Raw genomic sequence first — 52,326 nt, 5'->3', positions numbered from 1 at the left:
CCGTGCTCACGCAGCTGGTTCAGCCCGACCGCGATGATGGGGATCTTCCGGTCGTAGAGGTGGTGGCCGCCGGGCAGTCGCTGCCCCTGCCACAGGTGACGGGTCAGCTCCATCAGGCGCGGGATGGTGCGGTTGGGGTTGCGCTCGCCGATGCGGTTGAACACCAGCAGCACGGGCGGATGCGGCGTATCGCCGGGCCGGCCCTCGGGGACCGTCCAGCGCGTACGCCACATCGGGCGCTCCTTGCCGTCGGTGTCCTTCACCTTCCGCTTGAAGAACCTCGCGTACTTCTCCAGCTTGTCGGCGAGCTCCTCGGCGGTCTCGTGGCAGTTGTCGACCTCGATGAACAGCAGCGGCACCCCGTCCTGCGGGGCGGTGAGCACGATGTCGGCCTGGGCGCCGCCCTTGCCCGGCGCGTTCCACGTGCCGGTCGCCGGGAGCGGGACCTCGGTCCAGAACGAGGCGATCGTGCCGATCCCGTCCGGTGAGTCGACGGCGGCCTGGGCGGCGGCCCGGACTTCGGCCGAGTCCTTGGCGAGCCTGGCCATGTTCGGCTTCGGGCGCAGCATCGCGATCACCGTCTCGTTGACGGCCATCGGGTGGGAGGCGCCACTGGAGCCCGCGCCGCGCGCGGTGGAGCCCATCTCCGTCACCGGCCGGTTCAGCTCGTAGGAGGCGGCCAGAAGGCCCTTCGGGGTCAGGTTCCGCAGGGCGTCGCCCGTCTCGGTGGAGCCGCCGTTCTCGGACAGGCCGTGCCCCCGCATGTCGGAGAGTGCAGCGGTGTGCGAGGCAGTGCGGGCCTGCTTCTGCTTCGACGGGGTCTCCTTGTCGGCGTGCCGGAACGTCAGGTGCGGAGCGCCGATCCGCTGGATCTGATCCGTCGTCGCAACCTTCAGCGCTCCGAGCACGCGCAGCACGTCGCCGCGGTAGTTGTTCGTCGACCCCGCCGGGTTGTTCTTCCGCTTCCCCGTCATCAGCTCTGCTCCCTCGTTGCTCGCGACCGGCCGCCCGCCGACCGCCGCCGCTGCTGGCGCTGGCCGCGCCCGGCCTGGGAGGGCGTCCGGGCCCCCCGGAACCCGATGCTCTCCTCCACTACGGACATGTAGAGGAGAGAAGAGGGTTGTGACGGCGCGATTTTCGCGCCGATTACGGCCCTGACAAGGGGGTTTCCCCCGGCCTCGGGTGCCGGGCACCAAAGGGGGATCCCAAGGGCCCTCCAAAGGGGGCACCCAGGGACGCCCCTTGGGCTTGCCCAGTCCGGGCCGGCCTTCACGTCCCATCGGCCCGCGCGGCGCCGCTGCCCGGCCCTCGGGTGGGTGGTCGTCATCGTCTGCTCTCCTTCGCTGCCCCGGCCGGGGCGGTCGGGGCGAAGAAGCAGCGTGCACGGACCCCCCTTGTCCGCGGTCTGACCGAGGCCGGTAGCGGACGCTGTCTAGGGGAAACGTGGCCGTGGGCGGGCCGGTAGCAGAGGTGGACAAGGGGTCATGGTCGGGCTCGAGGTCGGACCAACCAAGCTGGACAAGGGGGTCCGGTTTGGCCCTTGCAGACCCGATTCGCCGCTTTCGGATCGGGGGGAGAGTTCTCTGGCCTCTGTCCACAGGTCGATCGTCCGAGGCTGCTGGGAGTCGTCGTGATCCGCACGGCGGCACCCAGTTAAAGGAGGCTTCCATGCCGTACCTGATCCCGACCCGTACGCCGCTGACGCCCGAGCAGGTAGAGCAGGGCTTCGACTACCTCCTGGCGCTGCAGACGGGCGGCGGCACCTACGCCGCTGGGCGGGTGGAGGCGACCCCGGAGCTGGCGTTCGTCCTGCTGCAGCTCGCCGAGGACATCATCTGGTTCGTCACGACCGTGGACGGGAAGGCCACCCACCTGTGCGCGGACTCCTTCGTGCTGGACGAGGTCGGGTGCGTCCTGCTGTCCGCGCTGCGGGACTGGGCGCGGGACTCCCCCACCACGGCGGTACTCGGCATCGCCCGCAGCATCATCCGCTTCGTCGAGAACGTGATCCCCGACCCCGACGACCACGGAGACACCCGCGCCACCCTGGAGACGGTGCGCGACGAGCACCTGGCGCTGGCGCACGCGGTGCACTCCGCACCCGGTGCGCACCGCTGACCGCACCAACCGCACCACCGCACCGGGTGGGAGCGCACCGGTGCGGTGGAGCGCACCATCGGGTGCGCACTGGTGCGGTGGTGCGCCCATCCGGTGCGCACCGAGTCCAGCCGGTGCGCACCACGATGCGCACCACCGTCCATCCGGTGCGCTCCACTCGGTGGGCGGTGCGCGCGCCGGTGCGGCCGGCGCGCGGGAGTGGGGCGCATCGGGTGGACTCGGTTCGGTGAGTGGGCCCGGGTGGAGACGGTGACGTCGGTGCGTTTCTCCTTGACCTGAGCCGAGGTCAAGGAGAAACGCACCGGGGGGATGCGCGGCCCCACTCCCGTCGATGGCGTCCACTTCCACTCGGTGGGCTCCACTCGGTTGAGTGGATGGCGAGCACGGTGGCGTCCACTCCCGGACGGTGGACTCCACTCGGTGGAGTGGAGCCGGGCGTCGTCGGTGCGCACCACCGCACCGGGTGCGCACCATCGGGTCCACTCAGTGGCCGGCCTCCCGGCCGCGGTGCGGTGCGGGCTGCTGTGGGCGGTGCGTCTGCTGGTCGTCCGGGCGCACCGGGCGCACCGCGTCGGCGTCGGCTGGTGCGGTGTGGCGGTCCGCGCGGGCGCGGGAGTCGTTGACCATCTTGGTGCCCGCCTCCCGGATGCGGCGCAGCCGGTCGGCGGTGAGATCGAGGGCTTCCACGTCCGTGCGGGACTTCCGCAGGGCCCGCAGCGCCGTCATGTCGATCGCGTCCCCGCGACCGGCCTCCGGCTCCTGGTCGTCGTGGTCGGGGTCGGCCGGCTCGGGTGCGAGGAGCTGCTCGGGCATCGCCGCCTGCTGGTGGGCGACGACGTCGTACGCCCGTCCCCGCACGGCGGTGGTGGTGCGCAGCTTCTGCCGGACTACCGCGCCGGCAAGGACGGCACGGTCGTACTGGAGCGGGATGCGCGGTATCTCCCACTCCCCCGCGTCCTGGCCCGGCGGCCGGAGCGCGGCCGGCTCGCCGGGATCGGCCGGGGGCTGCCGGTCCAGGTCGGGCGCGGGGGCCGGTGGGCGGCGGCGGGCGGGGAGGTCGGCCAGGTCCCACCGTGCGGTGTAGAGGCGGTAGTCCGCCAGCAGGCCGATGGTGGTCTTCGGCTCGCTGATGTCCAGGCAGTGGGTGGAGATGGCGGCGGCCACAATCTCCTCGTCCAGGCCGGGGTCGCGGCGGCGGCCGCGCAGGACGAGGGCGAGGTGGCGGCGGGCTTCGGCGAGCAGGTGCCGGCGGTGGAAGCGGCCGCCCTCGTTCATCACGAACACCGTCGCGGTGACGTCGACGGCCGCCAGGGCGACGTCGACCACGGCCGCGACCCGGGCCCGGATCGCGGCGGCCGCGGCGCGGGCGTGCTCGAGGAGGGAGGTGATGACGTCGGCGGCGACACCGGAGGTGAGGATCGCGCTCGCCTTCCACCAGACGCGCAGCTGCGCGAGCGGCTGGGTCTTCCGCTTGGGCGGGCGGGTCTTGCGGGCGGCTATGGCGTTCAGCTTGGCGCGGGCCCGCTCGGAGACCACGGGCAGGAACCGCGCTTCGCCGTCGTCGTCGACGGCGGTGACGTACTCGTGCTCCAGCTCGGTCAGGCAGGCGGCGATCTGGTCACTGCGCCGGGAGGTCCAACGGATCAGCTCGTGCGGCACCCCGGCAATCTCCATCACGGGCCGGCGCCCCGGGGTGACGGTGCGCGGCTCGGTCGCCAACCCGAGCTCCTCGCAGACCTCAGCGGCCACGATCTCGTTGTAGAGCGCGGAGGCCGCGACCGTGTTCTCGTGCAGGGCCGTGGTGTGGATCGACCCCCACTTCCCGTCCAAGCGCTGCCCCTTCACGCTCAGCAGCAGATGGTCATGCAGCAAGGGTCGGCCCGATCTCGCCTCGTAATGGCGGAAGCGCGCGGCGACCAGACCGCCCGGCGGCCGGACCCGGTAGATGCCGTCCTTGCCGTACCGGATCACCGCGACCTCGTCCTCGATCCACTCCAGCACCCGCTCGATCGCCCGCTCGTGCGCGGCCTCGATCACCAGACGGGTCTCCTCATCCCCGAACGCCCACAGGAGGTAGATCGTCGGCTGCGGCCGGAACACGAAGTCCACGCCCGTGACCGTCACCCGGCGTCCGAGGGCGCCGGCCCGATACGCCTTCTTCGGGGAGTCGCCCGCGGCGAGCCGCTCGGCCTCGATCCGGTCCGCGTCCGGGTGGCGGCCCCGCTCACCGAACAGGTTCCGCAGCTGCGCCTCGGTGACCTCCTCACCCGGCGCAAGCCCGAGCGTGGCGAGTCCCCGGCCCATCCAGCGCCCGACCGGGACGCCGGCCTGCTCTTGGGCAGCGCGCAGCGGCGTGCGCGCCGGGCGGCGGCCGTCGCCGACGACGGTCTCGCGCAGGTAGTAGCGGTACATCTGACCGGCCCGGATCACCCTGATATCCACTGTCATGCAGACCACGCCACACGGCTCTGACCTGCAAGAAAAGACCGATCAGCGGCGCGTCCCGCCAGGCGGGAGCAGCGGCCGGACTTTCTTCTCAGGTGCCCGCCGGGCGGGACGCGGCCCCGGACCGGGCGGGAATGTCATCGCTCTCTGGCCTCAGCGGCCCAGCAGCCGCACGCTGTGCCTTTAGGCGAGGATGCTGGCTTCTCCAAGGTCAGCTGCTGCCGTGCTCAGGAAGGCGTTATACGCCTCGCGTGCCCTTGATCGCAGGCGCTCAAGGTCTGGCTTTTCCGGGTCGAACCCCTCATCCATCAAGAGCTGGGCGTAGTTCGGTGATGGCGACGAGAGAGGACCGGTGTCCAGGTCCTGTCCCTTCAGATCAGCGATTGCGCGGCCAGTCGCCCGGCTGAGGAGGACGCACCATTTGGCTACCTGCTGAGCGCCCTCTGCCACCGGCCGGGTGGCGTCCAGTTGCAGAAGGACTCGCTGAGTGTCGACTTCGGTCTGCCGGTACCTGAGCGCCTCCTTCCACTGCTTGTGCGCGTTCTCGGTCCAGACCTCACGCTGATCCGGGAAGCGCTCCACCCGCTCCAGGGGAATCAGGGTGGTGGCAAGCCTGTCCAGGTAGTGGTCGATCGTTTTCGCATAGCTGGCGTATGTGGCTCGTCTCGACTCTCGCAGAGCCCTGAGTGTCTCGGTCCGAACTTGGTGGCGGGCGGTACTGCGGCTGAGGAGGGCGGCGGTAGCACCCGCCGCCGCTGTGCCGAGAGCCCCGACGGTGGCACCGAGAACGGCAGCAAGTCCTGCATCCATCGGGCAACCTTGCCGCGCGGCACGTGACCCGCACGAGATGACGATCAGCCATCCGACGCCTTACGGATCCGGTCAACTAGTGACGCCCGGCCGGGCCCGAGCGTCTTCCGGTACTCCGACCCCCGGTCAGGCGTCCGTTCCATTGGGCGAGCGGGGATGGTGCGGATCACGGACGCCATCATGTGATCAGCGCGCACCACCTCGCGCGGTCACATCTCGTTGGGCTGGACATGAAGCTGACTTCCGGGCCGGGCAGGGTCGAGGCGCTGGCGGAGGAGGCCGTCGTGGCGGCGTGCGCGCTGGCCGACGCCGCGGGCCCGTCGCGCTGGAGCGCGGACGCGGTGGAGGATGCGGCCGCCGCCCTCGAGGTCCTGGCCGGTGCGCTCGCCCAGCTCGGTCCCGAGTGCGCGGAGATCCTCTCCGTCGTGCCGGTCGCCGCGGCCGCCGTCGTCGAGCGTGCTGAACAGGCTGCGGCCGGGACGAGCGAAGCCGCCGGCGGCAGGGCGACGGCAGGGACGAGTGCGGCGCTGCGCCAAGCCCTCGCCGCTCATGGCCTGACTCGGAACCGTGTGCACCAGCTCGGTGCCGCGCTGGTCACCGTGACGCTGGACGCACCCGAGGCGCAGGCCCTGGCCGTGCTCCTCGGCCGACGCGACGCCCTCCCGCGGCAGGCACCGCCGGAGGACAAGGACGGCTGGGGGTCCGGGCCGGCGGAGACTGCGGCCGCCGCGCTCGCAGACGCTCTCCGCGCGCACGGCACGGGCGCGTACGCGCGGGTCCTGACCTCCGGGCAGGTGAGCGCCGGCCTCACGCCGCAGGCAGCCCAGGCGGTGGTCGCGGCCCTCACGGCCCGGCCCGGCGGTACGCCACGTGGCAAGCGGCGCGGGCTCGGGTCCGGATACAAGGGCATCGTCCGCTAGCTGGCCCGCCCCAAGGGCTGACAAGAGAACCCGGCCCGCTGTGTGGTGCGGACCGGTTCTTTGCGGCGGGGCCGGTTTCCCAAGTTTGGGAAACCGGCCCGCGTCTGGTGCGCTACTTGGGGGCTGCCTTCGTGATGGTGGTCGCCCAGGAGGCGATCTCCTCGGTGAGGCGCCGGGCGTCCTCTGGGCTCTCCTCGAACGCCTTCTTCACCAGCGCCCGGGTGAGGTGCTTCTTTGCGAGGGCCACCGCGTTCTCCAGCTGGCCCACCGCGCTCGAGGTGGTGGTGTGGTTGGTGCTGCTCAGCACCTCTCCCTGGATGGCCTTCGTGGCCTTGCCGTACCCGAGTTCGTCGACGGCTGCCTTGAGGGTCGCCGCGGTGGGCTGCCCGTTCTTCTTCTCGGACTTCGCCCACGCTTCGCTGACAGCTTCCAGGCCGTTGTGTCGGAGTACCGGGGCAAGGACCTGGACGTGGCCTGTGTTGGCGCTCGCTCCTTCCGGGAGCGCCTTCTGCACCTTGGCCGTGGCGACCAGGAGGTAGCCGTGGGTGGAAGAGTAGTCCCACCGCCGCTTCACGTAGTCGACGAAGCTCTCGTACTCCGGGCGCCACAGCTCGTCGTCGTGGATGAGCGCCAGGGCGGGGCCGGCCTCTCGAGTGAACCTGTCCTTCGCCTGCCGGACGGTGAGCTCCGCATTGTCCTGCGCCTTGCCGATGATGCCCTCGAGGACGGCCAGGCGCTCCGCCGCCGTTCCCTCGTGCGCGGCGCGCGGGAGCGGCACGAGACCGACAGGCGTATCGGCCGGGTCGGCTCGGTCCGCGGCCTTTTGGAGGCCACCGCGGCCGGCTTTCGCGGGGGGCGCGGCGGCTGCGGCCTTCTGAAGGAGTCTGGAAGCCATCAGGCGCCCTTCTGTGTGACGACGTGGTCCAGGAGCTGCCCGTACCAGCGGCGGAGTTTCTTGGCTTCGCGGCCGGGGGCGGAGGTGATCGGCGCGCAGGCCACCCGGCACTCCTCCCGGACGGAGTAGCTGACGATTCCCGGGTACTGCCCTTCGTCAGCGGTGAGGGAGTCGAGGACCTTATCGCCGAAGGTTTCCACGAGCTGCTGGTTGACGAAGTGATTGACGGCACGCATGTCGTCCTTCTTCGGCAGGATGCTCCTCACCACCCCGGCGATCTCCAGGTTCTCGTTCATCCCGCTGCCGGGGGCGCTGACGAAGCGGATGGTGCGGAGCGCCTGCTCGGCACCGAGTCGACCGTCGGCGGTGAGGGTGGCGGGGATGAGTACCTTCTTGGCGGCGATGAGCGCGCAGGTGGCGAGCTTCCCGCCTGCGCGTGGCGGCACGTCCATCACGACAAGGTCAATCTCTCCGTCCAAGCCCTCCAGGGCTCGGCGCAGCCGTGCCTCGAACATGGTGGAGTCGGTCTCCCGGCGACCGAGAGGCCGCTCGGAGGGAAGCACCCAGACGTTGGACGGCCACCCGTCGCCTGCCTGGACGATCGCGTCGTGGATCAGTTCGGCGGGATCACCAGGAGGCGTGTCAGCCTCGGGGTCGATGTAGAGGAGGTCGTTGAGGGTGAAGCGTGGGTCCTTGACTCCGAGTTCCTCGGTGAGCGTGGCCCGGGGATCGAGGTCGACGGCGAGGACGTTCAGTCCGCGTTCGGCGGCTTCGGCCACCATGCCCGCGGAGTTGCTCGTCTTCCCGACGCCTCCCTTCTCCGAGTAGTTCGCGACTGTGTCCACGCCCGACCTCCACCTGTGCGATCACTTCCGCGCCGGATCGTCGCTGCTCAGGCACCCTCCAGGCAAATCAGCGTGGCGGGAGGCGTGGCGTTGACCTGCGCGTACGGGAGGCAGCGTAGCGGTCCGCCGTTTCCCAAATTTGGGAAACGCCCGCCCCATCGCCCTCCCGGAGGAGACCGGCCCATGGCTTTGATCTTGCGGGAGGGCCCTGAAACGCAAGAAGGCCCGGCACCCCGCGATCGTCTGCGGGGTACCGGGCCTTCGGTTGTCAGGCTGTCCAGGTCGCGGGCGCGACTGCCTCGGGGTCAGGGATGCCGGCGACGGTCACCGGCGCGGCCGAGTGTCGTGTCGGTCGCCTTGAGCACGCGCGGCAGATGGACGTGGAGGTGTTCGACGTCGACCTGGAGGCCGCGGGCGCGGACTTCTCGGGCAAGGAGTTCGGTGAGGCCAGATGCCCTGTGCCTCCCGCCTGCACAGCCGATGGCGATACGGCGGGGGCCGGCGGGCAGGGTCGCGTAGTCGGCGAGATTGGCGAGCAGCTCGCGAGCACCGGGGGTATTGAGGACGACGTCCTGGACGCGGGGGTTGAGGCCGTCGAGGTCGAGGATGTCGCGGGCGGCGGCCGGGTCGCGGAGCCGGTCGCGGACGTCTTCGATGCGGTCGGCGGGCGGGACGGGGGAGCCGTCCGGGCCGGTGGGAAGGTGCAGGTAGCCGAACGAGATCAGCCGGATCGTACGCAAGGGAGCCTCCTGCTCGGTGATGAGGTGCGGGAACACGGGGAGCGCCGCGCCCGGCCGGGAAGGGCGGGCGCGGCGCTCCGGGTGGTGCTACTGGGTGGTGGTGTCGGTGACCACGAGGAACTGGTCGGTGCTCAGGTCCATCACGACCTGAGCGTTGGTGCCCTGGGCGCGCTGGGCGGCTGCGTACTCTTCGGCCGGCCACGAGCCGCGCGGAGCTCCGGCGGGGAACCGCTCCAGGACGGTCCGGGGCTGCTCGGTGGTGGCCATCAGGAGTCGCCGCCGTTCACGCGCTCGTGGATGTCGATGAGGTGGGCGATGGCGTCGGGGTTGTCCGCCAGGCCGACCCACGCCCCGTACGCGGTGAAGACGGGGACCTGGTCGCGGTCGGGGTCGAAGATGACGACGTAGTCGCCGTACCGGTCGAGCACCATGTCGCGCAGGACCGGGACCAGCGCGGTGTCGAGGACCTCCAGGGCGTCGACGACGAGCCGGGCGGGCTCGCCGGGCGCCGACGGCTGGACCAGGGTGCCGGTCGCGCGCAGCAGGTCGCCGGGCTGGATGGCGGTCAGCAGCTCGTGGACGATCCTCGGGTCGCCGCTGGTGCAGGTGACGACCGTGTCGTGGATGTCTTCCTCGACGGCGTCGAGGTCGGTGGGGACGATCAGGTCGAAGGTGGCGGTGTCGCGCGGGCCGGGGGCGGGTATCGCGTCGACCCATCCGTCGAGGGCGCAGTGCTTGGTGTCCATCAGCTGGCCTCCGCCAGGGTCTCGGTGGTGCGAGGGGCGCGGGGTCGGGTGGTGCGCTGGGCGAGGACCAGGAGCTCGCGGTTGCGCTGGCGCTGTGCGTCGGTGAGCGGGCGGGCCTTCGCGCCGTGGCAGTGCCAGAGCGGGGATGCCGGCGGCTCGGGGTAGGCGAGGGCGTGGTCGACGTCGTGGTCGGTGCTGCTCATGGGTCCTCCGGCTGGAGGTGAGGGGTTCAGGCGTGGTCGGTCGTCGCGCCGCCCTTGGGCGGGTCGGAGACGAACCGGGTCTCGCTGGGGTGCGCCGCGTTCCAGAGCTCCGCGCAGACTTTGTGGACGGGCTCTTTGGCGTGGGACCTCAGCGGGGTGGTGGTGCCGCACAGCACGCACGGGGCGGGCGGCCCGAAGTGCGCGGAGTGGCGCCAGTTCAGGAGCTGGACCGGCGCCGTGGGCTGCTCCGGCTGTGCGGGCACCGCGCGCAGGTGGCGGCGCCGGGCAGTCACGGCCGCAGGTCGGGTAACTGTTGGAGGACCAGGGCGACGAGGTCCGGCGTCGGTCTCCAGGCGGAGAGCGCGCCGGTGGCGGGCACCGGGAGGGGCAGCTCGCGGATGTCGTCGAGGACCAGGTGGTGCACGTCGCGCTGCGCCCAGGGGCTGGTGCAACGCTCGGGGCCCTGGTCGGGGTGGCAGTCGGTGAGCCGGGCGACGCCGATGACCGCGCCGCGGTGGAGCTCGCGGCCGCGGATCGCGGTGGCCACCAGCGGGTCCCGCAGCAGGGCGGGGTCCGGCTTCGCCTTCCCGGCGTGGATGAGGACCCAGCCTCGCCACGGCCAGTTCGCGGGCCGGTTCTCCGTGCTCTTCCCGGCGAGGATGCAAGTGGCCCAGGGCTGGCGGATCGTGATGCCGCGAATCCAGTCGCCGGTCGGCGGAAGGGGCGGAGTGGTCATGCTGCTCGCCCCCAGACGGCCGTGCCCGGCCGGCCTGCGCGGCGCCCGTTGACGGACGGCACGGAGGCGTGCGCGGCGGTGGCGAGGACCGGGCGGCCGGTGTGCTTGCCGTCGTACAGGGCAGCGTCGGCCGCCCGCTGAAGGAGCGACAGGTCCCGGCTGCCGACGGCGGCCGGGGTGGCGGCGCCGACCGAAGCGGCGACGTCGACGGTGCGGCCGTCGTCCAGCGTGACCGGGGTGTGCAGCATCCGGACCAGCTGCTCCAGACGGAGCGCGCGGCGGTCGGCGGGCAGTTCCAGGACCACGGCGAACTCGTCGCCTCCGAGGCGGCCGACCGCTGCGCGCGGGCCCGCCCAGGCGGTGAGCCGGGCCCCGAACGCCGCGAGGACGGCGTCCCCGGCCGGGTGCCCCATCGTGTCGTTCACCGCCTTGAACCTGTCGGCGTCGACCATGACCACGGCCGTGTCGCCGTGTCGGGCCAGGAGCCGGCGGGCGCGGGTCGTGTAGGCGTCGCGGCGCAGCAGGCCGGTCAGCGGGTCGCGGCGAGTGGCGGCGAGCTGCCGGTGCAGGGCGACGGCGTGGACGGCCCAGCCGGTCAGCGGCACGGCGGCAGTCGTCAGTAACAGGGTGCGCTGGCCGAACCGGCTTCGAGCGCGCGGGAGGGACGACATACTGGGTTCTCCGTCTCGTCTCGTACGGGATGGGTAGACCCGGGGCAGGCGGTCGGTTTGGACGCCGTGAGCGCCTGTCCCGGGGCGGAGCTACAGCGCGAAGTCGCTGTGGGGGGTGCAGCTGAGCGGGTTGTGCCAGCGGCCGGCCTTGGCGGCTGTCCACTCCAGCTCCCAGCCGGGCCGGATCCCGGACGCTCCCCAGCCGTCCGGCTGCCTGCCGGGGACCTCGAGGCCCGCCGTGCGCGCGGCGAGCGCGGCGTCGTAGACCTCGTGGGCGCGGCGCAGGGCCGTGGCGGGGGAGTCCGCGACGCCGGTGAAGACGTGCAGACCCTTGAGGGCCGGGTTGGCGGTGTCGTGTATCGGGACGTCTACCTCGAAGAACTCTCGGCGGTTCGGCATGACGGCCCCTTCTCCTTCCTTGTCTGGTACGTGGGGCCACCGCGCCGTCCCGGCCCTCACGGTGGAGAGAGAGGGGAGCGGCGCGGCGGCTGGCGGGGTCAGTAGCCGCGGCGGTCGTCGACGGCGTCGGCCGTCTCGGCGATCTGGGCGGCCAGGCGGTAGAGCTCGCGCGCGGCGGCCCGGACGGGCTGTCGGCGGATCATCTGGGCGGCGAACTCGGTTGCCTTCTCGGCGAGCGCGCTCGCCTGGGTCGCGAGGACCTCCTCGGCCGCGGTGTCGCCGGGTTCGACGGGCAGCTGGGCGAGGAGCTGGTGGACCACGGCGGCCATCACGGCGCTCGCGTCGGTGAGGTCGCCGGCCGACAGCCAGTGCGCCAGGTCCTCGTGCCCGGTCAGGTCCGGGGTGTAGGCGGCGGTCGGCGTGACGGCGGTGGTGCCCTTCGTCCACGCCTGCAGGATGATCCGGCCCTGGTACGGGTCGGCGCCGATCCTGCGGTCGGTGACGGCGTGGACGAGGGTGACCGCCCTCTCGCCGGGTCGGGTGTCGGGCACCCAGGCCCCGCCCAGGCGCTGGATCAGGGCGGCGCCGAGGCGCTCCAGCGGGTCGGGCTTCATGGCCGGGGTGTTGTCGGTGGTGGTCATCGGACGGTGTCCCGGAGTTCGTGCTGGCGGCGGGAGCCGCGGACGTAGGTGATGCCTTCGGCCATGTAGTGGAGGTCGATCAGGGTGCCGGAGTTGTCGATCCGGTCGCGGAGCTCGTCGAGGCGGGCCCAGGCGGTGCGGAGCTGTCCGGCGAGCCAGGCGGCGTCGCTGGTGGTGTCCTCGCCAAGGCCGGCCTCGATCGCGGCGAGGCGGTCGGTGTCCTGCTCGCTGGCCGCGAGGTAGGCCAGCGCGCGGTGGTACTCGGCCTCGGTGAACAGCTCGTGGACGCGGCGCAGGAGGTCGGCCTCGGGGTCGGCGGCGTACTTGGCGAAGCCGCGCTCCCAGACCAGACGGCGGGCCAGGTCGTAGTCGTCCCGGCCGGGCTCGGCGCTGTCGATGCGGAACGTCATCGGGAGCTCCTGGCGGTGGTGGGGCCGGGGTGGCCGATGAGGGTGGCGATCTGCTTGGTGGAGAGCAGGTGACCGGACCGGTCGAGCTGCTGGTGGAGCGCGGTGACCATGGCGTCGCGGCAGCGCAGCCGGGTGACCTCGGCGACGAGCCAGGCGACGTCGGCCGGGGCGTTGGCGATGAACTCGCCGGCGGGGAGCTTGGTGTCGCCGCTGGTGCCGAGGACGGCGACCGGCTGGCCGGTGATGTCCTCGATGAGACCGGCGTCGCCGGAGCGCTGACGCCAGGTGGCGTCGGGCAGGGCAGCGAGCCGGGCCCGGATCTCGGGCAGCCGGTCGGTGAAGGCGCTGTGCAAGGGGTTCTCCTCATGCAACGGGCCGGGCCGGGCCCGGGGCGGGCCCGGCCCGGCAGGGGACGGGACGGTGGTCAGAAGTCGAGGCGGACCGTGATGGGGATGCGGCGGTCGCCGTAGTCGCGGCGGGGGTCGTGGACAGTGCGGTTGTGCGCGGCGAGCCCGGCCGCGCCGCCCTGGACCGGGATGCGGCACTCGCCGCAGCCGTGCCACCACTCGTCCCCGGCCGGAAGGTCGGCCGGGGTGAGCGGGTGCGGGTGCGGACCGTCGGCGGCGCGGCTCACTCGCGGACCGCCGCGGCGAACTGCTCTTCCAGGTCGGCGCGGCCGTAGGGGTCGTCGTCCATGCCGGCCGCGTGGTCGTCGGCCTCCTGGTCGACGTCGCCGTAGCCGCCGTGGACGTCGCAGACGATGTCGCCGCGGTGGTCCAGGTCGCCGGTGAGCGCGCGGTACAGGCAGGTGACGCTGTAGGCCGGCGTCCAGGCAGTGGCGCTGCACTGGGGGTCGAACGGGCACCGCACGGCGATGTCGAACCCGATGTCGCCCTCGCCGTCGACGTCCAGGCGCAGCGCGAGGGTCAGGTGCTGCTGGCCGAGGCGGATCTCGCCGACGCGGTCACCGCCGGCGATGTCGGAGCCGTCCTTCCACCGCCACATCGGCAGGATCTCCTCGCCGAAGAACCGGCGTACGAGGAGCAGGTGGCCCAGGCCGTCGCCGCCGTCCAGGCCGAGGTCGGCCTGCCGGGCCGCGCTGAGCCGCCGCAGGTACGGCTCCAGCCGGTTCAGGTCGTGGGCGAAGAGGACCTGGGTGAAGCCCTCCCGGGCGAGGCTCTGGTGGGAGAAGGTCATCGCCTCGTGCTGGCGCCGGACGACGTCGTCGGGCACGCGCCGGTTCGCCGGGCGCGGCTGCTGCCGCTGGAGGCACAGCGACAGCGGCGTGGAGACGACGACCGCGACCGTCGGCACGCCGTACCGCTTCGCCGTCATCACCAGCTCCACCCTCACGGGCTGGTCCACGTTGGTGGCGTCGATGACCGTGTTCAGGCGGCGGGCCATCCGGCGCTCCAGGATGAGCTTGAGGACGTCGGCGGCGTCGGCGGTGGCGGCCTGGTCACCCGGGTCGTCGCTGACCGTGCCGCGCAGGCCGTCGAGGGAGAGGACCTGGGAGGCCGGCCAGGTGCGGGCCAGGGTGGACTTCCCGGCGCCGCTGGCGCCGATCAGCACGACGAGCGCGTTCTCCGGAAGCTGCGGGTGGATCTGGCTCACGTGTCGTCTCCTTGCGGTTCAAGGGCGCGGGCGGCCCAGGTCATGCGCTGCCCGGCGTTGTCGGTGATCAGGGCGGCGGCCTCGTGCAGGGAGCGGGAGGCGACGCCGTCGCGGTAGGGCTCGAACTCCGCCGCCCGGCGGGCGGCGGTGCTCACGAGCTGCGCGAGGGCGGGGAAGAGGCCGCCGGGGTGGGCGATGTCCTCCTGGAGCTCGCGCAGGATCGCGGCCAGCTCGGAGGCGTCGAGGTCGTGGGCGGTCAGGTCGTCCTCGATCTGCTGGAGGGCGAGCTGGGCGATGCCGAGCGAGGCGCGCACCCGGTCCAGGCGAGTGCGGGGGCGTCCGGTCACCGGGTCTTCGCCCCGATGGTGGCGACCAGCGCGGCGGCCGTCTCCCAGCCGTGGTGCCAGGCGCTGTCCAGGCAGTACGCGCCGTTGATTCCGTGCGAGGCGAGGCGCCAGAAGTTGCCCTTGCCGGTCTTCTCCGCGAGCGTCTCCAGGAGCCCGCCCTCCACCCGGCGGTCCGCGGCGTAGTGCGTGACGAACGACAGGGCGAGCGCGGCCGCGGCGGCGCCGGGGTGCAGCCGGATGCCCAGGACGCGGGCGCCGGCCCCGACCGCGAGGGCCTGGGTGGCGGTGTAGGTCAGGCAGTGCCAGGCGCACGCCTTGATGCCGTCCGAGGTGCCGTGGACGGTCGGCTCGTCGTCCGGGTCGTCGGTGGTGAGGTACACGGGCTTGGCGTCGGTGGCGCCCTTGACCCGGGCGCAGTAGTCGCTCTGGACCCAGTGGTCACCGACGTTGGACCCGGCGCGGCCCAGGGCGAGGACGGCGGCGAAGAGAGCGGGGCGGTGCGTCATGCTGGGGTTCTCCTGATCTCGAAGGGTGAGGGAGCGGGTGGCCGGCCCTTTGCCGATGCGCGGCCGCCCGAGGTCCGACCCCGGCCACAGCGGCCGGGGTCGGGTCGCTCAGAACGGGGGCTCGTCCGCCCAGGCCGGGACGGGCAGGAGCGAGAGGCACCAGGTGTGCCGGTTCGCCCAGCAGCCGCACGCCTCCATCTCGGGGTTCGCGCCGTCGACCCACCAGCCGCCGTCGCCCCGGCAGTCGGGGCAGGAGCGGCGGGGCTGGGGCTGCAGCTCGATGCGGTGCCGGTCGACGTACAGCCTCCGGTGCCCGGCCTTGAGCGCGACGGCGACCGCCCCGGCTGCGGCGGCCGGGAGGGCGGCGAGCAGCAGGACGGTCCGCAGGCGGCGGCCGGTCACGTCAGCGGGATCGCGCGGCAGGCGGTGGCGTGCTCGTTGGCGTCCGGCCGGATGCGGAACAGGTAGCTGACTTCCGGTCCGTGGGAGGAGTCGCCGCAGCCGTGGCAGCTCCAGCGGTTGTCGTGGGCGTTCTCGCCGGAGCCGGTGACGTCGACGTACGAGCCGCCGGTGGTGACGAACCGGATGAGCAGGCCCTTGGGGCGGTCGGGCTCGGTGAAGGCGGAGGTACGCACGGCGGTGCTCATGGGCTGGTGTCCTCTCGGGTCATGCGGCGAGCCGGTGGTCCGGCGCCGGGGGAGCGATGTAGGAGGTGGGGTCGGCGGGCGTGCCGTCGTAGCACTCCAGACACGAGCCCAAGGTGCGCAAGGGAAGGCAGTGGAAATAGCGCCGGCCACATGGGCCGGGGCACGTCTGGCGAGCAGCCATCGCGGCGTCGAGCGCGGCCTCCTTCGCGAGCGTCATCGGGAGCTTGGGCTTGGCCAGGTCGATCCGGTACAGCCACGCCCACCGCTTCCCGCCGCGGCATTCGATCCGGGCGACCGGCTCCGCTCCTCCGGGGCGGAGTCCCATCTCCCGCAGCTGGCGACGGGTGGCGAGGTTCGTACGTCCGGCCTGCTTCCACCGGAAGACCGGTAAGGAGCCGTCGCCGGGGTCGTTCGGGTCGATGTCGACCAGGTCCTCGTCCTGGTCGTCCATCACCTGCTCCAGGCGCCGGGCAGCCGGGCGGGACGCTGCGGGTAGCGGGGGCCGGGGCGCTGCGGGCGGGGCCGGCCGATCCGGCGGCGCGGGCGGGGTACGAGCACGAGCGGTCTCCTCCAGTCGTCGGGCGGGCAGCGCCGCGCCCCGCCGACGGGGTGCGGGTGTCGGCGGGGCGCGGCAGGTGGTGCGGCTGGGTTATGCGGCGAGGCCGTGGGCCGTGCGGGTGGAGTGCTGCTCGCCGGGCGCGGGCGTGCTGTGGCCCGGCCGGGGCGGGGCCGGCTGCTGCTCGGGGGCGCCCGCCAGGTGGGTGCCGATCAGGTAGCCGATCAGCAGCCCGCCGATGCCGAAGACCTTGTGCCGGTTGGCTTTCCACCAGGTCGGGGCCGGGGGCTCGGTGAGCACTCCTATGACGGTCGGCGCTTTCGCCAAGACGACGTCTCCTTCTCTCGCGGGCGGGGTGGTGCGTGCGGCCGGGCGGCCTGTCCGGTCCTCGCCCGTCCCGCGCGGGCGGGTGGGCGAGGGCCAGGCAGGGCGTCAGGTCAGCGGGCGCGGCGGGTGCGCAGGAGGCGGGTGGCCCACTGCCGCAGCCGGTTGAGGCGGGTGGGGTGGGCGTGCCGCCAGGCGCTGGGGAACACGCCGTCCTCGGTCGGGAACGAGCGCGTGGCGCCGCAGCTGCACAGCCAGAAGTACGGGTCGGGGCGGGTGTCGTCGCGCACCGAGGTGACCTTCACCGGGGCGCCGTCGTGGCGGCCGTGGAAGGTGCCGATGCGGAACTCGGTGTCCTTCATCTGCATGGGATGTCCCTTCGGGATTCAGGCCCGCGCGCTCCGGCCCGGGACGCGCGGCGGGGCGGGGATCAACGCTGGAGCGGGTGGACGTTGTCCGGCTCGTCGCCGTAGTCGTCGCCGGGCGGGGTGGGGGCAGGCAGGGTGGCGTGCAGGTGCAGGGCGGGGCTGAACTGGGGCTGGAACTGCGGCGGGTGGTTGTGGACGATCGGCCGCAGGCTCAGGCCGCGCAGGGCGAAGATGCTGGCGAGCGACCACATGAGGGCGGCCAGCCCGGTGGCGGCGGCGCGGCCACCGGTCGGGGTGGCGGACCAGATCATGGCGAGGGAGCCGATCCCGAACAGCAGCCAGGCGATGCGGGCTCCGGCGTTGCCGAAGAACCCGCCGACCAGGCCGACCAGCCCGGTCATCTGCCAGAACGCGTACAGGGCGGCCGGGGCGACGGGAAGGTGCGCCGCCTGGTCGGCGAGGAACACCCTGATCGGGTGGTCGACCGTGCCCCACAGGCCGCTGCCGTCCCCGGCGCCAGAGGCCGGGACGTCGGACAGGCCCTTGAGCGTGGCGGAGGCGATGTCGCCGGCGGCGTCGAGCATCAGCACGATGAGGCTGAGCCCGCCGAACAGGACGGCGGCCTTGATCCAGTTGGCGGCCTCGTGCCAGCTGGCGTGCCGGGCCTGGCCGACCTCGTCCCACCGCTGGTGGAGGAAGCCGCCCTGGTCCCAGGACCGCTTCCACGCCGCGCGCAGCCACGCGAGGCGCCCGGCGCTGTGCTGGCCGTCCAGTTCGGGGGCCGGCGGCTCGGGCGGCAGCTGGTTGAACAGGTCGAAGAAGTTCGGGTTGTGCTGACCGTTGATGGGCTTGTCGTCGGACTGCATGGCGGGGCGACTCCCTCGCTCGGGTTCGGTGTGATGGGTGGTGGTGCGCAGGCCGGACGGCCTGGCCCGCACCCGACCGCGAGGGTTCGGGTGCGAGGCAGGTGGTCCGGAGCAGGGGGTCAGAGGCCGCGGGCGTCGGCGAGGCCGGCGGCCTGGTCGAGCATGCGGATCGGGACGCGGCTGCTGCCGTGGGCGTCGTTGAAGGACGGCACGGAGTCGACGTGCTCGCCGAACGTGCGGCGGATCGCGTCCAGGAGCACGGAGGCGGCGTCGGCCTCCAGGCCGCTGTCGCCTCCGGCCTCGGCGCGGATGGCGCCGATCATGCAGTGGGCGCCGTCCTCGTCGACCAGGGCGCCGGAGCACCAGCCGCCGGTGAGCAGGCGGTGGTGGGCGCGCTGGAGGAGGGCGGCGACCGGGGTCGGGTAGGAGGCCGGTGGCGGCTGGAGCGTCGGGGTCAGCGGGACGGTGACGACGTCGGCCAGGTCCACGGGCTCGATGGGGATGTGCGCGGTGTTGACCGCGTGGGCGAGGGCCGCTTCGTTCAGGCGCGCGGTCATCTCCATGTTCACGAGGGCGAGGCGTTCCTCGAGGGTCAGCACCGCCGGCGGCGCGCTGTCGGCCTGGCCGGTGGCCGGGGCGGGCGGGTGTATCGCGGGGGAGGGGGCGGTGTCGGGCATGGCGGGCTCCAGAGGGGAACGCGAAGGGCGCCGTGCAGCAGGTGATTTGGGGGTGGCGGGTGGGTAGTCACGGCACCGGCGCCCCGGGCATCCTCGATCCGGCTGGTGCGCGGTGGAGGGAATCGGGTGGAGTTCGTCTTCGAGTGCGGTTGGTGCGGCGGGGACAACTACTTCGTCGGCCGGCAGGTCGGCTGGTGGGTCGACAAGTGGGAGATCCCCTCGGAGTGGGACTGCCGCTTCTGTGACGGGCTCAACTACACGCCCGACCCGCCGTGGACCGAGGCGTAGGTCAGAAGCTGGCGAGCAGTCCGGCGAGCGCGGCCAGGCCGGTGTTGATGGCCGGGGCCAGGCCGGTCGCGGCGAGGGTAAAGCCGAACAGCGTGCAGGTCAGCGCGGGGCCGAAACGGACGTGTCCGCCCTTGACCAGGACGACGACGATGATGGCGAGCAGCGCGGCAGCGGAGATGGACAGGCCCACGACGGGGTGCTCCTTCATGAACGGTTGGGGGCCGGCCGCCGTTCGGGCGGTCCGGCCCCGGGTAATGGGTGGGTGGGTCAGGCGTCGGTGAGGCTCTTGATGGCCTCCAGCGCCTGGCGGGGTGAGGTGACCTTCGGCTCGGCGCGGCGGCCGCTCTTGGAGCCGCGCCCGCCTCCGCCCTTGCCGCCGCCTCCGCGGCGGCGGGGCTTGCCGTCGCCGTCGTCGTCCTCGTCGGGCTCGGGCCAGAACTCGCCGGGCCGCGGCTCGGGCTCGCTCCAGTCGAACCACAGGCCGCGCTTCTCCAGCTCCGCGATCTCGTGGTCGGTGAGCCGGTTGACCTCGCTGGGGAACAGGTCGGCCAGGTCGGTGTCGAAGTCCACGTAGAGCGCCTTCATCAGCACGGCGCGGCCGTTGTCGAGGACGACGACCGCGACACCGCCGGTGGAGACACCGTTCTCGGGCTCGGCCTCTCCGGCCATGGCCCGCTCGATCGCGCTGCCTTCCTTGGGGGCGTAGCGGGCGGGGATGGTCGGGACGTCGTAGGCGTTCTCCATGGTGCCCTCCGCCGCCTTGCGGGTGGCGCCGGGCGAGCCCATGTTGAAGATGACCGGGCGGCTGTTCTGCCGGAGGTTGTCCTTCATCTCCGTGGAGAAGCCGTTGTGCGCGAACGGGCTCTGTCCGGCCGGGTTGAATCCGATGCCGTACTTGAGGCCCATGACGGTCAGGGCGTCGCCGTCGGCCTGGATGAACTCGCCGTACTCGGGGTCCTGGCTCGCGGTCATGAACTCGTCCGCGTAGACGTTGAGCTGCTTGTAGGGGCAGCGCGGGTCGCCGGGCTTGTAGTCGTGCGGCTTGCCGTCGTGCGCCCACGGCATCTCCGCCCGGATCTCGCACAGGGCCTTGGCCGCGCGCAGCTGGCGGGCCATGTAGATCGGGCTGATGCCCTGGCGGTCGATGTACTCGCCGAGGGCGGTCGTCTTCTCGTCCTTGAAGCAGGACGACAGCCACACGATCTGTCCGGCGTTGGACTCGGCCACCATGGTGACGGCGAAGAACTGGGTCTTGCCGCCGCGGGTGACGCCGAGGACCAGGCCGTGCTTGGCGGCGTTCTTGTCGTGCTGGAACACGAAGTTGTGCACCGGCTGGCCGGTGATGCTGAACCCGCACACGTACATGCCGGTCTTCGCGTCCGGGGTGAGCAGCTCGCGGGTGGCGGGGAACGTGGGGGACAGCGGCGGGGTGTCGAACACGCTGATCAAGAACTCGGCTCCTTCGGTCAGGACGAAGACGCGGCTGTCGTCCTCGGGCAGGCCCAGGGCACGGCAGACCTTGGGCAGGTCGATGCGCGGGGTGTCGGTGGGGTCGGCCATCTTGGCCCGGTAGAACGTGACGCCGCGCTCGTTGTCGCGGGTGGTGTGGACCAGCTCGGAGCCGGGGGCGCCGCACTTGGGGCTGGCGACCCGGTCCGTCCACTTCTCCTGGTCGGTCGGCTTGGTGCGGCGTCGCTGGTTGGCGTCGGGGGTGATGTGGGCCTCCATCCAGCCGGGGCCGCCCTGGCGGCCGGGCTGGATGGCGACCTCGGAGAGCACGACGTCGCTGGACGGCACCGCGAACGGGGCGGCGACCGCGGCCTCGGTCAGGCCGGTAATCGGCCGTCCGGTCTCCGTGGCGCGCAGCAGGATGGTCATGTCGTGCCGCTGACCGGGGTGCCGGGTGGCCTTGACGACGTGCGTGCGGCCGGGCATCCCGGCGTTCTCCCACAGCATCCGCACCTCGCGGGTGAGCAGGTCCGCGCCGTCGTCGACCACCGTCACCGGCTCCTCGAGGACTTCGGCGGGCGCCGGCTGCGGGGCGGGGGCGGCGAGGGCGGGACGGTGGCGGCGGCGGGAGTGCCGGGAGTACGGCATCACCAGGTACCCGGCGACCGCCCATCCGGCGGCGAGCAGTCCGTCCATCCCGTACGGGCCCCAGTCGGTGGTCGTCTTGGCGGCGACGTCGACGGCGGCGGCCAAGACCAGCGGGGCCCAGCGCAGAATCTTGCGGCCGGCGCCGGGTTCGTCGCTCTTGGCGGCGAGCACCCAGCCGCCGATCCCGGCGGCGCCAGCGAGCTGCACGACCTGGTTGACGGGGCTGTCGGGGTAGATGTTCGGGGCCACGGCCAGCACGGGCGCGGCGAGGGTGTAGGCGAGGCGTTCGAGCGTGACACTGCGCGGCGTGGCCACCGGTGTACTCCTTCGGGAACGAACGCGGGCGGCCCCGCTGGTGTGCGGGGCCGCCCGTGGCGGGGTGGGGGAGGGGTCAGCGGTTGAAGAACCCGGGCTTGGGCGTCCTCTCGCGCCGGTTGGAGCGGATGTCGTCCAGCGCGCCGTAGAGCTTGGAGTGGGTGCGCCGGGTCTGGTGGGTGAGGTCGGCGGTCTCCTGCGCGGTGTCGCACAGCGTGCGGACCTCGCGGGTGGCGCCGTCCAGGGCGGTCTCCACGGCCCTGGTGAGCTGCACGAACTTCGGGTCGAGCATGGCGTTGGCGATGTCCTGGGCCATGTCGCCGGCGTCGTTGGCGTTGGCCTGCATGCTGCGGCGCAGCCCCTCCAGTTCGAGGGTGGCGTCGTCCATGGCCTTGCCGAGCTTGTCGAGCTTGGCCTGCACGGCCTTGTACCGGTTGTCGCCGTCGGCCGGGGCGGGTGCCGCGCTGGTGCCGCGGGGCGTGAGGTCGCTCATCGGCGGGATTCCTCCAGGTCGTTCTAGTCGTGGTGGACCGCGGCCGACGCGTGCGCGAGGCCGGCGTCCTCCTTGGCGGCCATGTCCTGGCCGTACACGCGGGCGACTTCCTTGGCGGCGAGCGTCGCGGCCTCCTTGGCGAAGCCGCACTGCTCGGCGCACCGCTGGGCCTGCGCCTTCATGCGGGCGGCGGAGTCGGCCAGGTCCGCGATCAGGTCGGTGACCGTGGTGGAGACGTTGTGGTCGCCGACCAGGTCGGCGGCCATCTCCCGCAGCGCATCCGCGACCTGGGCCAGGGCCTCCATCAGGGCCTCGGCGCGCTCCTGGTCGGAGGCGGCCTTGATGGCGATGTTCGCCATCCCCATCAGGTACTCGTCGAACGTGATGTCCGTCCGGTGCTGGGCGGCCAGGCCGCTCGCGCCGGACGGCCTGCTGACCTGCGAGCTGCCCATGCTGCTCCCTTCCGTGCTGGTCGGCCGGCTGGTGCCAGGCCGTGCGGTGTGCGGCTCCGGCGCGGGCGGCAGGCCCCGCACGCCGGTCGTGACGGCCGCGGGGGCGTCGGGGACGATGTCGGCGTCGACGATGTCGTCCTCGCCGCTCTTGCCCTTGGTGTCGGTGCGCGGCGGGCGGGTGGGCCGGTCGGGCCACTCCACCGTCGGGGTGGAGTCCTCCGCGCCGAACGGACTGTCCGCCGTGCGGCCGGATCGTCCGGCGCGTCCCGTACGACCGCGTCCCGTCCGGCCGGTGCGACCGGCGCGGCTGGTACGTCCGCGCCGTCCGGCCCGGCCCGTACCGGCGGTGCGCCGGCGCCGGAACCGGCGGCGCTTCTTCGCGCCGTCAGACGCCCCGTCAGCGGCCTTTGAGTCCTTGCCCGGCTCGTCGCCCGCCTTGCCGTCCTTCGCGGCGCCAGAGGCCCCGTCAGGGCCGTCCTTGGCGGTCTTGGAGTCCTTCCCGTCGGTGCCCTTGGCCTTGGAGTCCTTGGAGTCCTTCTCCTTGGTCAGGCTGACCTTCTCCGCCCCGGCCTCCTTGGCGTCCTTCGCGTCGGCGGCGGCCTTCGCGTCGGCGCGGCGCTTGTCCCAGCGGCGCTGGGCTTCCTCGCCGACGGCCTGGCCGAGCGTGGTGCGGCCCGGGCCGGCCGACGCCGCGGCTTCCCGCTTCGCCTTCCGTGCCGCGTCGCGCTCCGCCCGCTTCGCCCGGCGGTCCTCCCACGCCTGCTGCCGCTGCGCGCGGGCCTGGTCGCGGTCCTTGGACCGGTCCGCGACATCGGCGGCGTGCCCGGCGCTGCGCCGTTCCTGCCGCCCGGCCTGCCGGGCCCCGGCGCGGTCCTGGCGGCCGCGGGCCCGCTCGGCACGGGCGCTGGACGCCGGACCGCGCTCGGCCCGGCCGTTGGCTTCGCCCTTCGAGCCGCCGCTGCGGCCGGAGCCGCCAGAGCCCGTCTGAGAGCCTTTCGAGCCCCCGGACGGCCCGTTGCGCCCGGAACCGGCTGCGCGGCCGCCAGAGCCCCGTTCGGAGCCCTTCGCGCCGCCCTTGCCGCCTCCGCCGCCCCCGGTCGCTCCGGACCCCGAACGGCCGCCAGGGCCGCCGGAGTTGGAGCCGCGCGACGGCCCGGACCGGTTCGGCCCGGTGCCGGAGGAGTTGGTCCGGGAGGGCCCCGTGCCGCCACCGCCGCGCGAGGACCCGCCGCCACCGCCGCCGGCCTTCGAGCGGCCCTTGTCCGCGCCCATGCCGGAGCCGGTCGACTTCGTGCGGTCGGCGTCGGCCTTTCCGCGTGCCGCCGCTTTGTCGCCCTTCGCTTTCATCATCGCGGCGTGGAGCTTTCCGTTCTGCTCCATCATCGCGACTTCCTGCGCGGTGCGGCCCTCGATCAGCGCCGCCTTCCGCGCTATTTCAGCCTCGCGGAAAGGCGCCTCGCTTTCGTGATTGGCCCGCGCCATTTCCAGCCGGAATTCCAACCAGTCACCGAGGCGGTCGGCGAGAGAGCGGCGCTGTCCGTATTCGCCTTCCGCGTATTCGCCTTCGGATTCCTCGGCCACTGGCGGGGCGATTCCTTCGGAACGCATTGCCAGTGCGGGGTCCGGGGCCGCCGGAACTGCGGGAAGTTCCATGGTGGTCTCCTCCGGGCTTTCCGGGGGAGCGGCCGGGATGTCTTCCGGCGGCGGGATGGTGTCGATGAAATCCGGGATCGGCGGCAGCTCGTAGGTGGAATCACCGCTCCACGGGCCGTGGACCAGGGTCCCGCCGCCGGTCTCGTCGGACTCGTCGGACACGGGGCACCTCCCCTCCTGGGGACTTGACAGACAGTGGGGTCTCGTGTGCACGCGCGTGCACGTGCACGTGTGCACGCTTTACGCGCGCGAGGCCCCGCCGGAGCCCGGCGGGGCCTTCGTGGGTGACGCTCAGTGATGCGGGCCGTGCTGCTTCAGGACGGTGTCCGCGTACTTCATGAGGTGGTCGAACAGCCGCGGGTCGCCCGCCTGCCGCTTCTCCAGGACCAGCTTGAAGAGGCGGCAGACCAGCGTGAATGCGGTGAGGACATCGCTGCGACCGGCTTTGACTTCGCGGGTGATTTCAGTCCGGGTGACTCGGAGCCAGAATTCCATCCGGCCGGTTTCGCCGCGACTTTCAATCGCCTTGCGCTCTTCTGCCTGCAGCCAGCCGTTCCGCCCTTGAATGGAGCGTTCGATGCTGCTGAGGGGGCGCGTCACGCCGACTCCCTCTTACCGAGGTCGTAAATCGACGTGGGACCACTGTAGCCGGAATTCTGCGGCTGCGCACCCTGCTGCGGCGGGTTGGGCGCCGCCTGGAGGACCGGCGGGTTCTTCTTCCGCTGCTTTTCCAGCTCCTTTTCCTTCCTTTCCTTGAGCGTGTTCACCACGGCCTCGTCGTGGGCCCGGCGCTTGTAGGCGCTCTTTTCCAGGCCCTCGGTGAGGTTCTTGAGGTTCTTGAGGACGTTTCCGAGGGCCCTTTCGACGGGCATCGCGCGCAGCCTGGCGTGGTACCAGCGGTCGCCCTCCACGTGGGTGTCGCGCAGGTGCACCTGGGTCTCGATCGCGAGGGTCTCCAGGTTCTTGCCGATGTCCAGCAGGACCCGCTGGACGTCGGCCAGGTACCGGGCGGTGGCCTCCGGGCTCTGCGCGACGTCACGCAGAGGGGAGTAGTTCGGGTCGTTGTTGCTGTTCACGGCGTGGATTCCCTCCTGGTGTACTGATGGGGCTGTGACTGCTTCCGGCAGTCGCAGCGAGGGCCAGCCCACTTCCGATGGGCTGGCCCTCACTGGTGTGTGCCGGACGGGTGGGTCAGGGGCGGTAGCCGCCGGCGAGCAGCTCGGCCGCCTCCTGGCGGTACTCCGAAGCCGTGCCCGGGGAGACTTCGAGCTCGCGCTGGATGTCGGAGAGCGGCAGCTGGCCGGCGACGCCGGCCGCCTTCGCGAGGATCAGCCGGGCGACCTTGCGGACCGCCCGCTCGCGCGGGGAGAGCTTCGCGGCATCCTCAGCTTCGACCGCGCGCCGCTCGATTTCGGCGGCGGCCCGCCGCGTTTCGGCAGCGGCCCGCTCGGCTTCGGCGGCCTCCTGCTGAGAGCGCGCGGCGTCGGCGAGAGCGGCCTCCCGGAGGCGGTCCTCCTCGGCCTTCTTGCGGTCGGCTTCGGCAGCGGCCAGCCGCGTTTCGGCGGCGGCCTTCTCCGTTTCGGCAGCACGCCGGTCCGCTTCGGCAGCGGCCCGGCGGGCCTCGGCGATGGCCTGGGTCTCGATGGCCTGTGCCTCCGCCGCGGCGACCTGGTCGGCCTCCGCCGCTTCCTTCCGCTTCTGCGCCGCCTGGCGCTCCAGCTCGGCCGCCTCCAGGTCGGCGGCGGCCGCCGCCTTGCGCGCCTGGGCGATCCGCTCGGTCTCGATCGCGCCGGCCTCCGCCGCCGCGACCTTGTCCGCCTCCGCCGCCGCCCTGCGCTGCTCGGCGGCCTGGCGCTCGAGCTCGGCCTTCTCCAGGTCCGCGGCCGCCGCCGCCTTGCGCTGCTCGGCGGCCTGGCGCTCCGCCTCGGCCTCGCGGGCGCGGGCCTCGGCGACCACGGCGTTGTCGAGGGCCTGAAGTTCCAGCTCGGCGGCCCGCTCTGCGGCGCTGACCTGGGCTCGGGCGTGTGCGCGGGCCTGGCCGGTCTGGCCGTCGACCTCCGCCTGGACCAGGTCGACCTCGCCCTTGGCGCGCAGCCGCTCGGCCTCCGCCTTGGCCTTGGCGACCTCGCTGCGGGTCTCCGCCTCCAGGCGCCGGCGCTCGGCCTCCGCCTTGCGCTCCTGGGCTGCCCGTTCCTGGTCGTCGGGCATGGCCAGGGCCTGGGCGACGGTGTAGCCGTAGGGGGCCATCTTCATCGGCAGCAGCTCGTCCTCGGTGGCCTTGGAGATGTCGCCCTTGTACTTGCGCTTGAGCCACTGCTCGTAGGCGATGAGCTCCTGCTGGCGCCGGATCATCTCCGGGTAGGAGGTGACGTTGTGCAGCCGCATCCGGCGGTAGAACCGCGGGGTGGCGACCGGGGAGAGGATCCAGCGGTGCAGCGGGATCCGGTCGGCGACCGTGCCCGCCTCCAGCCTGGCCTTTTGGATGATCAGGCGGCGGGCGGCCTCCACGCCGATCACGAACAGCACCGGCATGACGCCGTGGCTGGCGGCCTGCACCGGGTCGGAGGCGATCTGGCCCTGTGAGCTGGCGTTGAACCAAATCGTCGCGCCGGTCATCGCGTGCGCGGCCATCCGCAGGAGCGGCCACGCGGTGTTCTTGCGGATCAGGTACAGGTCGAGCGCGAGGAACGCGATGATCGACGCGTCGACGCCGACCGGGAACCAGGGGGCCAGTTCCTGGCTGAATCCCCAGCTCAGGGCGACCTTGGCCAGGGTGCTGTAGGACATCGCGAAGCCGATGACGCCGACCAGCGTTCCGCCGACCGCGGCGACGAGCGACAGCGCGGTCATCAGCCGGTCGCGGGTGGGCTTGATCGTCTTCCGCTTGTCCGGGCTCGAAACGCCCCGGGCCGTACCCGAAGCCTTCTCGGGCGCGTCCGAAGCGCGGCCCGGCGGGCGCGAAACGGGGGTGTCGGGAGCCGCAGTCTGCGGCATGTCGGTGATCGTCATGAGGGCCTCCGAGAGGGGTCGTTCAGGGCGTGCGCGAAACGGCGGGGGCTGCTCCCGAAACGCGGCGAGGCGTTCCCGAAACGGCCCGTGGTGGGGACGGTGGCTTGCGAACCGGACACCGGCTCTACCCGCTCCGAGCGCACGAAAAGGCCGGCGGCCCGGGGGGCGGGCAGCCGTACTCGCGAAGCGCCACGGGGCGGGCTCGAAACTCGGTGCGGCTCCCGCCGGGCGGGCGCGAAGTCAGCTCTGGAGCTGCGCGCCGTGGCGGCGGAGGTCGTCGGTGGTGATGCCGTAGATCCGGCACTTGTCGATCAGCGGCTTGAGCGCGGTGCCGGCGGAGCGCGCCTCGGGCGATCCCTCGCCGAACAGCCGCTGGCTGTTCAGCAGGTCGTTGATCGCGGTCGCGGTGCGGGCGGCGTGCCGCTCGACGCGGCCCTCACCCACCCACTCCTCCGCGATGACGTGGAGGGTGGTACGCCAGCTGCCGTCGTAGTCCTCGGGGTCGATCGGCGGGATGTCCGTGCCGAAGATCGCGAAGGCGCACGCCTGGGCGGCGGCTTCCGTGCCGGGCTGGAGCGGGGTGATCGTCGTGGCCATGAGGGCCTCCCTCGAACTGTTCGGTCCGGGCTGTCCGGCTCCCCTTCACCGCCCGTCCCGGCCGCCGTGGTCGGCGGTCGGTGCGGGCGGATCAGGCAGCCGCCAGAGCGGATCAGGAGGCGTTGCGGGCCCGCTGGCGGGCGGCGCGGCGCTTCATGGCGCGGCGCTCGTCCTCGCTCAGACCGCCCCAGACGCCGCTGTCCTCGCCCTGCTCCAGCGCCCACCGGAGGCAGGTCTCCATCACGGGGCAGCGACGGCAGACGGCCTTGGCCTCCTCGATCTGCAGCAGGGCCGGGCCGGTGTTGCCGATCGGGAAGAACAGCTCGGGGTCCTCCTCGCGGCACGCGCTGTCCTCCCGCCAGTTCGTGTTCACCGGCAGGTCGGCGGAGGGGGCGTAGCTGGTGCGTACGATGGACGTGCGATTCATCAGGGCCTCCCAGAAGGTCCAGAGCGAAGGACAGCCCCGGGGCGGCCACCCCGGGGCTGTTGCGTGTACGGCGGCCGGACGGCCGGAGCGGGCGGGAGTTCCCGGCGCTCTCCGCCGGCCCCGGCCGGGACGGCGCGGGGACGACGGGCAGGGCCGGGTTCAGCGCTGCTTGTTCTGTCGTGCGAGGTAGGCGTCCTGGAGGCGGGCGAACCGCTCGTGGATCGGTGTCCCGACCTCGCAGGGCTCCTCGGCCTGGCAGGCCGCGCAGGCACCGAGGTGGGTGGTGGAGTCCTCGAACGACTTCATGTAGCGGACGTACAGGTCGTCGGTCGGGCGGGCGGTCATCGGCCGCTGCCCTGCGAGGAGCGCTTGTTGACCTCGGCGAGCTTCCGGCTCAGCTCGGTGGGGTCGTCGGCCATCAGGAGGCGGACCAGCTGGTAGAAGGTGTCCGTCTCGTCCCGCTCCGGGCCGCGCTGGTTGTCCTCTTCCTCCATGTCGCTGTAGAGGCCGGCCGACGGAGCGGCGGGAAGGGAACGTGTCATCATGCTGAGCATCAGGTCCTCCGAGTCAGGTCCTGGACAGCCCCGGGGGCCCAATCCCTGGGGCTGTCGCCGTTCACTCCCCAGTTGGGGAGTCGGCCGCTGTACGAGCAGCCACGGCCCCGGCCACCCCGGTTTCGTCGGGGTGGCCGGGGCCGTGGGCGTTCGTCCGGAAGGTGGGTCAGGAAGCGCCGGCCGGAAGAGCGCGGGGCACGAAGTCCTTCGCCCTCTGGAAGACCGGGGCGGGAAGGCCGTGCCGCACTCGGAGCTCCTCGACCTCCGCGTCGCTGAGGCCGTACCGCGAAGCGCCGTTCACGTAGTTCGACAGGGCCTCGTAGTGGTCCTCCGGGAGGACCCCGCCGTTCTGCGCAACGACGTCGGCGAACTGCGGAAGCACGAGGTTGAGGTAGTGGAAGGCGTAGTCCCTGTCCTCCGCCCGGGGCTCGGCCGTGCTGGCCTCGCCCGCGTCCGGCTGCTCCTGGACCGCCCGAAGGCGGGCTTCCAGCTCGGCCACCTTCTTCTCCGCGCTGCTCGCCCGGGAGTCGGCAACCTCGTACGCGGCCAGCGCCGACTTCCGAGCGAGGCGAGCCTCGTTCAGTTCGCCGGTCAGGCGCGTCACCTCGCCGTCCTTCGCCTCGGCGCTCACGGCCTGGGCGACGACCTCCTGCTCGGCACGGGCGAGCTTGTCGCGTAACGCGTCGGCGGTCGTGCGTCGTACAAACGGCAGCTTCATGCGGCTGTCCCTTCATGCTGGAGGTCAACTCGGCTGGTCGTACGAGCAGCCACGGCCCCGGCCGCCCCGGTTTCGTCGGGGTGGCCGGGGCCGTGGGCGTTCGTCCGGAGCGGATCAGCTCGCGCGGCGCTCGGGGTGCAGCGTCTTGAGCGGCACCGGCGGCGCTCCCAGCGGCGCGGCACCGGCGGGCAGCTGCGCGCGGCGGGTGTCGGCGTCGCGAACCGCGGGCTCGGTCGCCGCCCACTGCTCCTTGCGCAGCCGCCACAGGGGCCGGCCGTTGCCGCGCTCGTCGCCCGCCGGCGCCTGCCGCTGCGCGGCGATCTGGCTGACAGCCGGAGCGACCGCGACCTTGGGCTTGCGCCGCACGGTGGTCCGGCGGCGGTGGCCGGTCTCCGCGTGACCGTCCTCCAGGCGCTCCGCCCACTTCCGGGCCGTGACGTCGACCGTGACCAGACGGTTGCTGCCCAGGCGGCAGCGGACGGCCGCGTCCTTCCACGTACGGCCGGTGTCGTGCGGCACGACCTTGGTCGTCTTGGTGCCGAGTCCGGTGATCGGCACCCACGTCTCGCAGTCGGGGCAGACCAGCGACGCGCAGGCGGGGCGCAGGTCGTACTGGTGGGGCTTGAGGGTGGAGAGGGCGAGCGCCGGACGGGCGTTGACGGTGCGGGAGCGGGTCCGGCTCTTACGGGGCCGGGCGGTGCGCTCAACGGTCGAAGCAGACATCTGAACTCCTCGTGACGGAGCGGCAGGGGGAGCGTCGCGATGCTCTCTCCGCCCTCCAGGCCGCACGGCCGAGGCCGGCGTCCCGCAGGACAGACAGCGCACAGCGCTGCGAGGTGCACGCAGTGGTCGCGGCCGTCAGGCTCCGGAGGAGTTCGATGGTGCTCTCGCGTCCTCGGATTCCCAGCGAGCTGGGGAGGACTACTCCGGCCGACCCCGAAGGGCGGACGACTACTGCGGTCTTGCATGGTGCTGAGGGGCGTAACCCCTGCTCAACGGAGCGTTAGGGCTATCGCTATCGCCTAGTAGAGACCATGCCAGGCCGCCGAGTCAATAGCGATAGCTCTATTCGTGTCGATCGGTTGTGCTCGCGCATCGCCGCCTGATAGAGCTAGCCCTAGAATCAGATCCGCGTAGCTCTCTGAAAGGTGGCTTCGATGCCCGTCTCGTATCGCGACATCGCCGCTGACCTGCGACAGCAGATCAGCGAGGGGCGATACATGCCGGGCGACAAGCTGCCGATGCTGACCGAGCTCCAAGCCCAGTACGGCGCTGGCTACCAGACCGTGCGAAGCGCCATCTCGCTCCTGGAGCAGGAGGGTCTGGTCGTTGCAGTACGCCGCAGGGGGACCATCGTGCGAGAGCGCCCTGAGAAGCGGCGCATCACCCGGTCCCGCCAGGTCTTCCGTGACGAGATCGGCTACTACTTCGATCCGACTGCGCAGCCGTGGGTGGCCTTGGAGCCTCCCACCCTCCGCTGGGGCATCGTGCCGGTCGATCTCGCCGCCCTCATGGGCCTCCCCACCGGATCCGAAGTCCTCGTTCGCGACCGTGTGATGGGCGATCCCGAGAGCAGGAAGCCGAAGCAGTTGGCCACCAGTTACCTGCCGGCCGAACTCGCTCGAGGAACTCGACTCGCAGAGGCCGACACGGGGCCCGGAGGCATCTACGACCGTCTGGAGGAGATGGGCCACCGCCCTCTCCGCTGGAGCGAAGGCGTCTCCGCCCGCATGCCCTCGCCTGAGGAGGCGGAGGCATTGGACCTCCCAGCCGACGTTGGCGTTCCGCTCCTGCGCGTCGTGCGAGTCACGACCAGCCCCAGCGGTGAGGTCGTCGAGCTGAATGACACCAGGATGAGCGCCGAAGAGTTCGAGATCGGCTACTCCATCCGACGCCATGCGAGTGCTCGGCTCGCTGATGACGACGGAGATGGTGACGACGACAACTGACAGCACCTCACATGTCATGGCATCCCTCCCGTCGGCTGATCTCGTGAGGGCCATCACACTCGGGCTGGGCAGGACGAACCATCACAGGGGCTTGTCCAAGCTCGTACGCACCGCCATTCACGCGTTTTCAACATCCGCGTATACATGCGATTTGCAGCCCGAGCCCTAGGCTCGCGGCCATGACGATGACGGAGGGGCAGAGGGTGGGGAAGCAGCGCGCAGGGTGGAGGCCGGACCGGCTACGGGAGCAGCGTGAGGCCCACGGCCTGACCCTGGAGAAGGCAGGCGAACGCCTTCGAGCGGTTGCCCAGCAGGCGAAGCTCAAGGGCATCCCCGCCGCGAATCCTCAGACCCTGTGGCAGCACGAGCAGGGCGAGGTCTTCCCTGGCCCCCACTACCGGCGGGCCTACTGCCTCCTCTACCGGGCCACCGAACCGGACTTGGGATTCCGTACGGCTCTGCCCGGGGAGGAGTCCTCCTTCAAGCTCACGCCGCTGGACGACCGGCTCAACGGATCACACGTCCTGGCTGTTGAGCGCGCTATTCACCGCATCGCGCCGGGCTCGGACGAGGCCGACCACTTCGACCTGCAGCAGCGAATCATCGACGCGTGGAAGCGCCGGCACACCGGCGGCGATCCTCACCGTCCCGTGCTCATCCTCGTTGGCGGCTTCGCCGGCAGCGGCAAGACCGAGCTCGCCCGCTTCTTCGTCCAGCTCACCGGCTGGCCGCTGCTCGACAAGGACCCGCTCACCCGCCCGCTCGTGGAACGCCTCCTCGTCGCGCTGGGCGGCGACGCGAACGACCGGCACACCGACCTCTACCGCGAGCAGGTCCGGCCGGTGGAGTACGACTGCCTGATGCAGTCGGCCATGGCCAACATCAAGTGCGGCATCTCCACCGTGCTCACCGCGCCGTTCATTGCCGAGATGACCGACCCGGCCTGGATGCAGCGTCTGACCAACCGGGCCAGCTCGATGGGCGTCGACGTCTTCCCCGTGTGGGTGCGCTGCGACGAAGAGTCGATGCGCGAGTACATCGGCTTCCGGTCCGCGGCCCGCGACGCATGGAAGCTGGCGCGCTGGGACGAGTACATGGCGACCATCGACCTGGAGCTGCGCCCGGCAGTGCCTCACCTGGTCGTGGACAACCGGCTGGGCACCGCGGTGACGCTCGCGGACCAGGCCCGGCAAGCGATGGGGGCGATGTACTCGTGAACCCGAAGCAGGGCGTGATCCTGTACGGCCCGCCGGCCTCGGGCAAGGACACCGTCACCACCGCGCTCAGCAACCTCGACCCCAGGTACGCGCAGTTCGCGCGGCTCAAGGTGGGGACGGGTAAGGCCGCCGGCTACCGGATGGGTACACCAGAGCAGCTGCACGAGCTGGAGGCCGCGGGCGACGTCATCTACGCGAACGCGCGGTACGGCAACACGTACGCGATCGACCGGCCCGGCGTCGACACGGCGTTCGCGGCCGGGGTGCCCGTAGTGCACCTCGGACAGGTCGACGGCATCCGCGCGCTGGTCGACGGCTACCCGGCCGACTGGTCAGTGGTGCTGCTGTGGTGCCCGCGCGAGGTGACCGAGCAGCGGTCGGCGGGACGCGGCGACAGCGACACCGCAGCGCGCCTGGCGGCGTGGGACGCGACCCGCGAGGACCTGGACGCACACCCGGGTGCGACCTGGGACCTGACCATCGACACCACGGAAGCGTCCGCGCAGGATGCGGCGCGGCTCATCGACCAGCTGCTGACGCAGCGAACGGGAGCGACGACGGCATGAACGTCGGCTACGGCTGGGCGAGCTGGTCCAAGGCGTCGGTGAGCGTGAGCTCGTCGTCCTTGGCGTCGTTCCACCGTGCCAACGTGGACGCGGCCGCGCGCAGCATCTCCGGTGGAAGGCCGGCGGCCGCGAGCGTGTCGGCGGCCTCCTCCAGCTCCGGGCCCCAGCGCCAGGCGCGCGCCGCCGTCTTGGCCACGTACTCCGGTTCCGCGAGGTACGAGTCGGTGCGCCGGGAGGCGACCTCGATGAGCTCTTGGTCGACGCCGTGCTCGCGCGCCATGCCGACCGCGAGCGCCACCAGCACTCGGCTCGTCTTCTGGAATGCGGCGTACGACAGCTTCAGCGCGGACGCCTGCCCCACCTTCGTACCCAGTACCGCGGTTCGGACGGTGGTGTCTGCGAACAGCGCTTCGATGCGCTCGGTCTCTCCGACCGGGCCGGACAAGTACAAGGTCGGCGTCTTGCCGCGCACCGGCGGCGAGCCGACCACGCCGCCGTCCACGACGGTCGCGGCCGGTTCGAGCAGCGCGGCGATCCGCTGCGCCCGCTCGGGATTGATGGCGTTCGCCTCCACGTACACCCCGGCGAAGCGGTGCCCGGCGACCTCGCGGGCCAAGTCCTCGGCGGCCGCTGGCGGGCAGAGGCTGATGACGATGTCGCTGCGGTCCAGCAGTTCGGCCAGCTCGGCCACCGGTGTCAGGCCGAACCGGGCGGCGCGCGCCGCAGACGCGGTGCTGCGCCCCGTCTCGCACCAGAGGACCGCGGCCGCGTTGGTTGTGGCGCAGGCGGCGACGGCGGCGCCCATGCTGCCGGGGTGGAGGATGCCGACGGTCGGCTCGGCCACGGTTCTACTCCGTCTCGTTGAGCAGGATGGTGATGGCGTCGGTGACGTCGTCGACGACGTGGTGCGCGGCCGGGAGTCCGTCGGGCCACGGTCGGCCGCGCAGCCAGATTGTGCGCAGGCCGGCCTGATGTCCTCCGCCAATGTCTCCGGCCGGGTTGTCGCCGATCATCCAGCCGCCGTCCGCGAGGCTGACGCCGCACCGGAACGCCGCAAGCTCGAAGAGCCTCAAGTCCGGCTTGCGGATCTCCAGGTCGCCCGAGACGGCGACGCCGTCGGCCAGGGAGGCGAGGCCGGTCCCGGCGAGTTTGGCTCGCTGAATGTCGCCGGCCCCGTTGGTGATGATGCCGATCGTCCAGGCGGCCGCGCGGAGGCGGACCAGGCCCTCGAGGACCTCGGGGCGGCAGGTGACGGCGGCCGACATGAGGTCGACGTACTCCTGCCACAGGTCCGCAGCCGATGCCTCCAGGCCGAAGGCGTCCCGCAGCCGGGCGAAGTTGTTCACGGTCGCGCGGTCTGCCAGTTCGGCACGCAGCCACCGCTCGGCATCCGGGCACAGCACGCGGGAGCGGCACAGGCTCGTCAACGCGTCGCTGAGCGCCGACTGTCGGTCGACCAGCGTGCCGTCGAGATCGAAGAAGGCGAAGCGGGACACGGGCACGGACCCTACCGGGCGTCGAACAAAACTCAGTTCGCGGCAGGCGCCTCCCCCACGCGGAGATCAGATCGTGTATCTTTCGTAGTTACAACGATCATGGAAGGCGTGGCTATGTCCGACTCGGACCGCTCGCAGCGGGTGGACGCTCTGCTGAACGGCCTGCCCGAGGCTCTGCCGTCTCCGCGTGTGCGCGCGAAGCTGCGCCTGGCGGCCGGCCTCACTCAGCAGGACGTCGCGGACGCCGTGGGCGTGAAGAGGGTCGCGGTCACGCGCTGGGAGTTGGGTCAGACCAGCCCTCGGCGCCCGCACCGCGAGAACTACCTGCGTCTCCTCAAGGGCCTCGCAGAACGCTTCCCCGAAGCCGCGGAAGCGGATGAGGGCACGCCGACGCCAGCCTCGGATTCAAGGGGGTCGGGGTGACGTAGCCGCCACCGGCCGCGCGGCCACCTTGCGGACTGACAATCCGCTTCGGCCAGCGCGACCCTTCGCACCGACTGGGGCGTGACACCTCAGTTCGGCTGCTCAGTTCCGGTTGACGCCGGTCCTGAGCTTCGGCTCATCGAGCCAGTTCCTATGCAATACCCCGCCTTGACAAGCGGGTCGGCCCCTTTGACAAGGGCCACCAGCAGCACCCCGACCGTTGACGCGGTCGGCGCCCTACTTCAAGACCCGGCCGCTGACAACGGCCACGTCCCGCCGATCCGCGGGGCCCTTTGACGGGGGCCCTGCGGCTCACCAGGACCGGGAGGGGAGGAGAAATCTCCCCCCACCTGATCCAGGTCCGCCCGCTTCTCACGAAGGGGGCGGTCCGAACACATCCGCACATCTGGCCGTCCGGCCCCGAGGGGCTCGGTTCGGTTCAGCTATATGGAAGGTCGGTCGTTCTCATAGTGCCCGAAGTGGTGTCCCCCTGTCAGCTCGGCCCTGTCCGTTTCACCCCGGTTCAGGCGCGGCGGTCGTCCCGCGTGACGGGATCGACGTACCGTTCGCCCAGCTTTTTCCGTTCCGTACCGGAAGTTGGATTTCCGGTAGGAAGCTACAAGCGCGGCGTCTTCGGAGCGGTCTCGCCGGGCTCGGTCGCGGCGTCGGCCGTCCGGCTCGTGCACCCGCTCGTCGACGTCGTCCGCGACTCCCTCGACGGGATCGTCCTCGGGGGCGGCTTCCCGTGTGGCGGGACGCGATCCAAGGTTGTTGCCCGCCGTGCGGGAGCGCAGGGGCCGATCGGGACTCGGCGGACTTTGTCCACAGGGCTCCCGGTGCAGGCTCGGCAGGTGGATGAAGATTCGAGCGTTTCGGCTGCTCAGGGGGGTGTCCGCTTTGGCGTGTACACCGGCCCCATGCAGACGCAGAAGATGGCGGCCCGTGGGGGTTCCGCTCTCGCCGGGGCGGTGGGCCGATGAGCGCCGTGGCGGCACCGGCCGTGCTCCCGCGCCCCCGTACGTTCGCCAGCGGGGCTGCCCGCCGGCGGCTGCGGTCGGTCCCGGCACAGGCCGGGCCGGTCGCGCAGCTGAAGGTGGGCAACCCGCTCCAGCTGACCGAGACGATGCGCACCCGGCTGCTCGCGGCGGTTCGCGCGCTGCTGGCGGGCCCCGGTCTGAAGGACGCGGACGACCCGGTACGCCTGGCGGCCGTCGTGCTCATGGCGAAGGCCAAGGTGGCGACGAACTACCGCGCGACGATCACCGCGACGGAGCTCGGCCGGTGGGTCGGGCTGAAGCCGTCCCGGATCGCGCACCACGTCCTTCCGCAGCTGCGTGACCGTGGCGTGCTCGGCTCGAATGAGACGGTCAGCGCGGCCGGTCGGGTGACTGGCCTGGAGTGCTGGGTGATCCCGATGTACCGGGCGCAGCACGGCGGGGACCGTCGCCACGCCCTGGCGCTGTCGCGGGTGGAGCTGGTCGTGCTCCTGGCGCTGATCGAGGCGCTGTTCGCGCCGGGCTGGGAGCACAAGGACGGCCGGGTGACGCCGGCCGGGATGCTCGCGGACCGTACGGGGCGCGGGGCGGCGACGGACCGGCTCGGGCTGCTGCTGATGGTGCTGTCCTCGAATTCGAAGGGGTGGCTGCAGCTGTGCTCGGGCAGCGTGGACAGCGAGCGGGGCCGTCCGGCGGCGACGGTGGCGCGGCTGCTGGGGTGCTCACCGGCTGGCGGGGCAAAAGTGCTCTCCCGGCTCCAGGAGCAGAACGTCGTGTCGGTGGACCGGCGGGAGACGGCGTCGGGGCTGAACGCGCGCAGCCGGGTCCGGCTGCTGCCGGTCGCCCAGGCGCACGGGATCGCCGTCCGGGAGGCCCGCAAGGCCGCCGACGCGGTGTTTTCAGACCTCGCCGTTACTGCATCCGGCGATCATGAGGCGACAGTGGAGGCTGCGACCCCTGTGATTACTGGGGTTCAGGGCGCCGGGGAGGACCTGGAGGCCGATTCGGCAGACCGCGCCGATGCTGCACACCTTCACGCCTCTCACGCTTCTGGGGTTACTCCTGTAGTTCCCCCGCAGCTCTCTTGTGGCTTTTCCGGCGAAGGCCGTGGGGGTGAAGGCCGTCGGCCGGGACGCGCGTGCGTGCGCGAGGACCAGGCCGCCGACGGCGAGACCGCCGCTGCCGGTTCGACGTCGCTGGTGGCGGAGGTCGGCCCGCTTCGCGGTGAAAAGCCCAAGGAGTCACCGGTCGACGAACAGGAGCAGGCAAGCGGCGTCGCCGCTGGTGCTGGTGCCCGGCTGACTGTCGTGGGTGGTGGAAAGACGCGGCAGCAGGGGCGGTCGGAGCTTCCGGCCGATCTTGATCTGCGAGTGGCTCTGACGCCGGTGTCCTGGCTGTGGCAGGGGCTGAACCGCTGGCAGCAGGACCGCGTCGTGGAGGCCGCGAAGGCGGAGCTCGCCCAGCTGCGCCAGGTGCTGGAGTGGTCGGGGCAGGCCCCGTCGGTGCTGGCCGCCCGGCTGACGTCCCGGCTCGAGGAGACCGGCGGCGAGGCCCTGATCGCCCGCCCGTTCGGCTGGATCACCCGCCGCGGGCTGGTGCGCCGGCCGTCGTGCTCGGACGTGCGGTGCGACGACGGCGTCCGGCTCGACACCGGCGCCGACTGCGACAACTGCGCCAACATCCTGCACTCGCGCCGGGCGTGGCGGGTGCGGATCGCGGCCGAGGTCGACCGGGAGCTGCCCGGCCTGGACCAGGATGCGCGGTACCGGGAGATCGAGGCCCGGATGCGCCGTCACGCCGAGGCCGAGGCCGCCGACTTCGTGGCCCGTCAGGCCGAGGCCCGGGAGCGTGCGGAGAAGCGTGCGGCGGCCCGTGCCGAGGCCGAGGCGCAGGCCCTGGTCGAGCGGGAGCGGGCGGCGGCCGAGGCGGCGGCGAGGCAGGCCGTGGCGTGCGAGGACTGCGGCCGGGAGCGTTCGGCCGGGCTGTGCGAGGCGTGCGGCCACCGGCGGCAGGCCGAGGTCCTGATCGGCGAGGCCGGTCTCCTCGCGGCCACCTGGTCGGCCGACCCGAGCGATCCGGTCGCCGTCGCGGCCGTCGCCGCCGAGGTCCGTACGGCCATCGAGGGCGCTATCGCCGCCGCGTGGGAGCAGTTCCAGCAGATCACCGACCCGGAGGTCCTGGAGGCGGCCGGCCCGGACGCCGTCGAGGACGCCGCCGCGCACAACGCCATGCTGACCGCCGAGAGCGCGGCCGCGGAGTACCGGCACGAGGCCCTGGTGATGCTCGGCCGCGGCGAGGAGGCCCAGGCCGAGGCCCGCAAGGCGTACGCGACCGAGCTCGCCAAGCCGTGGTTCCAGGCTCTGCCCGACAGCGACGACGCCCAGCGTGCGGCGACCGAGGCCGCCGCGCGGGCGCAGACCCGCACCGCCGAGCACCTGCTCGCCGTGCGGCTGGAGCAGCTGCACACCCAGGCCCGCCCGGAGCCGGTCCGGCCCGCGTCGTGGTCTCGGCGCCTGCCCGAGCTCGCTGCCCGCCCGCTGGGTGGCGAGGCCCTGGAGGTGATCGCGTGAACGCCGTTCCGGAGCTGTCCGGCGTCGACCTCGCGCGCCAGGCCCTGCTCGCGGCCCGGGAGGCGGCGAAGAAGAACGGCGCCCAGACCAAGAAGCCGAAGCGGCGCACCGGCACCGCCGTACGGAGGGACGGCCGCGAGCCGCTCGGGCTCGGTGCGGCGATCAGCATGATGATGACCGAGCGGGGCCTGGTCGCCCCGGCCGCCGGCGGCAGCGTCCTGGCCCAGTGGGAGACCATCCTCGCCGCGGCCGCGCCCGAGCTCTCCGGGCACGTCCAGGCCGTGGGCTTCGATACGGAGTCCGGCCGCCTGGACGTCGTCCCCGACGCTCCGGCGTACGGCACGAAGGTCCGCTGGATCGCGCCGAAGCTGATCGCGGCCGCCAACGAGAAGGCGCCCGGTGCGAACGTGCGTACCATGCACGTCCTGCCGCCCGCGCCCGGGAAGCCCGGCCCCGCCACGGCGGCCGCCGCCCCGGCCTCGCCTCCGTCCGCACCGGCCGCGCCCGCGCCACGTCCTTCTCCATCGGCCGGTTACCGCCGCGCGCTCGCCGCGCACCAGGAGGTCGCCGGGCCGCGCCGGGTAGACCCGGCCATCGCGGAGGCGGTGGAGCGGCAGGCCGCCGTGATGCGGGAGCTGTCCCGCAGGGCGTTCCCCGAGCCCGACGTTGCGGTGCTGGAGGATGCGCCGGCCCCGATTGAGCAGGCCCGCGCACAGCGGCGCCGCCAGGCCGCGGCGACGGAGGCCGCCGCGCTGCGCCGGGCCCGTGCCGAACGAGCCGGAGACATCGCGCCCTCGGTGCCCACCTCCCGGCAGAGGGCCGGTGAGGTGGCGTGATCAACCACGCTGGGGAGTCGCCGCAGTCCTACCCGCGGGTCGCGCTCAACTGGGCCACCCGCTCGGAGAACGCTTGGATGTTGGCGCGGACCATCCGCTCCTCGATGAGCTCGCACGCCCTGAGTGCTGCCGCGATGCACAAGCGGAAGACGTCCCGTTCGTCGCCGTCCAGCAGCCGGTGAGCTCCCGTCAGGGCGATCCAGGCCGACAGCCGGCGGGGAGAGCGGTCGCAGTGCGCGGACCACCAGGACGGCAGGTTCGCGGCGAGCCGGTCGCTGTACGCCGTCGACGGAAAGAGCGCGGGGGTGTCGTCCAGCAGGGCTGCCTCCGCGCGGCGCAGGAAGTCGACCGCCTCGTCCTCATCCCGGTCCTCGTCCCCCAGGCACCCCAGGACGATCCCGAAGTAGGGCACGGACAGCAGGACGCCGTCAGGCCAGTCGGCAGGGATCTCACCGAAGGTCTCGGCGAAGGTCTCCATCAGGAGATCGTTGGGGTCACGGTGCACAGCCCACATGTACTCCCTGGCCCGGACCGTGAAGGGCAGAACACGGCGGCCAGGCAGTCGGATCGCCCGTACGAGCTACCCGTCTGCGCCCGGCCCGACGACCGGTAGCCGCCTCCTGTCAGGTCGGCGGCGGCTGGCCGGTCGGCGCGGCCTGGTCGGCGGGCTGGTCCGGCTGCTAGCGCCGCTGCTGCTCGTCCCACTCCTGGATGACCGTGCGCAGCATGTCCACGTACTCGGAGTCGGTGTCGCGGGCCGCGATGCTGCGCAGGTACACCTCGGCTCCCTGGAGAAGGCCGGATCGGGGGTGTGCCTGCACCAGAGCGCGGTGGGTGCCACGTTCGAGGTGGTGGCTCCAGGAGCCGTCGTCGACCTGGTCCTCGGGCGCGGCAATGTGCCCGTCGACGAAGCCGCCTTCGGCGGTGGTGCAGCAGTTCCAGCCGTAGTCGCTGACGCACCGATCGCAGGCGAGGGTGCCGCGCATGTCCGGGTAGCGGCGCTGCCACTCGCCATCGAGGGCGATGACGTCCCCGGCGAGCGGGATGTTCTTGGCGCACAGGCAGCACTTGATGCGGAACGCGACGGACACGGTGGAGCTCCCTTGTCAGCTCATGGGCTGGACCCGCCCAGCCTGGCAGCCGGCCCCGGTTCTGAAACGTCGCCATGCCGCACCCGGCCTTCGGGGCGGCGAGCCTGCAACACGCGGCGCAACACCGGACTGCAACGCACCCGTGTTGCGGTCCTGACCTGCACGAACGGCTGTTGCGCCGCTTACCCGCCCGCGTGTTGCACTCCAACCGATGCGCGATTCATGCGCGATTGAGTGCGCGAATCAATGCGCGATCGGGTATGCTGTCTATTGGAGGTGACCTCTGTGTCCACTGAGAACGAGCTGTTCAGCGCCGTGGATGCGCTGCTGGAGCAAGTCGCACAGGACGACCTGCCGGTCCCCGAGGAGCGCAAGCGCCTGCGGGAGGCGGCGGGCCTGAGCCAGGCGCAGATCGCGAAGGCGCTGGACGCCCGCCGGGAGGCGGTGGGGAACTGGGAGACCGGGAAGACCGAGCCGCGGCCGCCGAAGCGCGCCGCGTACGCCCGGCTCCTGGAGGGCCTCGCCGCCCGCTTCCCCGCCCCGGCCGCCGACGAGCCCGCCCCGGCTCCGGCGCCGAGGGTGCCGGAGGCGTTCACCGGCCCCGCGCCCGTTCCCGCCCCGGCGGCCGAAGCACCAGCGCCCCCGGCACCGGCTGCTGCCGTACGACCGGCGCCCGCCTCGAGGCCCGCCGCGTCGTCGCGGCGCCCGGGTGCGAAAAAGGCGGTGGCGAAGAAGACCACGGCGTCGGCGGCCGCCGACGACCCGCGCTTCGAGAACGGTCCGCTCGCCGTCATCGACGTCGACACCGACGGGCAGGTCTCCGCGTACTGCGTCGGCGGCCTGGTCCTGGACGTGCCCGCCAAGACGATCCCGGCCCTGGTCGACTGGACCCTCGCGGAGGCGAAGCTCGGGCAGGGCCGGCTGCACCGCAACGGCCGCGACGCCGACCCGATCCTCGTCCTGACCGCCTCCGCGCTGAAGCGCTTCGGTCTGCCCGCCGCCCTGTCGGAGGAGGAGCGCCGCGCGGGACGGCTGGCGGCCGGCCACAAGGTGGTCAAGCAGATCGAGCGCGCCGGGCTCCAGATGACCCAGCGCGGCTTCGGCCCGTGGGCCCGGCTCTACCGCGACCCCGAGGGCTCCAGGCGGCGCTGCGTCCAGCTGTGCGTCCTGCCGTGGGACGCGCTGAACACCCGGGAGTGGGGCAAGAAGGACGACCCGGAGCTGCTGCTGACGATGCACCCGGCCGACCTCGCCCGCTACCTCGGCCTGTACGCGGCCCGGGTCACCACGCCGCGCGGCTCCACCGCGACGACCGGCCTGGAGCTGATGACCGCGCTGCGCCCGCCGACCCGCGCGGAGAAGGACGAGGCGACCGGCGAGTTCAAGCGGGCCTTCAACGACGACGCCCTCACCCAGCTCTACCCGGTGGTGGAGTGCGAGGTCCCCGACGAGCACCCGATCCTCAAGGACAAGTTCGCCCGGCACCACCTGCGCACCCCGGCCGAGATGCTGATGGAGGAGGCGTACGACTGGTGCCGGCCGCTGACGGATGAGGAGTGCGCCAACCCGTACCTGGTCGCGATCGACATCAACATGTCGTACGCCGCGGCCGTCAACGGCCTCACCGTCGGCCTGAACGGCCCGACCCATCTGACCGGCAACCCGAAGTTCGACGCGTCGCTGCCCGGCTCGTGGCTGGTCGACCTGTCCCACGTCGACCTCTCCCGCGTCCGCATCAACGGCCGCACCGTCGACGGCGACCGGCTCCCCTCGCCGTTCACCCCGACCGGCGAGCGCCCGACCGGCCCGGCCTGGTACGCCACGCCCACCGTCGCCTACGCCGTGGAGCTCGGCTTCGACGTCGCGCCGATCGAGGCGTACGTGCGCACCCGGACCGGCCGCTACCTGGACTCCTGGTACAAGCGGCTGCGCGACGCGTACGTGGAGACGATGGCCGACATGGGCGTCACCACCGACCTCCAGGGCGAGGAGTTCCTCGAGGCGATGGCGCGGCGCAAGCAGACCGACCCGACGATGGCGCTGCTGGAGACCGCGATCAAGGCCACGGCCAAGGGGGCGATCGGCAAGCTGCGCCAGCGCTCCCGGGGCCAGGTGCCGTACTACGAGCCCTACCCGGCGCTGGAGCGGGTGAACTGGCGCCCGGACATCCGGGCCGCCGTGCTCGCCAGCCAGCGCACAGGCCTGCACCGCAAGTTGATGAAGACCGCGGCCGCCGCCGACCTGTACCCGACCTCCATCGGCACGGACGCGATCGTCTACCCCTCGCCCGGACCGTCCCCGCTGGACGTCCTGCCGACCACGCCTGAGGGCAAGCCGGTGCCCGGCGGCTTCCGGCTCGGCGTCTCGCCCGGGATGGTCAAGCACCAGGGCACCCAGACCGTCCTGTGGGCGGAGCAGCAGTTCGAGGAGCGCGGCGGCGTCTTCAACATCTCCAACCTGATCAAGACCGACCAGAGCGCCGGAGAAGGGGAGTAGACCGTGGTGGACTCGCTCGGGGACAGCCTGGACCGCGCACTGGAGAAGGCGTTCACCCGCCCCGCTCCCAAGAGCGCCCAGGCCCAGATGAAGTACCTCGTCAAGCAGCTCAAGGGCACCCAGGCCGCTGCCCAGGCCCTCGGGATCTCCCAGCGCACCGTGGAGCGGTACGTCTCGGGCAAGCTGAAGCGGCCCCGCCAGGAGCTGCGCGCCCGCCTGGAGGGCGAGGTGAAGAAGAGGTGGCAGCCGCAGGTTCGCGCGAAGGCGAGGCAGAAGGCGGCGACCACGACCGGGCTGGTCGTCTCCACCCGGGCCCGCTTCGGCTTCGAAGCCGCCGGGGGCACGACCGACGATGCCCGGATCCGGGACATCACCCAGGCCCTGCCACCCGAGTACGCCGACCAGCTGTTCGCCGCGCGGGAGCAGGGCGCCGGCGAGGACCAGCTCCGGCAGATCGCCGCCGAGGGCCTCGCCCGGATGTACTTCCGCGCCAACAACACCCGCGCGCACGGCCTGGACGTGGAGTTCACCGACGTGGAGCGGCTCGACATCGACCTGTAGGCCGGCTCTCGCACGAGCGCCGCGCCCCCGGCATTGGAGCTGCCGGGGGCGCGGCGCTTCGCATCCTACGGAAGGCGTGTCACGGTCAGGTCGTACGCGCGGCACGGCGCCGCGCCCACCAGGACAGCCGCGGCGAGGTGGCGGCGTTGACGGCCCGGCCGAACGCCTCCAGCGCGGCCTCCAGGCGCGCGGTGCTCTCCACGTCCGACAGGGCGTTCAGCAGCTGCTCGGTGGCGGTGACGACGGCCGGGTCGGAGGAGCGCATGAGCGGGGCGGCGGCGGTGGCGGCCCGGGTGAGCGGCTCGCGCACGGCGGCCACGGTCTGCTTGCTCGCCACCCGCTCCCGGCTCAGCAGCTCGGCCGCGCGCCCGAAGCCCACGAGCCCGCTCTGCGCGTCGGTGCCGCCGGCGATCCGGGCGCGGGCGGCGCCGCCGGTGAAGGCGAGGACGGCCAGCAGGAACGTCCGGCCGCGCTCGGCCGGCCCCTCCCACAGCAGCCGGTTGGTGGTGGCCGCGCTCTGCAGTTCCATCACCGCCACCGTCATCGCATCCGCCTGCACCCGCAGGGCGCCGATCTCGGCCTGCTGCTCCTGGCGGTTGCGGGAGCGGTTGGTCAGCCATGCCGCGAGGACGGCGATGAACGCCCCCGAGACGAGCGTGCTGGCCAACTCGATCAACTTGTCCATCCCCACAGGCTGACCGCGCGCCGGCCCCGGCGTCCGGGCCGTTGCGCACCTGACGCACAACCCGCACCCTCTCGTTGCCGATCAAGAGCAGAGGCGGCGGCCGGGACGCCGTGAGGCCCCGCCCTGCGCTGCTGCGCCGGTGCGGGGCCTCACACGCGTATCCGCGGGGGATCGGATGTTCATGCACGCGCTGCCGTGTCCAACGGTGCCGTCCTGCCAAGGGTCACGGCCCGGCTTTCCTACTCCCCGTCGTTGTCCTTCTGCTGCTGGCGTTTCGCCTGCTCCCTGCGCTCCTTGGCCTCGATCGCGTACGCCAGCGCCCTGCGGTGCTCGTTGACGCTGCCGCCTTCACCGCGGCGTTGGGCGATGTCCCCGGCCAGGTAGTCGGCGAACAGACGCACGGGCTTGTGACTGCTGCCCTCGGCGAACTCCAGCAGGTGCAGCAGCGCCTCCAGCTCGCTCTTGCGTACGGGCACGTTGACGATGTCGTCGGCGCCGGAGGTCAGCGCCTGGGCGGTGCGGTCGTAGTAGGCCCCGCAGCGGGCGTTGTCGAAACGCAGCTCGTAGCTGGGGTTGCCGTAGTAGAGGCGCTTGTGCGCTTGCAGCCGTTCGCACAGGTCGGGGAGGTCCTCGAGGGGCTGACGGTAGAAGGGGCGGTCGCCGCTGCCCGCGGAGTGCGGGTCGAGCTGCACGGCGGAGAGGAAGGCGGCCACGCGGTCGGGCTCGGGGATCAGCCCGGCGCCCAGCCAGCGCGCACCGTCGTAGAAGGAGCCGCCGGCGCCCGCCCGGCCCTTGGGCAGGATCCACAGGCACCAGCCGGACGTCCCGGACCAGTGCAGCCCGGCCTCAGCGTCCGGAAGGAACCGGCGGACGAAGCTCTCGTTGAGGTTGACGCTGCCCTCCACGTCGTTGTGGTGCCTCTCCCGGTCCTCGTCGTCGTCGAATCGGCCCCAAGCACTGACAGAGCTGACGGGCGCCCCCTCGGCCAGCAGCTTCTCGGCGACAGCTGTCACGTAGTGGCCGATGGCGTTCTTGAGCGCGCCAGCCAGTGGGGTCTCTGCCATGCGGGTCTTCCCTCCCTCGCAGGCCGTCGGTGAGCCCGCCTCCGCCTCAGCAGATGGCGTCACCCCGGTCGGCCGACACTGTGTCAGCCTCCTTTCTAGCGGCGCCGGGCACCTGACCGGGCAGTTTCCGGCCGCGCAGCGCACGGCAGCCGACCGCAGCCCTACGCGTCGTGGAGAGGCCCGTCGGCGGGCCGCCTGGTGGCGCTCAGGGCTGTTCGGGCGGGGCGTCCTTCAAGTACCAGCCGTGGACGGCCATGCACTCCTTCGTCCACTCCATCAGCAGGTGGGCGGCCTCCTGCAGGCGGCTCTCGTCGTGGCCGCCGGCGTCGGCGAAGAACTGCACGAACAGGCCCGCTGCGGGCCGGTCCACGTCGCCGGCGTCGCAGGCCGGGCACAGCTCCAGGTGGATCGGCCGACCGTGCTCGTCGTCCTGCGGTGCCACCCCGCTCATGATGAGATCGCCCCCGCAGCGCGAACACTGCGGCAGCCGGTCGGACAACCTGAGCAGCTCCATGGCCGGCCCCCTTGCTCTGCACGTGGCCTCCACCCAAGACGCGCTGACCTGCGCCGTCAACCCTTCGACGGGCAAGGGAGCCCGGCTGGCCGCTGGGCTCTGTCCACAGGCCAGACCCGATGAAGTGTTCGTATGACTGAAGAAGAGAAGGCACAGCAGGCGGCCCGTACCCGCTCCAAGCTCCTGGAGGGCCTCGCCCGCGCCGAGCGCGCCCTGTTCACCCGCCCCGCACCGAAATCCGCGCGAGCCCAGATGAAATTCCTTCGCACGCGAGAGAAGGGCTCCACCAAGAGCCTGGCGGAGCGCCTGGGCGTCTCCCGTAAGACGGTGCAGCGCTACCTCTCGGGCGCGTCCAGCAAGCCGAACAAGCGCCTCCAGGAGGTGCTGGTCAAGGAGACCGAGTCAGAGTGGCAACCGCAGGTCAGAGCACAGGCGAGGCAGCGCGCGACCACCTCGGGCGGACTCGTCATCAAGTTCCGGGCCACCCTTGGATTCACCGCGAACGGGTCCTCGGACGACACCCGAGTACGAGACCTCTCCATCGCCGTGTCACCCTCCCACGCAGCCCTCATCCTGGCGGCACGGGAGGAGGGTGCGACGGACAGCGACCTCCACAAGGCCGTCGCGGAGGCCATCGCGGACGCCTATTTCCGTCAAGGCGGGGGCGGTCGTGCGAGCCTGGAGGTGAAATTTCGGGACGTTCAATCGCTCGACATCGAGTTTTAGCAGCACGGAATTCACGGGTGCGATAAACCTGTCTGGTGCCGCCGCGTCCGATGTGTGACGGCCCGATATCCCGCTTCTATCCCATGACGATTGAGAGGCTCGTGTGAGCACCCCTGCGCCCCGCTTCCGCCGCCGTCCCCGCGTTCCCGCGCCCGGCGCGGCCGCGCCCCGCCAGCCGGTCGACCAGGCGAAGGTCGGCCGCCGTGCGGTGCGACGGCGCGCTACCGGCATGACCGCCACCGAGGCCGCGGCCGCGCTCGAGGAAGCCCGGCTGCAGCAGCACATGGACCGCGACCGCGAGGACCTGGCCGACGACGAACGCGGCCCCGCCGAAGTCGCCGAGTGGGAGCGCATCACGCAGCTGCTCGTCACCGCCGGCGGCATCTACGACCCGGAGACCGACGCCGCCGTCCAGGACGAGCTCGCCGCCGACCGGCGAGCCGAGGAAGCCGAGCAGCAGCGCCTCCAGGAGCAGCAGCAGCTCGCCGCCCGCGCCGACGAACTCGCCACGCACATGCGAGCCGGCCGACTCGACCGGACCGTGGAGACCCGGCCGGGAGACGAGGCCGCCCGCGACCTCCTGGTCCACCGAGGCGACTACCACCCCGTGGTCGACGGCTGGCTGGCCCGCGCCCTCGCCGACCGCTCCGGCCACTACGCCGACCCGGCCGCGCGCACAGACGCCGTCGGCTCGCTGCCCGCCGCGGTACGAGCCCACGCCGCCCTGCTCGCCGCGCTCATCCGCACCGGCGCCCCGGCCGCCGACGGCGAGCTGGAGTTCGCCGGCCGACTCGCCCAGGCCGACCCGGAGGCCACCGGCGCGCTCGCCGCCTGGCTGGAGTGCGTCCTCGCGCCCGCCGAACTGGCGGAAGCGGGCGACCGGTGAGCGCGGGCGACCACGTGGTGGCCACCTGGGTGCAGTCGACCGGCTGCGGAACCCGGTACGAGGATCTGACGGCCGACGGCCAGGTCCACGTCGACTACGCGCCCCCGCTCGGGGAGCCGTACTTCGAGGGCGACGACGACCCCGACTACAACCCGATCTGCCACTGCCCGCTGACCCCGCGCCAGTTCTGCATGGAGTGCGCCGGCTGCGCCGCCTGCGGGCAGTGCACCGGCCCGCACGTCTGGCCACCGCTCCAGACCTGATCGCCCCTGTCACGCTCACCGACCGTGACAATCAGGTGTCACGCCCCCTGTCACGTCGCCTGTCACGCCGCCGGGAAGCCGCGTGACAGCACCTCCTAGAAAACCGACTAATTCGGGCATTCGGACGCGGAAACGGCCCGGAACCCCCTCTCCGGGCCGTTTCCGCGTGACAGGCGCGACAGCGTGACACCCCACCGGCCGGTGATTACTTTCCGTGTCGGTCGGCATCGGGCCGGAAGCGCCGGCCCCGGCCCTGCAGAGCCCTCACCGGTCCGGTTCGTCCGTACCGGGGTCCGGTGGCCCGGCCCGGCGATACCGTGGTGACACACGCCAGATGACAGCCAGGAGCCCCCGGATGAGCGAGCAGCCGGCCCTCGTGCCCGACCGCCAGCCCCTCGATGAGCACGCCGCCGCGTCCGCCCGCGCGTACGCGGCCGACCAGCGCGCGCGAGTCGACGTCCTCGCCTCGGTGCTGGAGGACATCGCCGCCAACGGCTACCCGTCCCCGGAGACGGGCGTGCTGTGGGAGGAAGCCCGCGACGCCCACCTGGACCGCCTGGCCGGTGAGCAGCCCCGTGTCGCCTGACCACGCCCCGCGCCGCTCCCAGGTCGTCCTGGTGGAGCCCGCGCTGAGCCAGCTGGCGAAGCTCACGGCGAGCGAGACGCACCGCCTGGACCGCGCGATCGTCGCGATCAGCGTCAACCCCGAGCTGGGCACCCCGGTGCCCGACACCCTGCTGCGCGACTACGTCGACGACGTCGACGGGGTCCGCGTCATCTACTACGTCACGGCCCTTCGACAGATCACGATCGTCGCGTACGTCGAAGCCTGAACAGTGCAGCAGCGCCCCGGATCCGCTTGGGTCCGGGGCGCTGCTGTGTCTGCTGCTCGGTGGCTGCTGGTGGTGGTTCGGGGTGCCGGAGAGTGATGACATTCCGAAGGCCGGCCCCAGGCGCCGCACGGCTGCTGCTCGGGTAGCAGGCCGTGCTGCACAGGGCAGCGGGGCCGTGCAGCAAACGGTCGTTCGGCTGCTGCACGACCCCGCTGCATCCGGTCAGTCGGTGGCGCCGGTGGCCCATCGCTCCAGGTCGCTCACCGGCTTCTTCAGCAGGGTGCGACGGCGGGACTGCGCGGTCGCCCGGCTCTCCAGGTGCATCGCCTTCGCCAGGTCGCCGTGCGAGACGCCCTTGGCCGCCGGGAGGCGCAGCGAGGCGTCCCGTACGGCCTCCAGGCGCTCCAGCAGCCCGGTGGTGCCCTCGATGGCGGCCGCGAGCTCCGCGGCGCTCGCCCGGCCCCCACGCAGCAGCGCCAGGCCGTGCAGCGCGGCGGCGAACAGCGCGGCCAGCTGTTCGCCGTCGCTGCCGAGCGCGGCGACGTCCTCGGCGGCGAGCGGGACCAGGAGCTGCTCCTGGCGGTGGTTGTCGGACGCGGGGTCGGTGCTCACCGCGGTCTCCTTCCTCGGTCGGGGTGGGTCAGCGGTCGGTGACGGTCCAGCCCTCGCCGGGCCGGACACGGATGACGCCGCCGGGGGTGTGCAGCTGCCCGCCGCCTACGCCCAGGCCCAGCGCGTCGATCTCGTCCAGCAGCGCGGCGGCCCGCTCCGCGAGCTCGCGGGCCTGCTCCTGTCGGGCGCGGAGTTCCTCAGCGGTTCCGGTGAACACGGTGTCTCCCTGATGGTGGCGGGGCGGGGTCGGCGGGCGGGGCTACAGCCAGCGGAAGAGGTCGCGGACCTGAGAGGCCGCGCCGGAGAGGTTGTCGGCGTCCAGGCGGGCGTCGAAGTCGTACGGGTCCTCGGTCTCGTCCATCACGTTCTCGGACGCGGCCGCCAGGACGTCGGCGAACCGCTCGTGGACGGCCGCCTCCCTCAGGGCCTGGACGACGCTCTCGCGGTCGGCGGTGCCCCGCCTGATGGCGTCGGCGAGCAGCCCGAGCGCGGCGGCCGCCGCCGGCGCCAGGTATTCGAGCTCGCTGTCGACCCCGCCCCGGTCGGCGCTGGTCTCGATGGCGGTGATGTCGGCGGCCTTCACGATCTCCGTGGACGTGCGCTCCATGACGGGCTCCTGTCTCGGCTGGCGGGGGTTCAGGCGGTGCGGCTGAGGTAGCCGGCGGCGACGTCGACGAACCGGTCGTGAGCGTCCTTCGCGGCCTCGCGGGCGGCGGTCAGGGCCTCGGTGGTGGCGTAGGCGTCGCGCAGCGCGTACGTCAGCGTGACCATCTCGTCGGCCGCGGCGCGCACCGCCTGGTCCTCGATCAGCACCCGCAGCGCGACCAGCGGGCGGGTGACGGCGGACCGGGTCATGTGGCTCTCGCCGCGCAGGGCCTCGATCCGCTCGCGGCCGGCCTGCTTGAGGACGGCGTCGCCGCGCATCCACATCGCCCGGCGGTGGTCGCTGATGGCGCAGGCGAGGGCGGTGACGGCCTCCAGGCGGTCGCGGCGGATCGCCTCGCCGTGGCTGACGCGGACAGACCGTTCGGCGGCGCGCTCCTGGAAGCGCCCCGACACGATCGAGCCGAGCAGGGTGCCGACGATGGCGAGGGCGGCGGTGACGAGGGTGACTAACACGGCGGGTTCCTCCCCTGTATGAAACTCAATACATGTATTGAACTTAATACAGCGGGAGGGCGCAAGAGGGTCCGCTCATGATTCTTTTCGCGGGGCTGTGACCTGCGCGTTTCCCGCCCGCGGGAACCGTGTGCGCGTAGCTGACATACGCGTCCCGCGCACGGGACGAGGTGCCGCGCCCGGCCTGGAGCCCGGTTTCCCCTCCAGGGGAACGATGTTCACGGGACTCTGCAGCGGTCCCGTGAGCTGGCGCAGTCCGCAGCGGTGGTGTTGCCGCCGACACCACGCGGATGGGCCGTCACCTGCGGTTTTCCCCTCCAGGGGAACGTTGTTCCACCTCTGCGTGGACAAACGCGGCCCCTTTGGCCACCCCCACGTGGACAAACTCCGGCTCGGGGATGGGTGCCGACCTGCTGGTTTCCCGCCCAGGGGAACGATGTATCGCCCTCAGCGCACGCAGAAGCGGCGCCGCACCGTGAGGTGCAGCGCCGCAGTGCGAACGGGCGGGCTACGAGGCGTGGAGCTGCCGGACGGTCGCCAGGGGCGCGTCGTCGTCCTCGGGCTCGGTGGGCGCCGGCTGACCGGTGGCCTTGGAGCCCAGGCGGTAGAACTTCACGCCGACGGCCGTGTAGGCGAGCGTCAGCCAGCCGTTCTCGACAAGCCGGCCGATGCTCCGCGAGGCGCTGGTGGTGCTCAGGCCGACCAGCTTCCCGATGTCCGTGGCGGTGCTGCGCACGGGCTCCCCGACCGGGACCGCGGTCGCGTAGTACATGAGGACCTTCAGGTCCGCGCCCTGCTTGAGCTGCGACCGCAGCAGGAGGTTGTTGAGCTCGCCGGCCTCCATGAAGTGCGGCGCGAACGACTCGGCGATCGGCGACGTCATGACGCTTCCTTCTCCTTCTTCTCCGGCGGGCACGTGGTCACAGGGTGTCGGGCGTGCTGCGTGGCCCAGCGCTGCTGCCCCGAGGAGCCGTCGAAGGCGGCCCGGGAGTTCAGCTTGTAGAACTTCACCCGGCCCACCTGCTCGGCCTCCAGGAGGAAGCCTCCCCTGTTGAGGTTACCCACGGACCTGCTCACCGCGTTCGGACGCAACTCCAGGTCGTTGCCGATCTCGCGAAAGCTCATGCGCAGCGGCTCGTCCCCGGGCGGCGCGTTGAACAGGTAGTAGCCGTAGACCAGCTTGTCGTTCTTGGTGTAGCCGCTGCCCTTCTTCCACAGCGCGGCGCCCAGCTTCTTGCTGGCGTTGACGTGCCGCCCGCCACCGCTCCAGTCGTACGGCTTGTCGTCCTCCTTCAGGAGCTCCAGCTGGACGTACTCGCCCGTGCTGGTGTTGACCGCTGGCCTTGCCCGGCTCATACCGCTCCTCACCTTGGGATTTCCCCTAGAGGGGAACGATGTACGCGGCCTGACGGTAGCGACCATTTCCCCTCCAGGGGAACCCGCCACGCCGACCGGACCCGCGATCCAGACCGGCCAGCGTTTCCCCTCTAGGGGAAAGGTGCGTCCCGATCTGACACTCAAATAGCCTCGATTGATACATGGCATGGCCGCTGACCTGCGACGATGCGTGTTCCCTCTATACGCACCTATCCGTAGGCTCAACCGACCCCCCTCGCGCGCGTGAGGGCCTGCCACCGCGACGCACCGCTCGCTGGACGCCCAGGGCGTTCTGCGGGCCTGGGCATCCGATCGGCGCTCACCTTCACCGGTGGGGCCTACCAATTCGCCTGAGCGGATTTATCGAGTCGCATTCACGGTTGTTTTCTTCCGCTATTACTGGGGCTCGCATTTCGTCATCTCCCGGCCTTTGTCTATTCCGAACTTGCTGCACCTGAGAGCTAACCCATGACCCGCTTTTTCCTGGTCAGTGGTGGTGCGCATCCATTCCAGACCTAAGCTAGCTGATATCTTTGAAGCACGCTCCCGGATCGCCCACCTTCCCCCTCCCGGACCTCCGTTCGGCTCGTCACCCGCCCGACTACCTGTCACCCCTCCCTCCCCTTGCTGCTGCTCGGGCCGCGAGGTCCGTGGGTGGGCCGCGCGGAGCGTGGCACGCCTGGCCGGTGGGGGAGTGGGGCCCGCGCCCCGGGTGGCTGGAGCGCAGCGGAGGCCACGGGTCGGCCGGAGGCCGGCCCCGGCCCGCAACGCGGGCCGGATGCCCTGCCCTTGGCGGGTCGCGCGGAGCGCGTGCCCGCTGGCGGTGAGCGGAGCGAGCCGCCTCCGCTCACGCGGAGCGGGAGCGGCCCCCTCGCGCTTTCCGTGCTCCTCGCCCTGGTCTCCGCGGTCGCCTACGCGGCCGCGGCGATCGTGCAGGAGCGGGTCGCCGCCGCGGCCGAC

Annotated in this window: 69 protein-coding genes (1 of these 69 only partly in view); 16 read left to right on the top strand and 53 right to left on the bottom strand. The window is 72.2% G+C overall.

The window, feature by feature from the left end; all coding sequences use genetic code 11:
- Positions 1 to 974: the 5' portion of a replication-relaxation family protein gene (locus tag AB0C73_RS33390; protein ID WP_362537218.1), read on the bottom strand. 652 nt of this gene lie to the left of the window's left edge; 974 of the gene's 1,626 nt are visible here — the first part of the coding sequence; it begins with the start codon at positions 972 to 974; the stop codon falls past the left edge of the window.
- Between the two features lie 694 nt (positions 975 to 1,668).
- On the opposite strand from AB0C73_RS33390, the gene AB0C73_RS33385 reads away from it, so the two are divergent.
- Positions 1,669 to 2,118 carry a hypothetical protein gene (locus AB0C73_RS33385; RefSeq protein ID WP_362537216.1) on the top strand — a complete coding sequence of 150 codons (450 nt, stop codon included), beginning with the start codon at positions 1,669 to 1,671 and terminating at the stop codon, positions 2,116 to 2,118.
- A gap of 483 nt (positions 2,119 to 2,601) precedes the next feature.
- Here the strand turns inward: AB0C73_RS33385 and mobF are convergent, their stop codons facing one another.
- Entirely contained in the window at positions 2,602 to 4,566 is a 1,965-nt protein-coding gene (mobF, locus tag AB0C73_RS33380; protein WP_362537214.1) for a MobF family relaxase, read from the bottom strand.
- A gap of 180 nt (positions 4,567 to 4,746) precedes the next feature.
- Entirely contained in the window at positions 4,747 to 5,373 is a 627-nt protein-coding gene (locus AB0C73_RS33375) for a hypothetical protein (protein ID WP_362537212.1), read from the bottom strand.
- 230 nt (positions 5,374 to 5,603) lie between these two features.
- Here AB0C73_RS33375 and AB0C73_RS33370 point away from each other — a divergent pair, with 230 nt between their 5' ends.
- The gene (locus AB0C73_RS33370; protein ID WP_362537210.1) at positions 5,604 to 6,293 is read left to right on the top strand and encodes a hypothetical protein; all 690 of its coding nucleotides are present in this window, start codon (positions 5,604 to 5,606) and stop codon (positions 6,291 to 6,293) included.
- 112 nt (positions 6,294 to 6,405) lie between these two features.
- Here AB0C73_RS33370 and AB0C73_RS33365 read toward each other — a convergent pair whose 3' ends face one another.
- The 24 genes from AB0C73_RS33365 to AB0C73_RS33250 all read right to left on the bottom strand — a co-directional run bounded on the left by AB0C73_RS33365 (position 6,406) and on the right by AB0C73_RS33250 (position 18,484).
- On the bottom strand, positions 6,406 to 7,071 hold the full coding sequence (locus AB0C73_RS33365) for a hypothetical protein (RefSeq protein ID WP_362537208.1): 666 nt from the start codon (positions 7,069 to 7,071) through the stop codon (positions 6,406 to 6,408).
- A 116-nt stretch (positions 7,072 to 7,187) separates the two neighbouring features.
- Positions 7,188 to 8,033, bottom strand: a complete 846-nt coding sequence (locus tag AB0C73_RS33360) for an AAA family ATPase (protein WP_362537206.1) — start codon at positions 8,031 to 8,033, stop codon at positions 7,188 to 7,190.
- A gap of 305 nt (positions 8,034 to 8,338) precedes the next feature.
- A complete protein-coding gene (locus AB0C73_RS33355) occupies positions 8,339 to 8,809 on the bottom strand; it encodes an RNase adapter RapZ (protein WP_362537204.1) in 471 nt (156 codons plus the stop codon).
- A 51-nt stretch (positions 8,810 to 8,860) separates the two neighbouring features.
- Positions 8,861 to 9,040: a hypothetical protein gene (locus AB0C73_RS33350; RefSeq protein WP_362537202.1), complete on the bottom strand. Its 180-nt coding sequence runs from the start codon at positions 9,038 to 9,040 to the stop codon at positions 8,861 to 8,863.
- A complete protein-coding gene (locus AB0C73_RS33345) occupies positions 9,040 to 9,519 on the bottom strand; it encodes a hypothetical protein (RefSeq protein WP_362537200.1) in 480 nt (159 codons plus the stop codon). Before AB0C73_RS33345 ends, AB0C73_RS33350 begins: the two co-directional genes overlap by 1 nt.
- Entirely contained in the window at positions 9,519 to 9,722 is a 204-nt protein-coding gene (locus AB0C73_RS33340) for a hypothetical protein (protein WP_362537198.1), read from the bottom strand. Before AB0C73_RS33340 ends, AB0C73_RS33345 begins: the two co-directional genes overlap by 1 nt.
- A 26-nt stretch (positions 9,723 to 9,748) precedes the next feature.
- Positions 9,749 to 10,015, bottom strand: a complete 267-nt coding sequence (locus AB0C73_RS33335; protein WP_362537196.1) for a hypothetical protein — start codon at positions 10,013 to 10,015, stop codon at positions 9,749 to 9,751.
- The gene (locus AB0C73_RS33330; RefSeq protein WP_362537194.1) at positions 10,012 to 10,458 is read right to left on the bottom strand and encodes a hypothetical protein; all 447 of its coding nucleotides are present in this window, start codon (positions 10,456 to 10,458) and stop codon (positions 10,012 to 10,014) included. Before AB0C73_RS33330 ends, AB0C73_RS33335 begins: the two co-directional genes overlap by 4 nt.
- Positions 10,455 to 11,129 carry a GGDEF domain-containing protein gene (locus AB0C73_RS33325; RefSeq protein ID WP_362537192.1) on the bottom strand — a complete coding sequence of 225 codons (675 nt, stop codon included), beginning with the start codon at positions 11,127 to 11,129 and terminating at the stop codon, positions 10,455 to 10,457. Before AB0C73_RS33325 ends, AB0C73_RS33330 begins: the two co-directional genes overlap by 4 nt.
- 90 nt (positions 11,130 to 11,219) lie before the next feature.
- A complete protein-coding gene (locus AB0C73_RS33320; protein WP_362537190.1) occupies positions 11,220 to 11,528 on the bottom strand; it encodes a hypothetical protein in 309 nt (102 codons plus the stop codon).
- 98 nt (positions 11,529 to 11,626) lie between these two features.
- Positions 11,627 to 12,169, bottom strand: coding sequence for a hypothetical protein (locus tag AB0C73_RS33315; protein WP_362537188.1), 543 nt, complete (start codon positions 12,167 to 12,169; stop codon positions 11,627 to 11,629).
- A complete protein-coding gene (locus tag AB0C73_RS33310) occupies positions 12,166 to 12,579 on the bottom strand; it encodes a hypothetical protein (RefSeq protein WP_362537186.1) in 414 nt (137 codons plus the stop codon). The genes AB0C73_RS33315 and AB0C73_RS33310 overlap by 4 nt, the downstream gene beginning before the upstream one ends.
- Positions 12,576 to 12,932, bottom strand: a complete 357-nt coding sequence (locus tag AB0C73_RS33305; protein ID WP_362537184.1) for a hypothetical protein — start codon at positions 12,930 to 12,932, stop codon at positions 12,576 to 12,578. Before AB0C73_RS33305 ends, AB0C73_RS33310 begins: the two co-directional genes overlap by 4 nt.
- A 71-nt stretch (positions 12,933 to 13,003) precedes the next feature.
- Positions 13,004 to 13,213, bottom strand: coding sequence for a hypothetical protein (locus tag AB0C73_RS33300; RefSeq protein WP_362537182.1), 210 nt, complete (start codon positions 13,211 to 13,213; stop codon positions 13,004 to 13,006).
- Positions 13,210 to 14,193, bottom strand: a complete 984-nt coding sequence (locus tag AB0C73_RS33295) for an ATP-binding protein (protein WP_362537180.1) — start codon at positions 14,191 to 14,193, stop codon at positions 13,210 to 13,212. Before AB0C73_RS33295 ends, AB0C73_RS33300 begins: the two co-directional genes overlap by 4 nt.
- Positions 14,190 to 14,540, bottom strand: coding sequence for a hypothetical protein (locus AB0C73_RS33290; RefSeq protein ID WP_362537178.1), 351 nt, complete (start codon positions 14,538 to 14,540; stop codon positions 14,190 to 14,192). Before AB0C73_RS33290 ends, AB0C73_RS33295 begins: the two co-directional genes overlap by 4 nt.
- A complete protein-coding gene (locus tag AB0C73_RS33285) occupies positions 14,537 to 15,046 on the bottom strand; it encodes a hypothetical protein (RefSeq protein WP_362537176.1) in 510 nt (169 codons plus the stop codon). Before AB0C73_RS33285 ends, AB0C73_RS33290 begins: the two co-directional genes overlap by 4 nt.
- 108 nt (positions 15,047 to 15,154) lie before the next feature.
- Positions 15,155 to 15,448 (bottom strand): hypothetical protein, encoded by a 294-nt coding sequence (locus AB0C73_RS33280; RefSeq protein ID WP_362537174.1) that lies wholly within the window; start codon positions 15,446 to 15,448, stop codon positions 15,155 to 15,157.
- The gene (locus AB0C73_RS33275) at positions 15,445 to 15,693 is read right to left on the bottom strand and encodes a hypothetical protein (RefSeq protein WP_362537172.1); all 249 of its coding nucleotides are present in this window, start codon (positions 15,691 to 15,693) and stop codon (positions 15,445 to 15,447) included. Before AB0C73_RS33275 ends, AB0C73_RS33280 begins: the two co-directional genes overlap by 4 nt.
- 19 nt (positions 15,694 to 15,712) lie before the next feature.
- A complete protein-coding gene (locus AB0C73_RS33270; RefSeq protein WP_362537170.1) occupies positions 15,713 to 16,144 on the bottom strand; it encodes an RRQRL motif-containing zinc-binding protein in 432 nt (143 codons plus the stop codon).
- A 198-nt stretch (positions 16,145 to 16,342) separates the two neighbouring features.
- The gene (locus AB0C73_RS33265) at positions 16,343 to 16,576 is read right to left on the bottom strand and encodes a hypothetical protein (protein ID WP_362537168.1); all 234 of its coding nucleotides are present in this window, start codon (positions 16,574 to 16,576) and stop codon (positions 16,343 to 16,345) included.
- A 110-nt stretch (positions 16,577 to 16,686) separates the two neighbouring features.
- Complete coding sequence (locus tag AB0C73_RS33260) at positions 16,687 to 16,941, bottom strand: hypothetical protein (RefSeq protein ID WP_362537166.1); 255 nt, start codon at positions 16,939 to 16,941, stop codon at positions 16,687 to 16,689.
- A gap of 62 nt (positions 16,942 to 17,003) precedes the next feature.
- Complete coding sequence (locus tag AB0C73_RS33255; RefSeq protein ID WP_362537165.1) at positions 17,004 to 17,807, bottom strand: hypothetical protein; 804 nt, start codon at positions 17,805 to 17,807, stop codon at positions 17,004 to 17,006.
- Positions 17,808 to 17,926: 119 nt separating this feature from the next.
- Positions 17,927 to 18,484 (bottom strand): hypothetical protein, encoded by a 558-nt coding sequence (locus AB0C73_RS33250; RefSeq protein WP_362537163.1) that lies wholly within the window; start codon positions 18,482 to 18,484, stop codon positions 17,927 to 17,929.
- A 126-nt stretch (positions 18,485 to 18,610) separates the two neighbouring features.
- On the opposite strand from AB0C73_RS33250, the gene AB0C73_RS33245 reads away from it, so the two are divergent.
- Positions 18,611 to 18,772, top strand: a complete 162-nt coding sequence (locus tag AB0C73_RS33245) for a hypothetical protein (protein WP_189554175.1) — start codon at positions 18,611 to 18,613, stop codon at positions 18,770 to 18,772.
- A gap of 1 nt (position 18,773) precedes the next feature.
- Here the strand turns inward: AB0C73_RS33245 and AB0C73_RS33240 are convergent, their stop codons facing one another.
- The 13 genes from AB0C73_RS33240 to AB0C73_RS33180 all read right to left on the bottom strand — a co-directional run bounded on the left by AB0C73_RS33240 (position 18,774) and on the right by AB0C73_RS33180 (position 29,810).
- Positions 18,774 to 18,962: a hypothetical protein gene (locus AB0C73_RS33240; RefSeq protein ID WP_361934163.1), complete on the bottom strand. Its 189-nt coding sequence runs from the start codon at positions 18,960 to 18,962 to the stop codon at positions 18,774 to 18,776.
- A 77-nt stretch (positions 18,963 to 19,039) separates the two neighbouring features.
- On the bottom strand, positions 19,040 to 21,184 hold the full coding sequence (locus AB0C73_RS33235; protein WP_362537161.1) for a chromosome segregation protein ParM: 2,145 nt from the start codon (positions 21,182 to 21,184) through the stop codon (positions 19,040 to 19,042).
- Between the two features lie 76 nt (positions 21,185 to 21,260).
- Complete coding sequence (locus tag AB0C73_RS33230; protein ID WP_362537159.1) at positions 21,261 to 21,677, bottom strand: conjugal transfer protein TraB; 417 nt, start codon at positions 21,675 to 21,677, stop codon at positions 21,261 to 21,263.
- Positions 21,678 to 21,700: 23 nt separating this feature from the next.
- Positions 21,701 to 23,944, bottom strand: a complete 2,244-nt coding sequence (locus AB0C73_RS33225; RefSeq protein WP_362537157.1) for an ATP/GTP-binding protein — start codon at positions 23,942 to 23,944, stop codon at positions 21,701 to 21,703.
- 129 nt (positions 23,945 to 24,073) lie between these two features.
- Complete coding sequence (locus tag AB0C73_RS33220; RefSeq protein ID WP_362537155.1) at positions 24,074 to 24,382, bottom strand: hypothetical protein; 309 nt, start codon at positions 24,380 to 24,382, stop codon at positions 24,074 to 24,076.
- Positions 24,379 to 24,858 carry a hypothetical protein gene (locus tag AB0C73_RS33215; protein WP_362537154.1) on the bottom strand — a complete coding sequence of 160 codons (480 nt, stop codon included), beginning with the start codon at positions 24,856 to 24,858 and terminating at the stop codon, positions 24,379 to 24,381. Before AB0C73_RS33215 ends, AB0C73_RS33220 begins: the two co-directional genes overlap by 4 nt.
- A gap of 115 nt (positions 24,859 to 24,973) precedes the next feature.
- Positions 24,974 to 26,791, bottom strand: a complete 1,818-nt coding sequence (locus AB0C73_RS33210) for a DUF2637 domain-containing protein (RefSeq protein ID WP_362537152.1) — start codon at positions 26,789 to 26,791, stop codon at positions 24,974 to 24,976.
- Between the two features lie 240 nt (positions 26,792 to 27,031).
- Positions 27,032 to 27,388 carry a hypothetical protein gene (locus AB0C73_RS33205; RefSeq protein WP_362537150.1) on the bottom strand — a complete coding sequence of 119 codons (357 nt, stop codon included), beginning with the start codon at positions 27,386 to 27,388 and terminating at the stop codon, positions 27,032 to 27,034.
- Positions 27,389 to 27,500: 112 nt separating this feature from the next.
- Entirely contained in the window at positions 27,501 to 27,815 is a 315-nt protein-coding gene (locus AB0C73_RS33200; RefSeq protein WP_362537148.1) for a WhiB family transcriptional regulator, read from the bottom strand.
- 159 nt (positions 27,816 to 27,974) lie between these two features.
- Positions 27,975 to 28,160, bottom strand: coding sequence for a hypothetical protein (locus AB0C73_RS33195; RefSeq protein ID WP_362537146.1), 186 nt, complete (start codon positions 28,158 to 28,160; stop codon positions 27,975 to 27,977).
- Positions 28,157 to 28,357 (bottom strand): hypothetical protein, encoded by a 201-nt coding sequence (locus AB0C73_RS33190; RefSeq protein ID WP_362537144.1) that lies wholly within the window; start codon positions 28,355 to 28,357, stop codon positions 28,157 to 28,159. Before AB0C73_RS33190 ends, AB0C73_RS33195 begins: the two co-directional genes overlap by 4 nt.
- A gap of 178 nt (positions 28,358 to 28,535) precedes the next feature.
- Positions 28,536 to 29,087 (bottom strand): hypothetical protein, encoded by a 552-nt coding sequence (locus AB0C73_RS33185; protein WP_362537142.1) that lies wholly within the window; start codon positions 29,085 to 29,087, stop codon positions 28,536 to 28,538.
- 114 nt (positions 29,088 to 29,201) lie between these two features.
- Positions 29,202 to 29,810 (bottom strand): hypothetical protein, encoded by a 609-nt coding sequence (locus tag AB0C73_RS33180; protein WP_362537140.1) that lies wholly within the window; start codon positions 29,808 to 29,810, stop codon positions 29,202 to 29,204.
- Positions 29,811 to 30,244: 434 nt separating this feature from the next.
- On the opposite strand from AB0C73_RS33180, the gene AB0C73_RS33175 reads away from it, so the two are divergent.
- The 3 genes from AB0C73_RS33175 (at position 30,245) to AB0C73_RS33165 (ending at position 32,819) form a co-directional block, all read left to right on the top strand.
- Entirely contained in the window at positions 30,245 to 31,036 is a 792-nt protein-coding gene (locus AB0C73_RS33175) for a GntR family transcriptional regulator (protein WP_362537138.1), read from the top strand.
- Between the two features lie 179 nt (positions 31,037 to 31,215).
- Complete coding sequence (locus AB0C73_RS33170; RefSeq protein WP_362537136.1) at positions 31,216 to 32,253, top strand: AAA family ATPase; 1,038 nt, start codon at positions 31,216 to 31,218, stop codon at positions 32,251 to 32,253.
- Positions 32,250 to 32,819, top strand: coding sequence for a guanylate kinase (locus AB0C73_RS33165; RefSeq protein WP_362537134.1), 570 nt, complete (start codon positions 32,250 to 32,252; stop codon positions 32,817 to 32,819). Before AB0C73_RS33170 ends, AB0C73_RS33165 begins: the two co-directional genes overlap by 4 nt.
- A 7-nt stretch (positions 32,820 to 32,826) precedes the next feature.
- Here AB0C73_RS33165 and AB0C73_RS33160 read toward each other — a convergent pair whose 3' ends face one another.
- Together AB0C73_RS33160 and AB0C73_RS33155 are read right to left on the bottom strand one after the other, a co-directional pair.
- Positions 32,827 to 33,663: a DUF1932 domain-containing protein gene (locus AB0C73_RS33160; protein WP_362537133.1), complete on the bottom strand. Its 837-nt coding sequence runs from the start codon at positions 33,661 to 33,663 to the stop codon at positions 32,827 to 32,829.
- A 4-nt stretch (positions 33,664 to 33,667) separates the two neighbouring features.
- Entirely contained in the window at positions 33,668 to 34,315 is a 648-nt protein-coding gene (locus AB0C73_RS33155) for an HAD family hydrolase (RefSeq protein WP_362537131.1), read from the bottom strand.
- Positions 34,316 to 34,429: 114 nt separating this feature from the next.
- Between AB0C73_RS33155 and AB0C73_RS33150 the strand changes: the two genes are divergently transcribed.
- The 3 genes from AB0C73_RS33150 to AB0C73_RS33140 all read left to right on the top strand — a co-directional run bounded on the left by AB0C73_RS33150 (position 34,430) and on the right by AB0C73_RS33140 (position 39,139).
- Positions 34,430 to 34,738, top strand: a complete 309-nt coding sequence (locus AB0C73_RS33150; RefSeq protein WP_161266709.1) for a helix-turn-helix transcriptional regulator — start codon at positions 34,430 to 34,432, stop codon at positions 34,736 to 34,738.
- Positions 34,739 to 35,714: 976 nt separating this feature from the next.
- Positions 35,715 to 38,303 carry a hypothetical protein gene (locus AB0C73_RS33145; protein WP_362537129.1) on the top strand — a complete coding sequence of 863 codons (2,589 nt, stop codon included), beginning with the start codon at positions 35,715 to 35,717 and terminating at the stop codon, positions 38,301 to 38,303.
- Entirely contained in the window at positions 38,300 to 39,139 is an 840-nt protein-coding gene (locus tag AB0C73_RS33140; RefSeq protein WP_362537127.1) for a DUF721 domain-containing protein, read from the top strand. The genes AB0C73_RS33145 and AB0C73_RS33140 overlap by 4 nt, the downstream gene beginning before the upstream one ends.
- Positions 39,140 to 39,167: 28 nt before the next feature.
- Here the strand turns inward: AB0C73_RS33140 and AB0C73_RS33135 are convergent, their stop codons facing one another.
- Positions 39,168 to 39,617 carry a hypothetical protein gene (locus tag AB0C73_RS33135; RefSeq protein ID WP_362537125.1) on the bottom strand — a complete coding sequence of 150 codons (450 nt, stop codon included), beginning with the start codon at positions 39,615 to 39,617 and terminating at the stop codon, positions 39,168 to 39,170.
- Between the two features lie 202 nt (positions 39,618 to 39,819).
- A complete protein-coding gene (locus AB0C73_RS33130; RefSeq protein WP_362537123.1) occupies positions 39,820 to 40,230 on the bottom strand; it encodes a hypothetical protein in 411 nt (136 codons plus the stop codon).
- Positions 40,231 to 40,515: 285 nt separating this feature from the next.
- Here AB0C73_RS33130 and AB0C73_RS33125 point away from each other — a divergent pair, with 285 nt between their 5' ends.
- Both AB0C73_RS33125 and AB0C73_RS33120 read left to right on the top strand, forming a co-directional pair.
- The gene (locus AB0C73_RS33125) at positions 40,516 to 42,726 is read left to right on the top strand and encodes a helix-turn-helix transcriptional regulator (RefSeq protein WP_362537121.1); all 2,211 of its coding nucleotides are present in this window, start codon (positions 40,516 to 40,518) and stop codon (positions 42,724 to 42,726) included.
- Positions 42,727 to 42,729: 3 nt separating this feature from the next.
- On the top strand, positions 42,730 to 43,287 hold the full coding sequence (locus AB0C73_RS33120; RefSeq protein WP_362483707.1) for an XRE family transcriptional regulator: 558 nt from the start codon (positions 42,730 to 42,732) through the stop codon (positions 43,285 to 43,287).
- An 85-nt stretch (positions 43,288 to 43,372) separates the two neighbouring features.
- Here AB0C73_RS33120 and AB0C73_RS33115 read toward each other — a convergent pair whose 3' ends face one another.
- The 3 genes from AB0C73_RS33115 to AB0C73_RS33105 all read right to left on the bottom strand — a co-directional run bounded on the left by AB0C73_RS33115 (position 43,373) and on the right by AB0C73_RS33105 (position 45,550).
- Entirely contained in the window at positions 43,373 to 43,972 is a 600-nt protein-coding gene (locus AB0C73_RS33115) for a hypothetical protein (RefSeq protein ID WP_362537119.1), read from the bottom strand.
- 239 nt (positions 43,973 to 44,211) lie between these two features.
- Positions 44,212 to 45,036, bottom strand: coding sequence for a hypothetical protein (locus AB0C73_RS33110; protein WP_362537117.1), 825 nt, complete (start codon positions 45,034 to 45,036; stop codon positions 44,212 to 44,214).
- A gap of 205 nt (positions 45,037 to 45,241) precedes the next feature.
- On the bottom strand, positions 45,242 to 45,550 hold the full coding sequence (locus AB0C73_RS33105) for a DUF6300 family protein (RefSeq protein ID WP_362537115.1): 309 nt from the start codon (positions 45,548 to 45,550) through the stop codon (positions 45,242 to 45,244).
- A gap of 132 nt (positions 45,551 to 45,682) precedes the next feature.
- On the opposite strand from AB0C73_RS33105, the gene AB0C73_RS33100 reads away from it, so the two are divergent.
- The 5 genes from AB0C73_RS33100 (at position 45,683) to AB0C73_RS33080 (ending at position 48,258) form a co-directional block, all read left to right on the top strand.
- Positions 45,683 to 46,276: an HTH domain-containing protein gene (locus AB0C73_RS33100; RefSeq protein ID WP_362537113.1), complete on the top strand. Its 594-nt coding sequence runs from the start codon at positions 45,683 to 45,685 to the stop codon at positions 46,274 to 46,276.
- 103 nt (positions 46,277 to 46,379) lie between these two features.
- Positions 46,380 to 47,162, top strand: coding sequence for a hypothetical protein (locus AB0C73_RS33095; RefSeq protein ID WP_362537111.1), 783 nt, complete (start codon positions 46,380 to 46,382; stop codon positions 47,160 to 47,162).
- Positions 47,159 to 47,425 carry a hypothetical protein gene (locus tag AB0C73_RS33090; RefSeq protein WP_362537109.1) on the top strand — a complete coding sequence of 89 codons (267 nt, stop codon included), beginning with the start codon at positions 47,159 to 47,161 and terminating at the stop codon, positions 47,423 to 47,425. Before AB0C73_RS33095 ends, AB0C73_RS33090 begins: the two co-directional genes overlap by 4 nt.
- A 355-nt stretch (positions 47,426 to 47,780) precedes the next feature.
- Entirely contained in the window at positions 47,781 to 48,011 is a 231-nt protein-coding gene (locus tag AB0C73_RS33085; protein ID WP_182854134.1) for a hypothetical protein, read from the top strand.
- Complete coding sequence (locus tag AB0C73_RS33080; RefSeq protein WP_182854133.1) at positions 48,001 to 48,258, top strand: hypothetical protein; 258 nt, start codon at positions 48,001 to 48,003, stop codon at positions 48,256 to 48,258. The genes AB0C73_RS33085 and AB0C73_RS33080 overlap by 11 nt, the downstream gene beginning before the upstream one ends.
- Positions 48,259 to 48,480: 222 nt before the next feature.
- Here AB0C73_RS33080 and AB0C73_RS33075 read toward each other — a convergent pair whose 3' ends face one another.
- The 6 genes from AB0C73_RS33075 to AB0C73_RS33050 all read right to left on the bottom strand — a co-directional run bounded on the left by AB0C73_RS33075 (position 48,481) and on the right by AB0C73_RS33050 (position 51,345).
- Positions 48,481 to 48,870, bottom strand: coding sequence for a hypothetical protein (locus AB0C73_RS33075; protein WP_362537107.1), 390 nt, complete (start codon positions 48,868 to 48,870; stop codon positions 48,481 to 48,483).
- A gap of 28 nt (positions 48,871 to 48,898) precedes the next feature.
- Positions 48,899 to 49,087 (bottom strand): hypothetical protein, encoded by a 189-nt coding sequence (locus AB0C73_RS33070; RefSeq protein WP_362537105.1) that lies wholly within the window; start codon positions 49,085 to 49,087, stop codon positions 48,899 to 48,901.
- Positions 49,088 to 49,129: 42 nt separating this feature from the next.
- Positions 49,130 to 49,477: a hypothetical protein gene (locus AB0C73_RS33065; protein WP_362537104.1), complete on the bottom strand. Its 348-nt coding sequence runs from the start codon at positions 49,475 to 49,477 to the stop codon at positions 49,130 to 49,132.
- Between the two features lie 29 nt (positions 49,478 to 49,506).
- Positions 49,507 to 49,989, bottom strand: a complete 483-nt coding sequence (locus AB0C73_RS33060) for a hypothetical protein (protein WP_362537102.1) — start codon at positions 49,987 to 49,989, stop codon at positions 49,507 to 49,509.
- Between the two features lie 508 nt (positions 49,990 to 50,497).
- Positions 50,498 to 50,872, bottom strand: a complete 375-nt coding sequence (locus AB0C73_RS33055; protein ID WP_362537100.1) for a hypothetical protein — start codon at positions 50,870 to 50,872, stop codon at positions 50,498 to 50,500.
- Complete coding sequence (locus AB0C73_RS33050) at positions 50,869 to 51,345, bottom strand: winged helix-turn-helix domain-containing protein (RefSeq protein ID WP_362537098.1); 477 nt, start codon at positions 51,343 to 51,345, stop codon at positions 50,869 to 50,871. The genes AB0C73_RS33055 and AB0C73_RS33050 overlap by 4 nt, the downstream gene beginning before the upstream one ends.
- Positions 51,346 to 52,326 lie beyond the last annotated feature (981 nt).

The organism is Streptomyces sp. NPDC048623, assembly GCF_040650755.1.
Classification (GTDB): Bacteria; Actinomycetota; Actinomycetes; order Streptomycetales; family Streptomycetaceae; genus Streptomyces.
The sequence above is the reverse complement of the archived record's forward strand: the minus strand, read 5'-3'. Positions and strand labels throughout refer to the sequence as shown.

What these genes read in the sequence shown, in the direction of transcription:
- mobF (WP_362537214.1), bottom strand. Translation starts at nt 4,566, where the DNA reads ATGACAGTGGATATCAGGGTGATCCGGGCCGGTCAGATGTACCGCTAC.
- AB0C73_RS33085 (WP_182854134.1), top strand. Translation starts at nt 47,781, where the DNA reads ATGAGCGAGCAGCCGGCCCTCGTGCCCGACCGCCAGCCCCTCGATGAG.
- AB0C73_RS33190 (WP_362537144.1), bottom strand. Translation starts at nt 28,357, where the DNA reads ATGACACGTTCCCTTCCCGCCGCTCCGTCGGCCGGCCTCTACAGCGAC.
- AB0C73_RS33310 (WP_362537186.1), bottom strand. Translation starts at nt 12,579, where the DNA reads ATGACGTTCCGCATCGACAGCGCCGAGCCCGGCCGGGACGACTACGAC.
- AB0C73_RS33315 (WP_362537188.1), bottom strand. Translation starts at nt 12,169, where the DNA reads ATGACCACCACCGACAACACCCCGGCCATGAAGCCCGACCCGCTGGAG.
- AB0C73_RS33115 (WP_362537119.1), bottom strand. Translation starts at nt 43,972, where the DNA reads ATGGACAAGTTGATCGAGTTGGCCAGCACGCTCGTCTCGGGGGCGTTC.
- AB0C73_RS33210 (WP_362537152.1), bottom strand. Translation starts at nt 26,791, where the DNA reads ATGACGATCACCGACATGCCGCAGACTGCGGCTCCCGACACCCCCGTT.
- AB0C73_RS33100 (WP_362537113.1), top strand. Translation starts at nt 45,683, where the DNA reads ATGACTGAAGAAGAGAAGGCACAGCAGGCGGCCCGTACCCGCTCCAAG.
- AB0C73_RS33375 (WP_362537212.1), bottom strand. Translation starts at nt 5,373, where the DNA reads ATGGATGCAGGACTTGCTGCCGTTCTCGGTGCCACCGTCGGGGCTCTC.
- AB0C73_RS33170 (WP_362537136.1), top strand. Translation starts at nt 31,216, where the DNA reads ATGACGATGACGGAGGGGCAGAGGGTGGGGAAGCAGCGCGCAGGGTGG.
- AB0C73_RS33145 (WP_362537129.1), top strand. Translation starts at nt 35,715, where the DNA reads ATGAGCGCCGTGGCGGCACCGGCCGTGCTCCCGCGCCCCCGTACGTTC.
- AB0C73_RS33385 (WP_362537216.1), top strand. Translation starts at nt 1,669, where the DNA reads ATGCCGTACCTGATCCCGACCCGTACGCCGCTGACGCCCGAGCAGGTA.
- AB0C73_RS33230 (WP_362537159.1), bottom strand. Translation starts at nt 21,677, where the DNA reads ATGAGCGACCTCACGCCCCGCGGCACCAGCGCGGCACCCGCCCCGGCC.
- AB0C73_RS33180 (WP_362537140.1), bottom strand. Translation starts at nt 29,810, where the DNA reads ATGTCTGCTTCGACCGTTGAGCGCACCGCCCGGCCCCGTAAGAGCCGG.
- AB0C73_RS33350 (WP_362537202.1), bottom strand. Translation starts at nt 9,040, where the DNA reads ATGGCCACCACCGAGCAGCCCCGGACCGTCCTGGAGCGGTTCCCCGCC.
- AB0C73_RS33370 (WP_362537210.1), top strand. Translation starts at nt 5,604, where the DNA reads ATGAAGCTGACTTCCGGGCCGGGCAGGGTCGAGGCGCTGGCGGAGGAG.
- AB0C73_RS33260 (WP_362537166.1), bottom strand. Translation starts at nt 16,941, where the DNA reads ATGCAGATGAAGGACACCGAGTTCCGCATCGGCACCTTCCACGGCCGC.
- AB0C73_RS33065 (WP_362537104.1), bottom strand. Translation starts at nt 49,477, where the DNA reads ATGGAGCGCACGTCCACGGAGATCGTGAAGGCCGCCGACATCACCGCC.
- AB0C73_RS33055 (WP_362537100.1), bottom strand. Translation starts at nt 50,872, where the DNA reads ATGACGTCGCCGATCGCCGAGTCGTTCGCGCCGCACTTCATGGAGGCC.
- AB0C73_RS33275 (WP_362537172.1), bottom strand. Translation starts at nt 15,693, where the DNA reads ATGAGCACCGCCGTGCGTACCTCCGCCTTCACCGAGCCCGACCGCCCC.
- AB0C73_RS33270 (WP_362537170.1), bottom strand. Translation starts at nt 16,144, where the DNA reads ATGGACGACCAGGACGAGGACCTGGTCGACATCGACCCGAACGACCCC.
- AB0C73_RS33250 (WP_362537163.1), bottom strand. Translation starts at nt 18,484, where the DNA reads ATGCCCGACACCGCCCCCTCCCCCGCGATACACCCGCCCGCCCCGGCC.
- AB0C73_RS33135 (WP_362537125.1), bottom strand. Translation starts at nt 39,617, where the DNA reads ATGGAGACCTTCGCCGAGACCTTCGGTGAGATCCCTGCCGACTGGCCT.
- AB0C73_RS33185 (WP_362537142.1), bottom strand. Translation starts at nt 29,087, where the DNA reads ATGAAGCTGCCGTTTGTACGACGCACGACCGCCGACGCGTTACGCGAC.
- AB0C73_RS33150 (WP_161266709.1), top strand. Translation starts at nt 34,430, where the DNA reads ATGTCCGACTCGGACCGCTCGCAGCGGGTGGACGCTCTGCTGAACGGC.
- AB0C73_RS33200 (WP_362537148.1), bottom strand. Translation starts at nt 27,815, where the DNA reads ATGAATCGCACGTCCATCGTACGCACCAGCTACGCCCCCTCCGCCGAC.
- AB0C73_RS33255 (WP_362537165.1), bottom strand. Translation starts at nt 17,807, where the DNA reads ATGCAGTCCGACGACAAGCCCATCAACGGTCAGCACAACCCGAACTTC.
- AB0C73_RS33195 (WP_362537146.1), bottom strand. Translation starts at nt 28,160, where the DNA reads ATGACCGCCCGCCCGACCGACGACCTGTACGTCCGCTACATGAAGTCG.
- AB0C73_RS33330 (WP_362537194.1), bottom strand. Translation starts at nt 10,458, where the DNA reads ATGACCACTCCGCCCCTTCCGCCGACCGGCGACTGGATTCGCGGCATC.
- AB0C73_RS33325 (WP_362537192.1), bottom strand. Translation starts at nt 11,129, where the DNA reads ATGTCGTCCCTCCCGCGCGCTCGAAGCCGGTTCGGCCAGCGCACCCTG.
- AB0C73_RS33110 (WP_362537117.1), bottom strand. Translation starts at nt 45,036, where the DNA reads ATGGCAGAGACCCCACTGGCTGGCGCGCTCAAGAACGCCATCGGCCAC.
- AB0C73_RS33345 (WP_362537200.1), bottom strand. Translation starts at nt 9,519, where the DNA reads ATGGACACCAAGCACTGCGCCCTCGACGGATGGGTCGACGCGATACCC.
- AB0C73_RS33105 (WP_362537115.1), bottom strand. Translation starts at nt 45,550, where the DNA reads ATGGAGCTGCTCAGGTTGTCCGACCGGCTGCCGCAGTGTTCGCGCTGC.
- AB0C73_RS33285 (WP_362537176.1), bottom strand. Translation starts at nt 15,046, where the DNA reads ATGACGCACCGCCCCGCTCTCTTCGCCGCCGTCCTCGCCCTGGGCCGC.
- AB0C73_RS33320 (WP_362537190.1), bottom strand. Translation starts at nt 11,528, where the DNA reads ATGCCGAACCGCCGAGAGTTCTTCGAGGTAGACGTCCCGATACACGAC.
- AB0C73_RS33050 (WP_362537098.1), bottom strand. Translation starts at nt 51,345, where the DNA reads ATGAGCCGGGCAAGGCCAGCGGTCAACACCAGCACGGGCGAGTACGTC.
- AB0C73_RS33205 (WP_362537150.1), bottom strand. Translation starts at nt 27,388, where the DNA reads ATGGCCACGACGATCACCCCGCTCCAGCCCGGCACGGAAGCCGCCGCC.
- AB0C73_RS33175 (WP_362537138.1), top strand. Translation starts at nt 30,245, where the DNA reads ATGCCCGTCTCGTATCGCGACATCGCCGCTGACCTGCGACAGCAGATC.
- AB0C73_RS33340 (WP_362537198.1), bottom strand. Translation starts at nt 9,722, where the DNA reads ATGAGCAGCACCGACCACGACGTCGACCACGCCCTCGCCTACCCCGAG.